Source organism: Cognatiyoonia sp. IB215182 (assembly GCF_033963905.1).
Taxonomy (GTDB): Bacteria; Pseudomonadota; Alphaproteobacteria; order Rhodobacterales; family Rhodobacteraceae; genus Yoonia.
The window spans coordinates 1-41,386 of sequence record NZ_JAXBMB010000024.1; the positions used below are offsets into that span (position 1 = coordinate 1).

Here is a 41,386-nt window from a genome sequence, read left to right on the forward strand (position 1 = left end):
ATCACATTCGAGGAGCGAGCTATGAAAGCTTAAGGTGCCGTCCACGAAACCGGCAGCAGGCCACGTTGGCTGAACCCCACATTCGCTCATCGCAATTTGTCGTGCTGAATCCGCGAGCTCTTATGGCGCAAGGTGCATGGAAACATGTTTCATAAAACGGGCAACTTGTTTCCATTCATCCAGGATCATCAGTTTCGCATCACGCTCTTCGCCGCAATTCGCATGGCTTGATGGGTTGGCAGCCTGATCCTTTGCGGTCATCTTCGAAATCATGGGATTTGGCGTTTTTATCCACCGAACTGACTCCATTTATGACGACGTGCCGTCGGAGCGATATCAGTTTCCAAAACAGTACCTGACCCGCGTTCAGCAATGTGAGGGTGACTGGATTGTATATCTCGAACCCAGCAAGGTCAGAAACACCAAGGGCTATTTCGCTGTCGCCAAAGTCCAGGAGATCATCCCTGATTCCAGGGAAGCAGACATGCACTTGGCGGTAATTGAACCGGGCACATATCTCGACTTTGGCGATCCAGTACCGTTTCGCCATGAGCACGAGGTTGTCGAGCAGGGTCTGCTCAATGATTTCGGTAAGATCTCCGGACGGGCTCAGGCTGCGGTTCGGCCACTGTCACCGACTGATTTCGCCCGGATCGTCCAGCTAGGTCTTGGGACAGATCATGACATCTTACCTCGGATCGGTCTGGCCAGTGAAACTGGCGGCTTCAAAGAAGACCAAACCCCTTTTCAGTTGCCAGCCGCCAGAGAACGGATCAATCAACTGACCAACAGAGCGGTGCGCGACCGCAACTTCCGCAAAACAGTTCTCCGCGCTTACGGCGAGCGCTGCGCGATCACGGGTTTGCGCCTTATCAACGGTGGTGGACGCGCAGAGGTGGAAGCTGCACATATCCGGCCGGTTGAACACGACGGTCCCGATATCATCAGCAATGGCATCGCATTGTCTGGTACGGCTCATTGGATGTTCGACAGGGGACTTGTTGGCTTGTCGGATGATTTGTCGGTTATGGTTTCGAGACAGACCAACGATCCGGATGCGGTGAAGTCGATGATCAATGCGTCAGGCAAGCTTTTGGTGCCGGAGAGGGCTGCCGAACGACCACGAGCAGAGTTCGTGTCGTGGCATCGTGAGAACTGTTTCAAGCAGTAGCGGTAAACCAAGCCAAATCTGAGCTTCGAACGGCCACCCTCGGATTTAGACCCGAACGAAGCTATTGAAATACGTTCGTTGCGCGGTTCGACCTGCATTCTGCAGCAATAACGTTCTAGTTGCACACATCCTAAGATTTGTATTCCATCTTGCTAAATGATTGACTCAGATACTTTATATTCAATGCCTGAGAAGCATCGCGCTTTTTTGAAGCGGTCTTTGTCGATTGATTTAGAAGTCAATCCAAAGACGGCTCGGATCTTCGCGTTCGCGGCGGCTCCATTCGACCAAAGCCCATCAATTGTCTCGAAAGAGGAACGGATTGAAGCAGGGTTTGATCGGTTGGAACAGGCACTTAATGGCATTGAACATCCGATTGGCCATAACTTCCTGCAACACGATATGGCGCATCTTTTGGCGCGACGACCACGCCTGGCCCGGATCATGCAGGCACCCATTGATACACTTTGGCTGAACCCGCTCGCCTTTCCGCGCAATCCCTATCATCACTTAGTCAAGCACTACCATGACGGGCGGTTGCAGGCAGGGCACCTGAATGATCCGGAGCTTGATGCAAAGTTGGTCTTTCAGGTTTTGGCGAACCAGTTGGAGGCCTTCGATCAGCTCAACCGAGACACGCCTGATGCAATGTTGGCTTATCACTGGCTCACAACGCGTGGGGATCTATCGCCCGGATTTGACGCCGTGTTCGGTCACGTAAGAGGAACGGAGAGGCCAACGCAGCCGGAGGCGCTTGCGGCTATAGGCCGTCTGGTCAGGAACAAGGTTTGCGAGAAACGCCTTGAACAGGTCTACAGTCGCCTGGATGACGCTAACATAGGTTGGCCGATGGCTTATGCGTTGTCTTGGATCTCCGTCGCAGGTGGCGATTCCGTTATGCCGCCGTGGGTTCGCGCCCAGTTCAAGGAAGCGTCTCTCATCGTACGGCATCTCCGCGATACCTCTTGCAAGAATCCGAGCTGCAAGTGGTGCGCCGAGCAAAGTGAACCAGTTGCAGCACTCCGGAGGTGGTTTGGGTTCGAAGCATTCAGACAAAAACCACAAGATGCTAGCGGGCAGTCTCTGCAGGAACGCATCGTTGATGAGGCCATGGGCGGGAGCAGCGTTTTGGGTATCCTGCCAACAGGCACCGGTAAATCCGTTTGCTATCAGATCCCGGCGCTAACTAAATTTGACAAGACAGGTGCCCTGTCCGTCGTGATATCACCACTTGTGGCGCTCATGTCTGACCAGGTGCAAGGCATGGAGCGCGCTGGCATCTCATCGTCGGTAACCGTCAATGGCATGATGTCCATGCCGGAACGTCAGGACGCGCTGGAGAAAGTCCGTATGGGCGATGCGTGCATCCTGATTATCTCCCCGGAGCAGCTTCGTAGTACCTCGATACGTACCACGTTAAAACAACGCGAAATCGGCCTATGGGTTCTTGATGAGGCCCACTGCATCTCAAAATGGGGACATGATTTTAGGCCCGACTAACGCTATGTCTCGCGTTTCATAAAAGAGTTCTCTGGCGATGCGCCTGCACCCATCCTTTGCTTGACCGCCACGGCGAAGCCTGAGGTCGTGCGCGATATTTCCGAGCATTTCAGAAGCCGTGTCGGCACTGACCTGATTTTGCTGGACGGTGGAGCAGCCCGCCACAACCTTGCATTTGATGTACAGCCAACGCGACGAGAAACAAAGCTGGGTGACGTTTATGATGTGATTTCAGAGATGCTGCCGCAAGACGGGAGATCAGGCGCTGTCGTTTATTGTTCCAGCCGGAAATCGACGGAACGTGTTGCTGGATTTCTAGCGCATCAGGGGATGGCAACGGCGCATTTCCATGCTGGGCTCAGCCCTGATGAAAAGAAAGATATCCAAGAGAAATTTCGTGTCGGCGAATTGCGCATTATTGCAGCCACAAATGCGTTTGGCATGGGGATCGATAAGCCGGACATTCGTCTTGTGGTCCATTGCGATATTCCGGGATCGCTCGAAAACTACCTGCAAGAGGCTGGGCGTGCCGGGCGTGACCGAGAGGATGCAAATTGCGTTCTTCTTTACGCGGTCGATGACGTGGAGCGGCAGTTTCAACTATCGGCCCGGTCGCGACTTGCGCGCCATGAGATTGGTGCAATCCTGAAGGCGATCCGGCGGATTGATGAACGCACGGGAAAGACCGGAAAAGTCGTGGCGACCTCCGGGGAAATCGTCTTGGAAGAAAAGGACCGGGATTTCCAGCGGGACAGCACAACCGACGACACACGGGTCAAAACGGCAGTGTCCTGGCTAGAAGAGGCAAAGCTGCTTTCACGGGAAGAAAATCGCGTTCAGGTTTATCCATCATCGTTGACAATCAGCACTGTCGTCGAGGCAGAGCGCAAATTGAATGCGGTGCAGATGACTCAGACCCGGCGCAAGGCTTTGTTGGCTATCGTGCAACATTTGATCGATGCACCCGCCGACGAAGGTATTTCCACTGATCGGCTTTGTGGGGTTAGCGGCCTGTTGCCGAAAGAGCTGAACAAGGCGATGGCGGACTTGGAGACCTTTGGGATCGCGCGCAACGACATGGCCGTCACGATATTTGTACATGTCGGCGTTGAGGGGCATTCCTCTGCGCGTTTTGCCGCCGCAGCTGAGCTCGAAAAGAGCTTGATCGGCGTCATGCGCGAAGCTGCGCCCGATACGGGGCAGTCCGAAGTTGTTTCACTGCACTTGTCTGAGATGTGCCAGCACCTCCGCGACAAAGATCACAAGGGCGCACGTCCGGATGTCGTAGAGCGTCTGCTGCGCGGCATTGCACGAGATGGCAGAGAGCAAGACGGCGGGCTCGGAAATCTGAGTATCAGAAAGGCGTCGCGCAATGCGCTATCGGTTACACTCAATCGGTCGTGGGGCATCATTGACCAAACGGCCGAAGTTCGCAGGAAAGCTGCTGTGAGCCTGCTTGAATTTTTGACAGGTCTGGTGCCCGGCGGCACACGCGGTAAGGACCTTCAGGTCGAAACAACAGTCGGTGATCTTCTTCAAGTGATCACCGAAGATATCGAACTCAAAACGATCGGCATCCGCGATATGACAAAGCTGCTTGAACGCGCTTTGTTGTGGTTGCATGAGCAAAGCATTGTCACGCTTGGCAAGGGGCTAACGGTTTTCCGGCCAGCGATGACCGTTTACCTCAACCGCGAGGCAGCCCGCTTCACGCAGGCGCACTTCGCGCCGCTCGAAGAGCATTATGCGGAACAGACCATGCAGACGTATGTCATGGCGGCTTACGCAGAACGTGGCTTGGTCGAAATAGACGAAGCGCAGAAATTGTCAGCGGATTATTTCACCAGTGACAATGATACGTTTCTAGACCGCTGGATGCCGGGCAAAACCCGCGAAATTAAGCGACAGACCACAAGTGCCTCTTGGGAGGCGATTGTTGATGTGCTGGGAAATCCAGCGCAGCAAAAGATTGTCACTGACGCACGTGAGCAAACAAGCGTTCTTGTCCTTGCCGGGCCAGGCTCTGGCAAGACGCGGGTGCTTGTCCACCGGATCGCATATCTGCTGCGCATAAAGCGTGAAGAAGCGCGGGGGATATTGGTCCTGACTTACAACCGTCATGCCGCAACGGAAGTGAAGGCGCGCTTGCGCAATCTGGTGGGTGATGACGCGAACGGGGTGACAATCTCGACCTGCCACGCCTTGGCCATGCGTTTGGTCGGGGCCAGCTTTGCGGGTGGGCGATCCGATGAGCATGATTTTGATGCCGTGATCTTGGAGGCGATCGACCAGTTAAAAGGCGAAGGCCTGAGTGCCAGCGATGCAGAGGCGCAGCGGGATGCGCTGATCCAGGGTTACCGCTGGATCCTTGTCGATGAATATCAGGACATCGGGCCACATGAGTACGAGTTGATTTCAGCCGTCGCTGGACGTTCGTTTGTCGATCCCGACCTCAAGCTAAGCCTGTTTGCCGTTGGCGATGACGATCAGAATATCTACGCCTTCAAAGGTGCGTCGATTAAATACATCCGCAAGTTCGATGAAGACTACAGCGCACGCCCAGCCTTCCTGATCGAAAACTATCGATCAACCCAGGCCATCATCACAGCGGCAAATGCGGTGATCCGGCCCGGCAAAGACCGCATGAAGGCAGAACATGACATCACCGTCAATCGTAGCAGGCAGTCAGCACCTGCTGGTGGTGCAATGGCCCAACATGACGCCGTGGCGCAGGGTCGGGTTCAGCTTTTGGACTGTGCCGCCGGGGAAATACCTCATGCCATTGCGGCGGTTGATGAACTTGTCCGCATATCAAAGCTGGATCGTGAATTTCGATGGGATCGGACCGCAATCATAGCGCGTGAATGGAAGCGGCTGGGTCCTGTGCGTTCCTACGCTGAAAAGCTGGACATACTGGTTGAGTTAGCAAACGAGGCCTTGCCCAGCATCTGGCGCCTGAGGGAGATGCAAACCCTCGTTGCGGATATGCGGCAGGATCCAGGCATGCTGCTGTCGATTGAAGCGATCATTGGGTTGTTGAACAAGCAGCCCAGAAACCGCTGGATCGATATCATCGCCGAAGGCATCGCAGCACTTGCGCGCGAGCTCGGCAAAGGCACGATGCCAGCCCTTGATGCCATCGAATGGTTGGCCGAGTGGTCACGGGATACGCGCGGCGACCAACGTGGTTTGCTTTTGCTCAGCGCCCATCGTGCGAAGGGACTGGAATTCGATCATGTCATCATTCTGGATGGTGGCTGGCAAGCGAAGTCAGACAATGAAGATGCGGATGCGCCGAGGCGTCTTTTCTATGTGGCCATGACCCGTGCGCAAAAGACCTTGGCACTGACGACCACCGGTCAACACCTATTCCTCAAACCGGAAGGGGATAGTGTCATCCGGCGGTCGATTGCGGCCGACATGCGCGCAGAATTACCGACCGCTAAGCATTACCAGTTGCCGGACACAGCGTCGGTCGATCTGTCCTTTGCAGGACGTTTGGGTCAACACCACCCTGCGCACCGTGCCATCGCCGCAGCGAAGGTGGGGGATGAAATCCGATTGATCCATCGTGATGGTCGATGGACTGTAAGCGGTGCGCCGGCCCCACACTTACGGCATAACGCCTGATCTGCGATTCAGAGACTTCTTTGATTTGTGGGGAGTTTCTCGATGGGAGCTACAAGCGAGTTTCTGGCAAGGGTACCTCGTCGTGCGGATGGCAAGCGGAATTGGCCGCCTGAGTTGAAGGCGCGGATCGTGGCAGAGACGTTGATTGAAGGCGAGACTGTCAACGCCGTTGCCAAACGGTATGAGTTGATCCCGAGCACGGTGTCTGATTGGCGTCGGATGGCACGACAGGGCAAGCTGGTTCTGCCAAGTTTGGACGGCATGAACTTTGTGCCAGTTGAGATCGAGGCTCCTGCGCCTTTGGCCGAACCTCTGCCTGCCGCGTCCTCCCGCACAATTGATGTGATCAGAGGCAACGTCATTGTTCGTCTTGATGGGGCAACGCCAGCCGCGCGGATCGCGGAGATCGCAGGAGCTTTGGGCAAGTGATCACACCGTCCCACAAGGTCCGTATTTATGTGGCCAGTGATCCGGTGGACTTCCGCAAGGGCCATGACGGGCTGGCTGCGCTGGTGCAGAATCAACTGCGCCAGAAGCCATTTGATGGGTCGGTTTATGTCTTCCGCGCCAAGCGGGCAGATCGGCTGAAGCTCATCTATTGGGACGGTAGCGGGCTGGTGATGGCGTACAAACGGCTGGAGGATAACAGCTTCACATGGCCCGCCATTAAGAACGGGGTGATGCGGTTGGAACCGGCCCAGTTTGAGGCGTTGTTTGCGGGTCTGGATTGGCGACGGGTGCGGCCGTTGGAGGTGGCAGCTCCGGCTGCGGCGGAGTGACTCACAGGGGCGTTTGCGCGGGTTATTCTGCCCTTGTTTTGTTATGGCCCCGGGCATGAGTGTGCCCGATGAATTGCCAAATGACATTGCCGAATTGAAGGCAATCATCCGCGCGCAACAGGATCAGAATGCGCGGCTTGAGGCGCTGGTCGCGTCCTTCAAGAAAGCCCTCTTCGGAAGCAAATCCGAGAAGATTGATCCCGCCCAGTATGAGCTGGAACTCGAAGACATCGAGACCGCCATCGCCCAGGTTGAAGCCGAGATTGACGCCGACGAACGCACCGCGCCGGTCCGCCCCCCGAAGCCGCGCAAGACAAATCGCGGATCATTGCCCAAGCATCTGGAACGGGTCGAGGAGCTCATCGAACCTGACCTCTCCTGCGCTTGCGGGGCGGAGCGTCATGTCATCGGCGAGGATGTCAGCGAACGGCTGGATATCATTCCCGCGCAGTTCCGGGTGATCGTCACCCGTCGCCCCAAATACGCGTGCCGGTCTTGCGAAGGCGGGATCACACAAGCTCCGGCGCCAGCCCACATCATCGCAGGCGGCATGCCGACTGAGGCAACGCTCGCCCATGTGCTCGTCTCAAAATATGCGGACCACTTGCCGCTCTATCGGCAGGCGCAAATCTACAGCCGCCAAGGGATCGAGCTGGATCGTTCGACCTTGGCCGCATGGGTGGGCAAGTCGGCCTTCGAATTGACCCCTGTCTATGATGCCCTGATGGCTGATCTGAAGCGCTCCACCAAGCTCTTCATGGACGAAACACCCGCACCGGTTCTGGCGCCGGGGCGCAAAAGCACCAAAACAGGATACTTCTGGGCGCTGGCCCGTGATGACAGGCCATGGGGTGGCGATGACCCACCTGGCGTGGCGTTCACCTACGCGCCAGGACGATCTGGTCAGCACGCAGACATCATTTTGAAGGGCTTCAGCGGCATCCTGCAGGTCGATGGCTATGCTGGCTATAACCGCTTGCTCAAACGACCGACGCAAGATGTGACACTGGCCTACTGCTGGGCGCATGCTCGTCGCAAACTGCATGAGGTCACCCAGTCCAGTACTGCCCCGATTGCGCAGGAAGGTCTGGCCCAAATCCAAGCACTCTATCGCATCGAAAAAGACCTGCGCGGCCTGCCTGCCGACCAACGCCACGCCGCACGGCAAGAGCGCTCAAAACCCATCATCGATACCTTCGAGCTCTGGCTCGCCCAAAACCGCGCACGCGTCTCAAGCAAATCTCCAACAGGGGAGGCCCTGAAGTACATCGCCAAATACTGGGACGGGCTGATCCTGTTCCTCGACGACGGTCGCATCGAACTCGACAATAATTCCGTTGAACGAACCATCCGCCCCATCGCTCTGAACCGCAAAAACGCGCTCTTTGCAGGTCACGATGCTGGGGCACAAAACTGGGCCATCATCGCGTCCCTGATCGAAACATGCAAACTCAACGGCATCGAACCGCATCGCTATTTGTCTGGTGTTCTGACTGCCATCGCAGGCGGGCACAAACAGACCAACATCGATCAGTTATTGCCTTGGAACTAAGCCAGACAGGTGTGAACGCCGCACCGCTTACGATGGACTTTGGAGAACCTGGAAGGTCGACCGCTGGGGCGCATGGCTAAGGCATGGCAACCCCCGGCAGGGCATGTCTTTGTGGCGGGACACGTCGGTGCGGTCATTCACTGGGGTAAGGCGGATAATGACACAGACTTTGTTCATTACCTAAATCGCGACAATTGGGAAACGGTATTGCCCGAAATGACCTTCGAATTGGAGAGATCGTCAAGCAGCACCTCGGCAGTGATTAACGTCAGCAATCCCGCCCAAGTCGCGCCCATAGATAGTGTTTCCGAACGCATTAGCGTTGAGATGGGCGCGGTCGAACCATCAAAACCGAACGATGCGGACGATATCCCCTTGGATACTTTGAGAGAAATCGTTGCAAGTGCCGTTGCCAACACGAAGACATGGGGTGAGCTTGCTGAGCGGTTAAGTGACAGCAACATCAAACTTGTACCAAAAGGTGGGGGCTTGGTGGTCAGTAATTCAGACACCGATGAAGAACTCTGCAAGCTATCAGCACTTAAGTTTAGCTATATTAATCTGATCCGTCACTACGGTGAGGGTTTTCCAAGGCACACTGCGACATGGCTCGTTGAGCGTGCTTTGAAAGATGAATACGTGCCAAACGGTCGCAAACGGCCGAAGAGGAAAAAAAACATTGGAAAGCAGTCGAGTGGGGACGATTTCGATCTGATTGAAGACTAGCCAAGGTCCGCTTCAATATGCGCAGTGAACCAATTGATTGCAGTGAAAACCACCCAATCCAGCCGCTCGGAAGATTGGAAGTTTTTTGCGACAGCAAGATTCTGAAGCTGTAACCTCGACAGGTCAGTGCCATGGACGGCCGCTAGGGTCGCCGCAGCAAATGTGAAGCGATAGTCGGTTCACCAAGAGAATAGTATTTATGACCAATTTCAATGATCCCGTTTTCTGAACAAGCGATAGGCTAGGCCCAAGTCCAGCATTTTTGCCAAGTCGCCAGACACGTCGTCAGGTTCCCTAGCTGGACGTGACAAATTCAGCTTTTCTGGTGGGATGAGGCTGGCAAGCCCACCTGCGATTGCTGCTGAAGCTGATGTTCCCGCGAACCGGCAAAACAGTGAGGCTATTTCGTAATGCTCTCCTTCTGGCGAGGGCACGTATTCGTAGGAGGCAGGATTATACCCGAACCGCCCTGGAAGATCGGTGGCGATGATGTCTCGAGGAGGATACAAACCCGTTGCCTTCGGGCTGCCAAGCTCTTTGTCGATAGCCTCCCAAGGATCTATCTTTTGTTCAGAAGTATCGAAGCGCGGCAATTCGGTACTTAGCGTTCGGATCATCCATTGGGACATATCCTGACCATCGGAGGTTTGTTTCAGACCAATAGCAGTCTCGAAATCAGGGGAATAGCTCAGGTCGTTAACAATGACCTCAGTGTCGGTGTAATACCTTTCGCATGCCCCCACTGCCCATGGACCCTGCGTTTTGGAACTTAATGATGCAGGGTATACCAATTTCTCCAAGTCTTCATTGCCGGCTGCGCAAAATACGAGACTTCCTTCGCAAAGACTAAGAAACGCCTGTTCAAGGTCTTCCCAGATCGTCCCACGCCAGTCTTGAGGCCTTTCCCACGAGTCGGCGATAACGACAACTGCAGGAGAGACGGCTCGCGCGTATTGAATCGCATTGATTAGCATCTCGGGTCGTGGTGACGCTGACACCGAGATAGGTACGATCTCACAGAAGGGATTCATTCCCGTGTAGGGCAACTCCACACATTGGCGGATCACCGACTTGTCGTAGAAACCATCCTCGCGACCATGAAAGAATGCGGGTTCGCGCAGATTGATCGTTGTCGGTCTTGCACCTATCAGGCCAGCCACGGCGGTGCCATGAGCTCCAAAAACTTGCAACTCGCTCATTTTTAGTAATTCATTGTTGTGCTTGTTGGCGTCGATCCACGTTCGCTCGCTGGCAATTGCGGCTGACAAGTCAGGATCTATTGCCTCAACAGCAAGTTCAATATTCTCTCTTTCAACGTCGTTGTGTGGCACAACTCTTGTATCGAGAACGGCGAACGCTCCCAAGTCGAACCTACTAAAGTCCCGCATTAGTGATTTATTGATAGTATCTTTGAGATTTGGGTGATTGTAATCGACCGGCGTGTCAATAATTACGACGCGCATGGGTGGGTGTTTGGCATCGTCTGTATAGGCTTTTGCTTCGTCCCAAGCTGCGCTGACATAGTTTTCAAGGTCGCCTACTACGCCCAACTCTTTTAAATGCCAAAGCGAATGGAATGCAGGGCGAAAGCCCGTGCCGGACGGGTGGCAGTAGTAGTCAGAGTGCTCGTCGACGTACTGCAGTTCATCGTCAGCGGAATATATAGGTTTCGGATGTCTTAGATCGCTGTTCATACGAAATAGCCCTCCCCCAACCATTCTGCGCGTACCGCACGGATCCGGTCTTCAAGTATGATTTCAAACATTGGGGCGCAAAGACGCGCAAGTAACTGACCTGCTTCTGTATCTGATGGAACGTGAAGTCCTGCGTACTCTCGGTTCGTCGCAACCTCTTTCGCTGCACTAAAAAGTGCCTCGCCACCTGGATGTTCTGGCACAGCGCGTGTGAATACTTCGGCAATCAAAAAAGACTGAAAAGCATGGTTGGATGGGTAAGAGGAAAACGCGGGAACCGGAATGAACGGCTCCAGCGAAGGATTAAGCACATGCGGTCGTGGAGCATTAAAGCGCTCCTTGTATAGCAGGCCGATTAAGCTTCCAAGCCAAAGAATGGTTTGGAACATTGCCGCTGTCTGGCCACCTGGTGTGGTCACATCCGCACCGAGTGGCAACATGAATGCTGTTAAGTCATTGCTGGCCTCGACGCGTATGCGCTCCCGTCGATACCCTTGATCCGGCTCGCGGAGTCTATTCTGTAACTCAATGAGTTTGACTGCTTCGTCGAGCCTTTGTTGAACCGCTGGAGGTGGGGGAAACACATCAGGTGGGAAACGGTCCCATTCGAAATCTCTCTGAAGTTCGTATAGGCGCGTGAGTTCTCGCCAAGGAACCTCGATCCCAGGCCAATTGAGACCATCAGAACTTGAGGCGTAAGAACTTGAGTCGTATGCAGATTTGTGAAGACTCTTGTGCAGGCTCTTATGGAGCGATTTGTGTAGGGACTTATGCAGCGCCTTGTGCAAAAGTCCTCCGCCAACACCTGTCGTGCTCTGCCTAGTTATCGGCGGCGGTTCTGATGGGTCGCCTAGGCGAGATCGCAGGTCTAGTCGGTCATTATCGACCAAAAGCCACCCATTCTTCAATATTTCCCAGACATCAGTCGTGCAATCGATTGGTTCGGGCGGTTCGCATTCGTCTGTCATGCTGTCTTCCTATTTATTCAAACAATTCCGCTTCGCTGAAAGCTTGCAACCAGTGCTGTGCTTAGATTGCGCGGAGTGCGGCGAGACATGCTCTCCGTCCAACCACCCATGTCATAATCGGGGCGCAGCGATCGAATGCGCGAGTGCATTCTCAGCGCATCCTTCTGGTTCTCTATCAATGCGAAACCGGCCATCGCATATCGCAGGGCACCGATAAATCTCGGCTTACGCATCAACGCACGGTTGGCGAACATGAGCGATGTGCGGTAGTCGCCACGTGCCATGGCTAGCATCGATCCTGTGACATCGTAGGTGTAGCGCCAAGGACTGCTAGCACCAACTTTTTGGCAGCGTTGAAAAGCCGCCTCTGCACCATTGAGGTCCCCTCGCATCATTCTTAATACTGCTAGGTGATCGAGGTTGAGCGCAAGGGTTGGTGCACGAGCATAGGAGCCTTCGAGAAACTGCTCCGCCAAATCGTTTTCGCCAAGCAACATATGAGCCGAGTATCCCGCGAGGCTCTGCCATAGAGGTAACATCGGATTAGCGTTTGGGACCTCGGATATCAGTTCGCAAAGAGTTTCTGGCGTGATGCATGGCGCCATTTCGACACCCTCGTTTTCCTTGAAAACCTGTGCGAATAATCTGAGGCATTCAAACACCTTCGGCGCTCCAGCCTCAATCATTCTTTCAATCTGCTCTTCGGTTCTACGAATGAGTTCGTCATTCAAAGAAAAAAGAGCGGTGATGGCAGTCCAAGGAAATAAGTCAGGCGCATCGGACGAAACTCTGCATGTTGCAAGATGTTCTAGCAGTGTCTCGGTTGCAACGGCCGCTTGGTCTTCCGAGGACGTGTGGAAGGCATCTACTGGCTCTGACACCCAGACAATTCGTTGTGAGCCAGCCTCTCGAAGTCGCAGTGACACTTGCAAACGACCGTCACGGTGCTCTGATAAGGGCTGAAGTAGGTGCGTTGGACCTGTTCCGGTCTCGATTGGCAAATGCACCGACTCTACATCAAAGCCCCGCATGTCATGTATGTCCAACTCTGTCGTTTGGGACACAGAGCGAGCAATTGAGTCGAGAACAGAATTTGTGCGAACCAATTCTGCACTGTTCAGACCAGCATGGATTGTCGGCAAAAAGCCTAAAGCCATTGGCCGCAATGAGGAGGATGACAGGTGAGCGGATGTGTAAATCTTCGATTGTGACTGCTCGTCGAGAAGTTCATTCTCGCTTCGCTTCTCACGAAGCCAATCTTCGAACCCCTCGCAATCAAGAAGTTGAAGGTCTAGACCTTCCAAGTATGTCGCACCCGAAGTTTTGCTTCGGTCCAAAGAAATGTGACTAGGTGACAATGACACAACATTGCGGTCGGCTTTAACAACATTACCTCCCAGTGCGGCGAGATCCTTCTTCAAGAGGTAAATGACTGTTCGCAAGTTGGCATTGGACTTTGATAGAGTCACAGAACCCCAGAACATATCTTGAAGGTTTCGCCGCGACTTAGTCTGACCCCGCGCTTCCAAGAGTACGGCAAGTATTGCTTGACGCAAAGGACTACTCGGAGTGATGTCCGCACCCGAGAGAAGATTCAAACGAAAGGGTCCGTAGACTTGCGCTATCGCCTTAATCGCGCCATCTCGTGTTCCAATCCTCAAGTTATCTAGGTCACCGTCCAATTTCAGCTCCCAGACAGTTCTTTGCTCTTGGCGGGCTTCGAGAGGCGAAGATAGAGGAAAAGCTTCGTATTTTCAGTGCGATGACGATCTGATGATGGACGCCAACTAAACCTCTCCGCACGCATCAAGTTAGCGTGAAACCAATGGAGAGAAAAATGACAAAAATTCACAAACACCAACATAAGTCCAAGGGCTCCTTGGCAACTAGCGTCAAAGCTATGGCATCAATGCTACTACTATCGGCGACTCCAATCAACGCAAACGCTCAACAGTATGGCTCATGCCAACCTGCGTACTCCATGGCCTGCCAAAATCTGCGAAGTACAGATACCGGCGACTATTACAATCGAATTCAGTCGCAAAACGCCGAGCGGCAATACCAAGAGTATCTTCGTCGCAATGACTATCAAAACGGCGTCGGGCAGGGCAACGGCCCAACGGGCAATATCACGGGCGGAATAACAGCCGACGGTGGCGGTGCATGGGTTGGCCACCAATGGCAATGGTCCACACAGTAGTCTCAAAAAGCATTTGAGGAGTATAGAAAATGAACAGCTATAGAATTTCGACAACTGTGTGTGCTTCCGCCTTAGCTATGTGTGTCCTGGTTCCGGCGCAAGTAGTCGCACAGAATGAAACGGTTCCGGCTCAGCTGGACGAGGTCGAACTAAGCACACAAGTTTACAATGTCGAGTCGCTCCGCTTGCCACCTACCGACGGAGTCATTCAAATATCTGGAGACCGGATATGGGACTCGTTCTTTCTTTCCGCTGAACGGATCGAATTCGATCCGGGGGCAACTCTCATCTTCTCTTCGGAAGCGATAGCGCAGCGGGGCAATCTCTACATCATGGCCAACGAAATCATCTCTGTCGACCAAAGTAACCCGGGCACTATAACCTGGGCCGCGAGCCCACTGGCAGTACCGCCTGATCGTGGGAGTGCCACAAGCGCCGGAGGATATCCCGGCGACGAGCGTACTGGAAAACCAGGTGCTCCAGGTGGCGCGGGAAATCAGGGATATTCTGGCACCGACGGTCCGTCGTTGACGATGGTGGTCGGCAATCCGACAAGCCCTATTATCGTCGAGCTTGCTGGTCAGCCAGGCGGCCAAGGCGGGCGCGGTGAAACTGGGGGACGCGGTGGTGTCGGAGGTAACGGGCGCAGTGCGTCACAATCGGCTTTCGATTGCAGGCGGGGTGCCGGTGACGGTGCACGCGGCGGTAATGGTGGAGATGGCGGCTCTGGAGGAACAGGGGGCACGGGAGGCGACGGCGGAACATTTGTTTTGGTGACCTCCGAGGATGAACTTGCACTTGCTACTACACTCTTGCGAGTTCGGTTAGGGCAAGGTGCAGGGGGTTCTGGTGGTGTCGCAGGAAATCCGGGGCCGGGTGGTGACGGCGGTCGTGGTGGAGCTCAGCAACTGCCGTACTGCCGTGGTAACGGCGCTAACGGACAACCTGGTCAGCCCGGTGGGGCGGGTAGTCAGGGCGCTACCGGAACGGCAGGTCAACCAGGCGACTTCATCATTGGTGGACTTTCAAATGATGATCTTGCGCAGATTCTTCAAGATGAATGAATAACTTGGAACCTGGCTATCACGTTACTTAAGAATGGATGGTAGCCAAATCGGCATCCGGCGTTATACGTTGGGTGCCTTTGCTTCCACCCCGCAAAAGAGCATTGATGAGTTGGCCTTTCCGGTCAGGGTTAGGTTTGCGGTGCCCGAGCGTAGGTTTGGCATGCGCCGGGACGCAATACATGCCTGGCTCGGCACGGAAGTTGGGATGGGTTTCTACGCCGTCTATTCATCAAGGGGTACAGCGACCGATGCATTGGGTATCTATCTGCGAGACATTGAAAGTGCACGGGCGCTCATCACGGCCTTTCCAGACCTGATACTTGCTGACGGAACCTAATGCCGCGCCTACTTCCCCTAGACATTAGTCTTTGTTGAACGAGCGCCCGCATTCTCAAACTGGCTTTTCGGCACTGCCAAGATCAAAGAAATTTCTTAGCGCTAGGATTGACTTCAACTATAGCCTTCTGCGTTCGCCTGTTTCCTCGGAAAGCGATTGGGCCCCATCGACGTTCAATTGCCTAGCTGCAGTGCTCAGCCAGGATATGCTGGCGCCACGTCGTCGCATCATTTTCATAGAACTCTTCGGAACGCTCGTTGCCCGCAAGCAGCGTCCATGTGCCTCGTGCCTTCTCATACCACCGCGGAGGTGCGCTGTTGATCAAGCGACCATAGTATTCGATACTAAACGTGAGGGAGCATTCTCGACCAGTTTCGTTGGTCATTGTTAGCACAGCGCTAGTTCCATTATCTTGAAAACTCACATCAGCAGTTTGTGCTGTTGCCGGTAATGCCAGCAGACATACTCCTAGAAGAGAGACGAAAAAGTTGTCTTTGATATTCAAGGTATTTTCCTTTATAGGTGGGTGGGCAAGGTCTGCGAAGGAATCTAAATCCTAAGACAATGCCGATTGAAGATGACCAAAGTTTGCCGTCTTCTACGAGAGATACAAACCACGTCCTTCGTGTTGACGCGCGGTTAGTCTACTTCGAGAATGCAAACGTCCGCCTGAACAGTTACTTCGATTGGCCGGCCCCAATTTCTGTATGAAACTACGACAGTCTGACCTGAGTCTGTGCTCGAAACGCTATTTATCACTGCCCATGGGCAACCAACACCTGCACAAGTCGCTTGTGGCTCACGGAAAAAGGCACCTGAGTCTGCCCATTTCTCAGGCATTGGCAACTGAACTCGAATGTTTGGCTGCCTTTCCGCCCATCCGCCGCAGTTGTCAGAGCAGTGACGGTCTTGCGAAGTGTGAATTACGGATTCTGAAAAGAGGCAAGATATGCCTGCTGCTGCTGGTTGCGCAAATAGGTTTGCCATTGCGAGACCAACGAAAGCGATATGTTTCATTTTTTAGTGTCCTTTCCTCTAGGTGTGCCGAAACTAGAAGAAAGACGTGAGGCTTTTCACCCCCCAATTGGGGGGCGAAGGCTCTCCTATATCAATGTGAAGGCCTCTTTTAGCCGTTTTCTTCAACTATATCCAAGACCTTTTCTAAGTTGTTAGCTCGCAAGATGTGGCCCGCATGGTCTATCTCTGTTAGCTCAGCATTAGGCATGGCTTTTGCAAGTCTACGGATTGATTGAATCTCATCCCAACTGTTAGCAGTTCCATGGCAAACGTGGACATGGCAGCTCAGGGTTAGAAATTCTGACTCGGTCACATAAAAACCCGCGTGTGCATCCATCTTTAGAAATGCAGGCGAATTCTGGTAGTAATGCATATAGGCTTCCAGTGCGCGAGGTTGCTCAAATTCCACTTGCATCGCGCGACCATCAGCACTGTCCGGCGGAAAAATCCTGTCATTCATCCGGCGAAACCGAATTGGATCTTGATGCAGGCGCAGCATCTGATCCACATAAATGCTTACAACTGCAGGGTTTTTGAGCACCATCTGTGAAAAACTACTCAAGAAGCGAGCAAGTAGAGTGCTGTTCCGAGGAGGTTGAAAAGTCATGGAGGCGAGGATTAGCTTCTGCACCAAATCTGGATGTCTGTTGGCAAAGCGAATGGCATTATTTCCGCCAGAGCTTAACCCAAGAACAGGTGCATCTTTTCCAGCAAGCATGGCCTTGGTCAGGGCTAGACCCGCAATGGCGTGCTCGTGAAATGCATCAGGCGTTAGCGTCCGAGCATGGGGATCAAGCACTCCGTGCCGCAGGGGAATAAGCAGCCGAAGCCGTCTTTTTGAGATGGCGCTGACAATATGTTCTCCCCAATAGGGAGGAATCGAAGAGACAGCGACCACCACAGGCCTTGCGCTGAGCGCTCCAATATCAAGAACGCGATGTGTGCGCCCCTGTTCGTCCAACATCTGCAGTACGCGAGAGTCTTCAGGCAGGTATCTACCTTGATAAATCTTGAGCGCTGTCGAACTTGGAGCAGGATCTGACGCAATGATGGAAGAGTTGATGGCAATGAGGAGGCGTCCAAGGACCGCGCTGACTAGTTCGGTTTGTCCAGCAAGGTTCAGTTTTTGGCAGACCGCCTTAATATAACCGCGTTTCGTCTCGTACCCTATACCGTCGGACATGGCCGCTCCGCGCGGGCTTTGACCGACAATGAGCTGTTGCAAGACCCTCATTTCGGAAGCCGCTAACTGTATCTCAGGCCATTCATCCGTTACAAAGTCAGTAAATGCTCGTTTTGAGATCACAAGAAGGCGGCCGCTCCAATTTGCGAGTCCAAAGCAAACAATGAGATGAGCACTGGTCAAGCTACCGCGACCAGCAAGATCTCCTGCCTCTGATATAGCCGCCTCGATCTCAACTGGCGCAGGCAACTCCAACAACAAGCTTCCGCCATCCTTTAGCGTAAATGCGCTTACAAATACAGAATGCCCCAGAGAAATTTGAGACTTGCCGACTTTACCAACACGAACGCCTTGTAAAAGAGCATGAAGAGACGCCTGTTCGGAACCACCCAGAACATCCAGCATTGCATTGGGTGGACTTACGACCGCCTCCGGTTTTTCTTGATGCCATGGTAGATTCAGCGTGATATTCCATTTGCGTATTTGGCTGCGCGCGGATGAGCGAGCTCAACTTCAGATTAGCGGCAAGGGGCGGCTATGACAATTGTGGGCATAGGACGTAGCCGACTAATCATGATCTTGTTTTTTGGGGTTGCTTTGCTTGCAGCTTGGGAACTTACCACCATCCGACCAAAGGGCAAAAGGGTTGAAATTGACTGCCAGCAATGTGGCCCAGAACGATTTTTTTTGCTTTACGCCGGTAGTGGCAATCACGATGCGAAAAATCTACGAGATCTCATCATTGTAGTGCATGGCTTTGGAAGTACCGCAGAACGTACTATCGCGACTACACGTGGGCGATATGAGGAGCTCGCATTGTCTGGAAATGCTGTTGTCGTCCATGCGCAGAGTGAGAAAACGAGCGCAAACTGGTTTATTGGAGACCTAGGATCAATTCCGAATTACGATGGAACACCCCCACCTCCAAAAATTGACGATTTTGCTTATTTCGATGCGCTTTGGGCAGAAGCCCTCTTGCTTTACCCGTTTCTGGAAAGGGTCCACCTCATAGGCATGTCTCGTGGGGCAATGGCCAGCTACGCCCTAACCTGTGCGCAACGTCTTCCAGTCGCCAGCTTGACAGCATTTACAATGCCAATGCCTGAAATGGCCGTCGCCGATTGCGCGGGTGTGTCAGGTGTGGATTTTACACTCGTGAATGGCACACGCGATCAATTGGTGCCCTTTTATGGCGGAGCAATTCAAGTGCCTTGGCTTGCCTTCGCAGGCGAAAGACAGTTTGGGCAAGTAACCGAAACTGACGATACGCTCCTGCGATGGACGGCCTTCAACGGCTGCAATCGCTATGATGTTCAACGTCACGAGCAAAATGAAGTGCGAGACGGTACAATCGTTGTAACAAGGCTTTGGTTAAACTGCGCCGCTGGGACTGTTGCTCACATAAGAATAGTCGGCGGCGGTCATCGCTGGGACAATGAAAGATGGAATCCTTTGGCATGGGCCATTTTGGGTAGGACGTCCCGTGAAGCCATTGACGCAGGTCCCTTCGCGGTTGAACTGACTGACTATTAGTACCGCCGTGTTTCGAAGTCGTGGACACGCGGCCCATACCGGTCGCACGATGCGACATTGGATTTCTGCGGGTGCAGCCTGCTAAGGAGCCATTCGTTCTGATAATGAGTGCTCTGGCACTTTCTGCGTGAACCAGTTGGTTTGGCCAGCGTTGGCTTCTTTAATTCGTCGAAAACTGCATCGCTCGCTCATATTCACGAAGGGCCATATCGAACCGTTCATTAAAGCCTTCTGGTAAGTCGAATGGGAATGTCCAATGGACTATCAACGGCTCTTCCAGCGTTCCCCCGTGATCTGTGTCAATCATCTCGACCATTTCATCTAGCTTTTCTGGAATTTCGGCTAACCGAGCGGCGTTAGGGCCTACAGCATTCTTCAGCACTTGCCGAATTGACTCACCTTCTTCGGGCAGCTGCGCAAAGTATAAAGACTCCTCGAAATCGACTATTGCGGCTAGTGCATCACGGATCAGGATACAGACGTCATGCATCTCCTCTAAATCGGCCGGTTCGCCCGGCTCTCCCCAACTGGCCGTCAGCCGGTCCATGAGCCCCGTGAGGGGGCCGACAAGGTTTGACATTATATGAGTACGTTCGACCATCCAGCCGATAAATTGATCCTCTTCCACACGTGGTTGCGGATTGAAGTAATGGCCTGCCTGAAGGTTTTTGAGACGCTTGAACTGCGGTTTATTGAGGTGTCGCATGAGCTCCGCAACAAATCGCCATTCCCAACCATCCGGCTTATCAATAACGATACGTTGAACGATTGCGGGGTAGCCTGCGAGGAAATCTAGCTGTGCCATCTCGGTCTCAAAGCGGATACGATCTCCGCGAGTACCTAGTTCTCGTGCTGCTCGTTCCTCCAAGCAAAAAGCAGCTCAACTGTGTAACTGAGTTCATCGCGATCTATCAGCCCGTGGCAGTTTCGGCATAGCCAGATTCCGTTCGTGATGGCAGCACGCGCAACGTCAGACATTGAAGCAACGTAGCGCGCGGAGCCTGGCTTCGCGCCTGCAATATGTGCCGCCTCGCCAATGAGCGTTGCTTTCTCCGGATCGCTATTTGGGCCAACTGTCTGTGCTCCGCAATCGGGGTTTGAACACTGAAAGCGTGCCCGTCGAGCGAGTGTATCGACTGTCGTCTTAGAAAAATCAGGCGCCGGCATGTTATTTGCCCTTTAAATCGCTAACGAAAATCGCAAGCGGTGAGTGAAAATTCTTGGCATAGCTTTTGCGTAATTTGAAGGCGAACCACTGAGCGCGCCGATATGAGATTAGAGTTTAGCGCGCACATATCACGTCGAAGCGCCTTAGTCGGCCAGCCTGAAATATACGTTCACGACGAGCGATCAATATCTCACAGATTTTCACCACTCTTTTTCAGGAAGAGCGCCATTGGAACGCTATGCATATGATGCTCTGAGCTGGACATCAAGAGGAGCCGATTGATCGTGCTATCATAGATACCGCCTTCGGGAAACGCACACTCAACCAGAAAATTCTGACGATGGTAGCCCGTTTTCTCCATGGCTTGCATGTAGACATCATGTCCCTTCACGCAACTTGCCAAAAGATGTTTCTCGAAGTTGGGTTTTTGACCTCTATGCTCCACTTTCGACAGATAAGAAAACATCTTTCGGAGCAGCGTGACATGAGGCTGGGGCATCCCATTTTGCCACCATTCAACTACCTCGATGGGGTTCTGAAGCAACGGTAGTGGCGAAGCTTCAAGCACGCCTGCCACATCATTGAGATGATGCCCCTCCTGTTTTCCACGTGCTAAGATTGCAAGCTTGAGTTCGTTCCATCGCATTACATTGTCGGTCACGATGGTTGCGCCTGTTGCCTGTGCCACGTACATCGACATCTCGAAGTTGGGCGCAAGTTTGAACATTTGAAGCTGCCCGTCTTCCTCACCCGGCAACGTAGCTTCCGTTTGCAAAACCGCATAGGGATCTCGCTCCTTCATCGCTTTCAACGAACTGAGAACTGCCTCCACTTCTTCGTCTGACGATTCCGGCGAGAGCCGTCTGATCTGCGCTCGCTGTCCTTCGTCAGAAATCTGAAAAAGACTGCGCTTCATTTCCTCTTCTTGGAAAACACGCATCTCTTCGTCGACCTCCAAAATTGGCCGGAGCAACTGCCCACGTTCTTCGGCCAAACGCATAGTTTGGTCGCGAAGATTGTAGTCGAAGTCCCAAGGGTCCGGAAAAAGGTTCACCAAGCCCACATCGATTAGCGGCATAAGTTGAAACATCATAAGTATGCATTTGAGGACTTCCTGGCGATAAGCTTGAGGGTGTTTGACCGGGCTAAATTTCTCATTCATCGCGCGTGCGTTCACGAAAGGATGCTGAACAAGAATTTCATCAAACAATAACGAGCTGCCGAGTGCTGCCTCTGCGATCTTACTTGGGTGCAGCATTCCTGTGTAGACGGCACGTGAGGTCCCGTCGGGCTTTGGTAGCAGCGTCAGAAGGTCCGTTTCCAACGGCCACAACGCTTCGTACACCGAATAAATTTTGCTGATTTTCTCGTCGGTGATGGTGCGACGAACATTCGTCCAGTCTGCATCCGGTCGAAGCTCCAAAATGTTCTCGATGCCCCGGAACAGTGCTTGGTTTCTCTCACGTATGCTCATCTGATCCCAGGCTGGACGCAAGTGGTCTGGCTTCGTTTTACAGCAGTCACCAAAGGTTTTGCCTGAACCGCAACCACACCGGCTACCTGACCGGAGCTTCCCCTTGGGAGGTTCAACCTTCAAAAACTCTCGCTCTTTTTCTCCGCGTCCAAACTCGTCCTGGTAGACAACCTCGCCGCTTTCGAACTTCACAAAGGTTTCACCACCAAAGTGGAACAGTTCATCAGATGGAGGCAATAACACCTGCCGAGCCGCCTTCCACTGCTTACTTCCTGTGACTGGTTCGGGCAGCCATTCCTTTTTACCAGCAGCGACATATCGAAGGGCTCGTGAACGTATGATCTGGTTTACGGCCTCTACTTCGGCCGAGGTCAACGCGCGGCTTCTTATGAAAGCGTCTGTTCGCACCATCGTATTGCGAAACCGCCCAGCAAAAGTCCGTTTCTGCATCGGATCGCAATCAGGATCTTGTGCGTACTCAAGGTTTGTCAGGATCAAGCAGTGATCCCGATCAAGCGGGAATAGAGTTTGCGTGCCTTTCAGTTCGATGCCTGGGTCGATAATCTCTGAGCAAAGTTTTGATCCGGGATGAGCGGCCTGGTTAAAAACAGTGACCGGATGGTCGGAAAAAATGAACTTTGTTTCCGACTCGCTCGCGGACACGATTTCGCGAACGCCTTCCGTCCAAATGGTGCAATGCATCATTCGCAGCGCTTGCATTTCCATCATTAGCTCGTTCTGGGAAAGGAATGGATACTGAGATTGGAGCCAAGCCAAGCCTTTAGGGGTCCGCAGTTTCTGGGTGTCAATGTACTCGAAAAAAGCCATGAAGTTCTCATGGCACTCGGTCGGGTTGCCCTTGGCGAAGGCTCTGACTGCCGGCGCCCCACGCGTATCGACATCTCCAAAGAGCTTTCTCTCGATTTCGTCGTTCACTGTCGTTCCGAAGAAGGTTGAATACAGGTCTCTCTTCACGAACGCTCGCGACGGAGGCGCCTCGTGCAGGCTGTTCTTAAAGCCTTTGGAACCATCTGATCTGATGAACTGCTCGGGTGCTAAATCTAGATAGGCCAGCGTGGTTTTGCCTGCCTCCCAAAAGTCTTTCTGATACCACTCAGGTACATAGTGATTGTTTCGTGTCTTTGACATAACACCAACTGTGGTGCCGTTGAGTGTTGCTGGCAATGGCTGGGTCTATCTGGACCACCAACGTCTTCCTGCAGAGAATGATTCACTGGGTCGAGTGACCGCTTTGCGACCTCGCTTCACATTTCTTCGCACCTGCGGCCAATGACGGCTTCCCGCCCCGGGTGCCGAATCCACGACCGGCTGGCCGCACCTATCGGGGCAGTTTTTCGAAACGAACAAAAAGGCCAGTTCTATAAAACAGAAGGCCCCAAAACTCGCCAAAATGGTGGAGGTTGCGCTATTACCCGACAAAGGTTGCAAGTCTCGCCGGACAAGTTGCGACTCATGCCGGACGGCACAACTGTGGCGTCCGGCTTAAATCGGAGTCTGGCGAATTTCTAACCTGCTGATAACGAATGAATATTTTTGAAACAACCATTTAGAGTTGAAGTTTTGTCCGGGCAAAACGTGACTCCGGCCTGTGAGCAGACAAAGAAAAAGCCGCTCAAGGCGGCGCGATTGTCGGCAAGTTTTGGGGAGAAATGTCAGTCCAGCAAATCGGAACGATGGAAGATGGGAACACCGCCACTTTCGGGAACGGGCTCGATTTTCTTCGATATGATCATCTCGCAAACTTCTTTCTCATGTATGTCAAGATGCCGTGCCGCCGTTCTTACCGTCTGGCACTCATTCAAAAAGCGATCGAGCACAATCCGGCTGATGTACTTCAGTGAACGGCGCGGATGGCCTGGCGGAGAGGGAAAGCTTGGCAACAGATGCGATTCTCGCAACGATTTCAATTCGCCGAACGACAGGCCGAGCAGATTGTACAACTCTCTCGGACCCACGTGGTCGTCCGTGAAAATTCTCATGGCGTCACGCAGTTCATCACGATTGATCCGGATTGCGGCAAAGCCAGTGGACCCTTGAACACGAACCGAATTTGGCAACTGGCCACCAATGAGCAACCTGGTGATTTGTGCCGTTGTAGGCCCCAATTGGAAGCAGGCCTCAGGAAGCGAAAAATATCCGTCTGGTTCGGCCTCGGCGAGTCGGCTAGCGTTTCTATCTATCAGCACTAGAAGTCGGTCCAGATCGGATGGCAGGAATCGGCGCTTTTTGTGACTGCGGCTCCGCATTCTGGAGATCACGCCATCATCGACCAAGGACTCGAACCCCTTGATGCCGATATTCAGCTTTGTCGCGCTCTTCGTTGAGTCGAGGCTGTCGACGACAGCATTGATGTATCGGCGGCAACGTCCCATATGAGCCCGCAGATCTCGGGTTTGTGGTAAGCCGGACGGAGGGAGCAGGCGTTCCCTTTGCAGTGCCTTGCGGACCCAAACCACAGGTCTTTTGTTCTGCTGTGCAAGTGTCGCAATTTGGGCGTTCACATAATGCTGTTCTGCCGATGCAGACGCCACGCTTGCCAGATGATACCGCCCCTGATGAGAACAAATCTTTTGCATAAGATGTCGAAAGATCGTCCGTTCTGGCGGTTTTGCTGATTGCGCAGCCCACTTCTGAACCCAAACAGCGCTCAGTCTCACACGGTGACGGATCAAGGCAGCATCAATCTCTGCTTCCAGTTTTTCGAACCCGACTAGCGTCGCTTTAAGGCCAATGTCGATGAGGCCGCGGCGCGATGATATGTCTGTGTTTTCGGGTCGCAGTGCGCCACTCTCAAGAAACAGCCCAATCCCGAAACACCATGCTTCCAAAACATCCATCTGAGTTTGCCCGAGCCAGGGGCAGATGGGTATCCCTGTGGCAAGCAGTTCAAGTGCTGCGCTTTCAAAGTCGGATGGTGTTTGCTGGATTTGCTGGTCAGGGAGTTGATGCAGGAATTTCAGGTCGAGGTCCGCGCGAAGCAGATGGTCGTAGCAACTGGTATAGTCTTCATAAGGCAAAGTGATTAGTGCGAGGTCATGCTTGACACATGTTGATATCGTCTTCGGCAACCATGTGTCGCGGATATGAAGCTGATGCCTTGCAACAGATAAATCCTGTTCCCAGCATGCGGGGCAAACTGAAAGATCTGCCTTTCGGATCGACCGGCTCAATAATCGCTGTCCATTCAAATGGGCAAACTTCCGTCTCTCGTGGCAAGGCGAATGCGTCAGCAAAGTCTCGGCCGGAGATTTTATGAGCTTGGCGAGCTTCGTCAGTTCGGATGTGTCTCCGGCGCAAATGGCCGCTTTGGACAGTCCAACGGCGCTGCAAAACTCAGCTGTCGTATCCGACGCATTACTATGTGTGTTTCTGGCAAGGATTGAGAATCCTGGTTCGCCGGCCAGGGCCGGTCTTGCGACTGGTAGCGTTGTGATCATTGTTCTGCTCGTTTTTTGTTGTCTGATTTAGTCGGTCAGTTGGTCTTCTTTGATGCTGTGAAAGTTGACAGCGATGAATGGATTGAGGGCCGGCACGCAGTCTTCGCGGGCGACATAGGCGTCTTGGAAGTGCTGGATCTGGAGTTCGTTGGAGCCTGAGGAAATCGCTCTGAAGAGTCCCCTTCGGCACCATAATGAGACAATCCCAAACGAATACATGCCTGCATGCATGAGGCGGCTGGCAAACTCTTCGGTCATAACACTGTCATGCATAGTGACATCGACGGTATGGCAATAGGTCTCGAGGATCTGCATTCCCACGGCCAAATCAACGGAAGGGTCGAGGCTGCGCATTTTGATTTTGATGTAGCGCCGGTCCAACTGCGTATCTGAATTCAGGACCTCTTCGAACTCCGGCATGCCGACGAGTATCGGCATGAAACGATGACCACCGGGCTGTACGATGGATTTCAGATATGCCTGAAGATCTTTGCGGTCTTGAGGGCCCGCTGCGCGGACATGCTGGATTTCGTCAAGGATCAGAACACGCGTTTCTAGTTCCGCCATATAATCGCACGCCTTCGACCATAGTGTCTTGGCAGAGCCAGTTGAGCCGGTCCAGCCGTATGCCTGCAAGACTGCTTGAGCGAGATCACGCAGCGAGGCTTTGCCGCTGAGCGCACATTCCAGAAAGGGTCGATGTGGATCGCCTGTTACCGTTTCGAAGAGACCAAGACCAATCAGTGCGCGGATCACGCTTGCCGTCTTCCCACTTCCGGATTTACCGAGGATCGCGAGTGCGGGGGCATCAAAACGAGATCCGGATTTCAGTGAATATTCAAACTCGGCGTATGCATCAACGATCGCAGATTTGATGCGCGCTGAGTCTCGTCGATCAAACCAAATCTCCTCAAGCCTTTGGTTCTGCGCCAATGCGTGTTGTCGAAGCGCGATATTAGTCATCGGTGCGTCCATCGTGCCACCAGCGTTTGATGGGCTTGCTGTGCGGCGGTTTGTCTTCGTGCGCCGATAGGTCGTCCTGCCTGGTCTCGCTCTCGGGTGGAGCCGCGGTGGTTTGAGGAGTCATGGGGGGCACGTCGCGCTCGTTAGGCGATGCGACATCGTTCTGATTGGCTTCGTCGTGGCACTTCCGTGAAGCACGAGGGTTGCGTTTTGGACCGCCGATGACGTAGCCGATGCCTGTTTCTGCCAAAGGAAGATCGGCCAGCTTCGATGGCCTGTCGTCGACAACGGACAAGCCCCAGTACAGCTCACGATCGAAGCGTTCGAGATCCTCGGACGTATACATCTGGGGCAAAACGCCCATTATTTCCTGGATCTCGTTTGAGCGTCTGCGCATGTCAGACAACGCGGTGAATATGGCGGACATCTTGATCTCAGCTTGCGAGGAGTAGCGCTTGCGCAGGATTTTTCCGACCTCAATCCAGTCCACGAGTTTGATTTTGTGAAAGTTCTCGATGCTGCAGTTCACATCAAGCCAGTGATCATTGTTCCAGACGCTGATCGTCCCTAGATCTTCAGGGTCGACGTAAAATGCGCGCTTGTTTGTCCCGGCTTCTTTTCTGATTTTCTGAAGTTCTTCGCAGTTTCCGCCGTAGTGAATACCGAGGAAACAAATGCCGCGTGCTGTTATTTTGCGTTCTTGTCGGATACCGAAAGCGCGGCGACGCGTGGGTGGTGGGAGCTTGGGGGGCAAGCCGGTTGTTCCACCGATCCTTTCCAGCGCATCTGCCGGTGACTCGCCAAATAATCCGCTGTGCTTGGTTTGGTTATAGACATCGACGATAAATCTAATGAAGAGCAGAGCAAGATGGTCGTCCGTTAGAACGGCGCGCCCTTCCGTGTCGTAGTCTCCGCGTACTTGCGGATTTCGAAATGTCTGGCCGGGGAAGTAGGGCATGGCACGATCAGTGAACGTTCCGAAGACTCGTTCCATCACGTGGCGCAACTGCGGCTGACCAACTTGAGGGTAGCCATATGTCGCGCCGGCAGTTTCCACAGCACGCTGAGTTAGTTCAGCCCGAAATGCCGGGCCAGTATCTGTTTCTAACGACTCGAACGAAAACCCGCGCCATTCAAAGTGACAACCGGCCGCTCGTGCGATGTCGCTCTTGTTTTCGGTTGCCATCCGCAACGCACGAACGGCGGCTTCGGGGTTCTGTGTCGCTGATAAAACAAACCCGACGATGTATCTGGTTGCTACATCAATGACGACGTATAGCCATCGGCGTCCTTTTTCCATTGCTTTGATGGCGTCGACTGTTTCCTGGTCGAGGCCGGGGCGAATGGCGCCAGTCAGCAGGATGTTGCGGACATCGTCTTCCCACTCATCCACCATGAACGTTTGCCCCGCGCGGGTTGCACGTTCAGTCTTGCCGACACCGGCATATTTGCGGATCGCGAATTTCTTGCCCTTACGTCCAAGATCGATTGCGTAGCCGCCAAAGTTGTCGACCCATTCATGAAGAGCGGTCCGACGTCTAGTTTGGAGAAGGTGTTCGCCAGATTCTCGGCGCCTCTTGTTCTCCAGCTTGAGGGCGATAATCGTCTTCTCCACAACTTCGTTTTTGCTGTGACGATCTTGCGTGAGGTATTCGCGTAGCCTTTCGATTATGAAGACATAACTTTCTTGATCGATGTTCAGCCCTGTGGCGCGGCCGCGTTTGTCGACCAGGACATCGATACGACCATCGGCGTCATTGACCGTTCGACGCCACTTCAAAATTGCCGATGCGGACGGTGTTGCACCGAGACTGGCGTCCTGTGAGCAGTAGTATTGCTTTCCAAATTCGCCGCAGAATGCGCGCCATTCCTTGGTCGCCTCAAGATGAATTCGGTAGTAGTTGCTGATGACGTTGACTGGCGTCAGCTTGACCAAACCTTGCGCATACAACCTGTTCAGCGCACAAACGAAGAACCAACGGTACAGCAGTAATTTGCGTTGTTTCGCAGTGAGCTCCCAGACGAAAACGAGAGGATCTGGCGCCCTTTGGGGGTCGGATGTTTTTCTGGGTCGCCGTTTGCAGTCCCAACGATCGCCGCCGACGATTTCGTCCAGTTCCTCCCAACCAAACCACTCAAGTGCGCCAGATCCGTCTTCCCGGCGAAAGCAAGCTTGGCGATCATCGCTGATCTCAAAATGATAGGGAACACGATCAATATAGTACAAGTCAGCGGGGCTGAAGTTGATCTTGGGTATCATTGGAGCCGCCGCACCCTGGTAAACAGATCGATGCGCCCTGGGCTCAGTTTTTCAAGGCGGCCCTCGAACATGCCTTGAACTATCACACGAAATGCGCGCCCCCCGGCGCGGCAGCGTTCTGCTAATGCACAGATCGTCGTCTCGCCTGAAGTAGAGGCAAGGACTTCCGACAAACGTTCTTCAACGGCTTCGTCACGACAAATTGCAAACCGATGATACATCACGGCGTTGAATGCATCAGCCCGGGAAAAGCAAACTTCGGTAACCAACCGAACTTCATCGGCGATATCTGACGACATCGTCTTTTGAATAGATTCGAGCTCCCGGATGAATCTGCCTGACTTCAGCCGCTCCGTTGGCTTTACGGCTATGCCAACGCGATGGCCATCCGCTTTGGTGACGAGGAGATCGAAGTAGTGCTTCCCAGGGTGACCGTCTGGCTGAACGAAAGAAACTGGCCCAAACTGCTCATGCACTTGCACGGTGTCAGGCGCCAATAGTGTCAGCGCAAGATTGTGGTATTCAACCTGACTGTCAGCGCCATACTTGCGCGGGCGGCCTGTTTCTGGGTCTAGCCAGACCGGAAATATCCTTGATGATCCCCGCGAACGCGGGTTGATCTTCCGGTGACCGCGATAGGGTAGCGGCACAAATTCAGGCATTTCAAGGTCGCCAAAATCATTCTCGAATGGTTCGGTTGGCCCGAATGCCCGTTGGAACGCCTCCGGCATTCCACAAAGGTCAACGGAGGCAGTTTGGACCCCTTCCGGCGTGAGGTGGTCATCTGTCATGTTCATAGCAATGCATCCCTGTTTCCGAACGCAACCGCGTCGGATTTTGCGCACAAGCGACCAGTCGCTTGTGCGAGTCTGTTGACTTTCAAATTGTGAGGTGGGATGAATAAGGCGTCTTACGGCAGGGGCCTGTTCGCGATTGCGGCGGGCCTTTGCTTATTCAAGGATACCTCAGAGACAACTAGTTCATGCGGCGTCCTCCTTTGATGACAGTTTTTGTCGCACAACATCATCGGATTTAGACGACGTCGGTGAATCCAGTATTTCGAAGATAGCGTTCATGATTGGAGCGCTCTTTCTGCGCCCATTAATGACCATGCTGATCGTTGACGGATGGCAGTCCAGTCTCTCGGCTAGAAGCTTCAACGTGAGGTCTGCTTCAGAGCGAAGCCTATACTTGATCAGCGCCGCATCAGGTTTTTGATCCATTCAATCCTCCTGATCCACAAAAGTGGATTGGGTGGCAGTTTGATTCGGAAGGGTTTGTGGGTCAAGCTCTCAATGAGCTTGACGAACGCCTCTTTGTATGCATAATTACTGTTCTAAATCAATATGTTAGAGTTAATTATCAATTCAATATTTGACTTTGTGGCACATGGCAATCTGGTACACAGCTGATCCGCACTTCATGCATGAGAACGTGATCTCATTCTGCGATCGTCCGTTCAGATCGGTCCATGAAATGGATGCCGTCCTGCTGGAAAACATGCACGCTGTTGTCAAACCGGAAGATGAGCTTTGGGTTGTCGGCGACTTTGCATTCGGGCCCAAAGCCAAAGATGAAGCAAAGCTCGCTAAGATCTTCGAGCAATTGCCTGGAGCGAAAAAACACCTGGTCGTCGGCAACCATGACCTTGCGCCCACATTGGCGCTGCCGTGGGACAGCGTTCATCACTTGGCGGAAGTCAGAGACGGCCCGCACCGACAAGCACATACCCTGTGCCACTATCCGATGATCACCTGGAACCACGCCCGGCGGCAGGCGCTGCATATGTTTGGCCATGTCCATAACAACTGGTTGGGCTCCCGCAATGCCATCAATGTCGGCGTCGATGTCTGGGATTTCATGCCGGTTTCGTTTGAGCAGGTCGCGGAGCGCGCCGCCGAACTGCCGCCAAACAAACACCTTGTCGATGTCGAACCGGGGGGTGCGGAGAGATGACAAAAGAAAAGATGTATCCGCTCTCAGACTATCCCGTCCTGAAGAGGATGTCGGAGCGCACATCGCGCGACACTGAGCTCGATATCGAGGACGTCAAGTTTTTCTACGAGATGGTTGCAACCGATGATGACCGGGCCGACATGGACGAACATGAACGAGGCTTCTCAGAGGCCGTGTTGGCCAGCCGCCACCGACAGAGTCCGCCACCAACTGTTCCTTTCAAAGCGATATGTCCCCATTGCTCGGATGTGATCATAAGCTGGCACGCATCATGCATTGACGTGCCGAGAGGCGAAACGCGTGGCATTGCTTACTGCGGATGTGGACGAACCGCCGCCGATAGCTCCGACATGGACGGAATGGGCCGCATGATCGAAGTGCGCCAGAAAGATTGACGGCGTGATGAACAGGCCGTTCTAAAGCCGTGGCTGATGAGCGGATTGAAGACGCCTGAAAATGAGTAGCTTCGACAACCCGTCCGGCTCCCATCGACCGTTTTTTGTGCGTCTTGATCTGCTACTGGATCCTAGAAATCCAACAGATACAGTTGGTGAGAGCCGGACAGGTCTTTTTAGTTACCAATAGTGCTCATGGGGTTTGCGGTTCAAAGGCCACGCCATATTATCTGGATCGCTGCCTTTCAGCACTTCTCGCGTTAGCTTGTTTTCTTCACGTCGGCGAGGGCGCGTGTGGTATAATTTGTCGTGCCAACGCGGCCAGTTTCCAAGCCAAAGCACCTCATCAGAGGTAAGCTTGAGGCGGCGCTCAAGCCCCTTGCTCGAATAGCCTGCCTTGCGCCCAGCTAGACGAGATCGTTTTCGTTTGTAATGGGCCATAACGTGGCCTTTCATGCAGTTTCGTCACTACATGGCGTTCTCCAATTCTGTGGTTCAGGTTTTCACCGCTGGCCGTCTAGCGAGCAGCCGCTCTAGATATGACTTCGTACAACGTCGCGCAAGAGAAATTCTCACGCTGACTGAACCCCTCATTCGCTTAGCGCACTTTGTCTCGGCTAAGTCGCGAACTTTCATAGCGTATGAGACATGGAAACATGTTGCATAAAACGGGCAACTTGTTTCCACTCATCCAGGATCATCAGTTTCGCATCACGCTCTTCGCTGCAATTCGCATGGCTTGATGGGTTGGCTCCCTGGTCCTTTGCCGTCATCTTCGAAATCATGGGATTTGGCGTTTTCATCCACCGAACTGACTCCATTTACGACGACGTGCCGTCGGAGCGATATCAGTTTCCAAAACAGTACCTGACCCGCGTTGCCGATATTCTAGATCGGCGGTTGAATGTCAGCTCTCGGTTCGCGACCCCAGCGGCAACGGCTTCAGTGGCTGCCGAGGCTCTTTGCCAAGTCGGGTTTGACCGTTAAGCAAGAGATACCCGGCGAACACAATCAAAGCGGCGCCGACGATTGTGAGGCCGTGTGGTACTTCATTGAACGCAAAATAGCCGATAACAGCTGCTCCAATGAGTTCCAGGTAAACCAGTGGCGACAAGGATGACACATCGGCATATCGAAAGGCGGCAATCGCCAGGGCGTGACTGACCGCAGAAAGTGCACCCAGACCAAGAAAAAACCTCAGATCTTCCCATGTCGGTGTGGACCAGGACAGGAGGGCTTGGGGTGTCAGAAACATCGTCCCTACGACACATTGAAACGCCAGCGTTTCGATCGGATCGCTGGCTGTTGACGCATGCCGTGTGGCAACGAGATAGAGCGCAAAGAACAGACCGGCGCCGAGTGCCAGGAGGATGCCCGGCTCGATCACCGTTCCGGGCCGCAGGATGATGATCGCGCCGGCGAAGCCGAGGACAAGGCTAGCAAATCTCCGGCGCGTTAAGCGTTCCTTCAAAAGGATAACGGAAAGGGCGACCGCAATGATGGGTCCAACAAAGTAGGCACTGACCGCCGTCGCCAGCGGAATGCGCGCGATCGCAAGAAAGTAGAGCGTCATCGCCGCAACAAGACAGACCGTTCGCGCCACATGCGACATTTGGCGTTCCCTCGGGAAGAACTGCCGACCTCGCAAGATCGCGGCCGCCGGAAGAACGATAGTGCTGGCAACTATGTAGCGTGCCCAAGACAGGAAGAGCGGCGAGTAATCGGCACTGAGATGTTTGGCGATCCCGTCCACGACTGGAATCAAGAGCATCGCAAGCGCCATGAGCACGACGCCCTTTACCGGCTGACCGGAAACTGCCGACCCGACGGGTGCCACCCTTGCCGCTCCTACCGATACCCGGTCGTGTCGGCAGGTTTGCCTGCATCCTGCACTTCCGGGACGTATCGCCAGGCATCCGGCTGACTGCCATCTATGTCGGTGAAGCCGTAGACCTGCGCCAGACCGCCGCTCGAAAGCGACTGGCCGTTCCACCGCGCACGCTCGGGGTCGGCTGCCAAGGCAGCAACGGCCCGACCGACATATGCCGGGCTTTCGGAAATCGCAAAATGCGGTGACTTGGCAGTTGCATCCCGCCAGGTCGCCTCTGTCACATCGTAGGCATCCAGCATGGCCTCGGACCGTAGCCAGCCCGGCGTCAATGCCACCGCCGTTCCACCATGGGATTCCAGTTCGTGGGCCAGAGAAAATGCCATGCGGTTCACGGCTGCTTTGGCAAGATCGAAGAAGAACGACACGCGATAGTTGGCTGCGTTGTATTCGTCGGTGCCGTCGGTCACTTCGACAACCAGACCACCCGGCCGCTCGATCAGCAAGGGCAACGCAAAATGCCCGGTAATAGCGTGGGTATCGACGGCCAGCCGCAGAGTTCGCAAACCGTAGTCTAGATCACTCTCCCAAAGCGTTTTGTTCCATTCCATCCGGGTCGCCCCCCAGATATCGTTGACCAGAATGTCCAGTTGACCCTGTTCTGACCGGATCCTGTCAACCAGTGCCCTTACCTCAGAGGGGATGAGATGATCGACCCTGACGGCAATGCCGACGCCACCGGCTTGATCGACAAGTGCTGCGGTTTCCTCGATGGTTTCGGGCCGGTCCATCTCGGATCGGCTTTCAGTTGTCGAACGTCCCGTAACATAGACCGTGGCCCCGGCACGCCCCAACTCTGTCGCGATCCCTCTGCCTGCGCCGCGTGTTCCGCCGGCCACCAAGGCAACTTTGTTTCTCAGGGGCTTTTCCATGTCTTGCTCTCCTCCACGGTCGGTTCTAGCATGTTGCGTTGTGGGGTGGTTACTATCATTAAGCATTTTGATAGACACAGGGTATATATCCACGAGTTACTGGTCAAATGAAATTAGACAGTTACATAGATGCAGGCACTCTCGCGTCCGTTGAATTCGCAAACAAGCTGACGCCCGGCTATGCCAACGGAAAGCCCGTCGCCGAGATCGATGTGCTGCAAGCCGTCCGGGAGGTCGTTGCGATAGATCCTCCTTCTGTCGCGGCCGTGTCCGAGAATGACGCAGACGGTTTTGTGGCGTTGGCAGAACGACTGCGCGCGATATTCGTCGATATTGACCGAGGCGACATTGATGACGCAGCAGAATTGCTGAACAATATCCTGTTGGAGCACCCAGCGACCCCCTATCTGGCAAAGGAAGAGGGGGTCTGGCACCTTCACCACCATCCGGCGAATGCTGCCGTTCTGCCAATGTGGACCGCAATTTGTGCTGAGGGACTTGCCCGGATGATCGGAACGCAGAATGCGCATCGTCTTGGCATCTGTATGGCGGATAACTGCGACCGGGTTTTTGCAGACACATCAAAAAACGCCACCCGACGGTTTTGCTCGTCAGCCTGTCAGAACCGTACCAAGACGGCTGCGTTCCGCGCCAGAAAACGCGACGCGGAGGCAAACGAAAGCAAAAGCTGATATGCGGCTGCATTCGACCGCGAACCTGCCACCCAGTCATTGAGGGCAAGATGCGGCAACTCGCTCGACTTGCCAAAGGCTATGCTTAGCGGCTGAAATAGCCGACACATTCGCAGATCGAACGACCGCTTTACTCACTCTATCGGAGTGCCGTCCTTGCGGACAAATCGACCATTGGAGTTTGCACTCATCATGTCGATATCCGAACAGGTCGTCAGGTCTTCCGGCTGTCGTGAGCCGATTTCAAGATAAGTCGCGACCTGATCCGACCGGTTGATCAAGTGATGGCCGTTCCCGGTCGCTTTTGGAAACGCCGCGCAGTCACCGGCACGAAGCATCGTCTCGCCCTCGTCCTTTGCAGCAGTTGGTTTGGTGAAAGTGAACGTCGGCTTCCCATCCTGCAAACGCATAGATGCACAACGCGCAACCCAGAGGTTGCGTAAAGAAGTGAAGCGTGGCAATGTGCAACCAAGGAGTTGCGCATGGAAGATGAAATCGTAAGAACCATTGATCTCAATGCGCCCGTTCAGAGGGTATGGAAGGCCTTGACCGACCATGAGGAATTTGGTGCGTGGTTCCGTCTCTCGCTTCACGGGCCTTTCAAGCTTGGGGAATTGACCTCCGGTGAAACCAGATATCCCGGGCATGAAGGTCTGCCGTTCTGGGCGAAGGTCGTCGCTATTGACGAGCCTCGGCTCTTCAGTTTTGTCTGGCCAATGGACGAGAGCATCCAACCGGATGATCCCGATCTCGAGCAGAAGACGACATTGGTCGAATTCAATCTTGAGCCGACCGCGATAGGTTCAAAACTCACCGTACGCGAAAGTGGCTTTAATACCCTACCTGAAAACCGGCGGCTCCAAGCATTCCGCGACAATCAGGGCGGTTGGGATCAGCAGACTTCAAATATCAAAAGGTTCGTGGAATGACGTCCGAGCGTAATCCTGTGCAGCCTGATCTGGCGACAACCTTTGCCGCCCTTGGTGATCCTCGCCGTTTGGCGATTGTTACCCGACTACAGCAACAGGACGCGCTTTCGATCTCGGCGCTTTGTGAGGGAACAGACGTTTCCCGTCAGGCGATCAGTAAACACCTTAAGACACTGGCGGAAGCACAACTCGTGTCGTCAGAAAGAACCGGGCGAGAGACACGATTTAGTCTGGAACCGGCGCGCCTCCGCGCAGCGACCGCTTTCCTCAATCAAGTGGCATTGAAGTGGGACGATGCGCTGAATCGGCTGAAATCACATTTGGAATGAGACGTGCTGTGGGGCATGACGCAAGTCGATCAGTTTCGAGCGCATCCCCTTATCCACTCGCACAAAAGTAAACGGAGAGGAGTGTAGACATGGCCGTAAAGTTCTCTGGCGGAAAAAACATCGCGATGAAAGTGCCGCCCAATCAATACGATCAGACTGTCGGGTTCTACAGAGACACCTTGGGACTGGAGGAGATCGGAGGCCCATCAGGGGAGGCAGTTGGGTTCAAGTTTGGAGCGAACAACCTGTGGATCGACAAGGTCACTGCGATGAGTCAGGCCGAGATATGGCTTGAGATCGTAACCGACGATACGGATAAAGCAGCTAAAGCCTTGGATGTGGCTGGTGTAGCGCGGCGCGATGAAATCGAAGACCTTGGTGAGAGCTTCGACGGATTTTGGATTTCAAGCCCGGCTTCGATCATCCATCTTGTCGACGCGAAGGCGGGGTCATGGGAATAGTCGGCTCAGTTGCAGTAAAGCCGTCGTTCACGGCGTGGCGACAGCTCAGAAGTAAAGGGCTCTTCTGACACATTTGCAGTCGTCAAGCGAAACTGGAGCCTACGATACAGTCGCGTCCCTTTCCAAAGCGGAACCTACCGACTTAGACTCAGCCTTTCGATCGCTTATCCGAGGTTGCGAGCTTAGTCGGCTACAAATCTGAAAGCGCGTTTAGCGCAGCATTCAAGAGGCTGATGCGTTGTCCACTAAACCAATACGCGGCAACTTCTCGGAGCACCAACTGACCACAATTGTCTTACTTGGCGGCGAGCATGGTCTGCAGCGTGTCCGCAAACTCAAGCACACGCGGTCTGTCCTCGTCGTTGGCAGTAACAACCCAGTGCCTTCGCAAATTGGGTATCGGTGCTGAGTCTACGACGACAAATGGCTTTGGGACGTCGTTCCCTCGGAGGCGTAGCAGTAGAGCCCCCAATCCACGCTCTGCCGCTGCAAGCGCAACATCGTAATCTTCAAATCGCAGATCACTGGGCTTCAGTTGGTAGGAAAGACCGTGCTTCTTGAACCACCTTCGCCAATCGGCTGCATCGCTATCGTGAATGAGTGGCATCCTGGCGACGTCTCCTGGCTCGAGCGGCCGGCCATCATGGAAATCGGCGTGTGCCACAGCGACAAGGTCCTCTTTTCCCAGAGGACGGGCTGTCACGCCGTCCCAACGTCCACCGCCGTACCGAACTGCAACGTCATATTCGCCGTTACCAAGCGAGACGGGCCTATGAGACGTTGAAATCTCGACCCGCCAACGGGGTTTTCCTGATGTGGATTCCAGCAACTCTGCGAGCACTGGTATCAGGTGTAGGCGGGCAAAGGATGGAAGTACGCTGAGGGCAATCCGTATCGGAGCGTGGTTGGGCCGCCAACGATCCGCTGCGCCTTCTAATGCTGCGAACACGTCATCCGTCACCTTTGAAAAGCGTTGTCCAGCTGGCGTCATTTGAACACCTCGACTTGTACGCTCAAACACCTTGCTGCCAAGCCATGCTTCCAATGTCGCGACGCGGCGCAGAATAGTCGCGTGATTAGCGCCTTCCGCGCGGGCCGCTGCCGCAAAGGAACCAAGATCACGAGTGCGACGAAACGCTATCAGCGCTTCACTCGGGGGCAATGAGGGACGGTCATACCTGTGCGTCATATGCACATCTGAATACTTATCTGCATTCGATGCAAGGCGCTTCAAACGCGTTATAAGGCAGGCATGACAACGCGGTATGCATTTCCCACATCGAACAATCGGACGCAATTCACTCAATCATCGCCAACCGCATTGCTGTGCGCGGCCGCGACGATCCTGTTTTGGGCCGGTTCTTTTCCGGCCATAACCGTTGCCTTGCTAAGCTTCTCCCCACTACCACTTGCTGCGTTGCGATTTGGGTTGGCGAGCGTCACGTTGGGCGCTGTCATTGGCGTGGTTGTCATTCGCGCGCAAGAACGAAACGTCTGGCTTCGCCCAACGTTTCGCGACCTCGTCTGGTTGGCCTTATGCGGTCTCCTTGGGATTGCGATCTACAACTGGCTCCTGAACACAGGTCAGCAGACCGTCAGCCCCGCCGCCGCAAGCTTGTTGATTGCGTGCCAGCCAGTCTTTGCGGCGCTTGTCGGAACCCAGGTTTTTGGCGAAACCTTCAGCCGTCAGGCATGGATTGGAACCGGCGTTTGCCTTGCCGGGGCCCTTGTTCTGTCGTTGGGACAACCAGGCGGTATGACCTTCGGCGGAGGATCGCTGCTCGTGCTGCTGGCCGCCATTTGTTCAGGTTCGTTTTTTGCCCTTCAGCGCCCATTGGCAGCGCGATACGGGGCACTCTCAAGCGCATTTGCTGTGCTTCTACTCGGAGCAGTTTGGCTGTCCCCGTGGATAGGATCCGGCCTCCAGGAACTCGCAGACGCGTCGGCGGGTTCAATTGTTGCCTTGGTCTTTCTCGGAACGCTCCCAGGCGCACTGGCTTACGTGACTTGGATGGTGGCTATTCGGGATCTTGGCGCGGCGAGAGCATCAAACCTGCTTTTCTTTATGGCGCCAACGGCCGCGCTTTTGGCCATACCCGTAACAGGCGCGTGGCCCAATGCTGCGACTTGGATTGGCGGCGCTATTGCTATGTTCGGCGTTCTCGTCGTTCACAGAACCAAACCAACGTAGCGTCTAGGGGTGCCAGTTTCCGCCCAGTTGCGGCTTCTGTCGACAAACTTCGATGACGCTCAGCATCTATGAGTATACCGTAGAACAAATAAAGAACAAATTGAAAAGGAGAATCCAAATGGCAAGCATCATACTCTATCATTCGGTTTTGGGCTTGCGCCCGGTTGAGAAGGCGCTCGCTGCTGAATGGCGCAATGCCGGTCATGCAGTGGCTACACCGGACCTTTTTGATGGCCGTACCGCGGAGACCTATGACGGCGGTTTCGCAATTCTCAATGACATCGGTCTAAAGACTGTCACAGAACGCGCTTTGGCTGCGGCCGATGAACAACCTGACAATCTAGTTCTCGCGGGGGTTTCGATGGGTGCTGGAATGGCGTCCCGCGCCTGGTCCGCAAAGCCTGGTGCCAGCGGTGTCCTCTTTATTGCCGGACCGGCTCCCTGGCCAGAAATGGTCTCTGGCACACCCGTGCAGATGCACGCAGCGCGCCCTGAGCCCTTTGACGGAGAAGAGGTGTTTGACGAATGGCGCTCCGAAAACCCTGGAGCGCGACTGGAAGAGTTTCGCTATGACGACGTCGGGCACTACTTCTTGGATGCGAGCCTTCCGGATTACTCAGAGGCCGCGAGCAAGGCGTGCCGACAACGGTGCCTGGAGTTTCTCGCAACCCTCCAAACATAGGACTCAAGATTTTTTGCTTTTGAGACCAACAGCTGTAAGCAACCGTCTCGTCCAACTAAGAACCGAGCAAGGGAGCGTGTGCAATACTGCGTTGGCAGCACAGCGATCTCTCATTCAGCCCGCGGCGAAGCATTATGCAACGGACTATAGTCACGCTTGTTGAACTGATACTAAGCGTCGAGACTGCTCTTGATGTTGCCTGACAATAGATAGGGATGTGACCTGCCATGACGGCAAAACCATCAACCCGACTACTCGATTTTGTCGGCGCATTGCCGCTGCTGCCCGGAATGCGGGTTTTGGAAATTGGTTGCGGACCAGGTGTTGCGGCACGTGAGGTGACACGTAAGGTCGCGGATGGGTTTGTTCTTGCTATCGACCGGTCAGCGAAGGCCATTGCGCTGGCTCAAAGGGGCAGTCAGGCGGAGATTGACGCTGGAGTACTAGAGTTCCGGATCATGTCGGCCGAGAACTTGGAGCTCCGCGCTGGAGAGGAAAAGTTTGATCTGGCGTTTGCGATGCGGGTTGGTGCATTCGATGGGCGACATCCCGACAAGGGCGAGGCAGCTCTTGAAAGACTCCGGCATGTGATGAAACCGAGTGGACGGTTTTACATCGACACAGGTGATCCGCTTCATGAGGTCTCGCTCTAGGCGCATGTTCTGATCATGGGTGAGTGCGAATGGCGGAAAGAAACCATGATTGACGGTGCAATCTCTCGCTACACGCGTCCTTAGCGGAAAAAATGCAGACGGCGCTATCAATGATCATACGTCAACCGATGACCGCTTTTTTGGGGCCACCCTTACGTCTTTCCCTGGTCAAATTCGGCGATCGCTCGCTTTGTGGCGGAGCTGCGCCACCTCCTTTCTAGAATAGTCTGAACCTCCGGTGGGGAGATACTCTCAAGGCGAGCTAACACGATATCGTAACTCTTGTAGTGGTCTTCGACAAAGAAAGTTCGCGGTGACGCCTCAATCAGCATTTCTCGTTCTTCCGGCGGAACATCCAGAAAGACGATGCTATCGTCTTGTAGTCTGTTCCGTGTCAGGAGGCGCTTACGAACCTTCAGAGACGGCTCACCATATGATATACCCTCGGCAACTTCTGGCCATTTGAGCGCAATCTCGACGACATCCTGCCACCGCATGGATCACTCCTGATAGCTTTCCTGGGTTGAAATCCACCAAACACCGCCATTGCCGTCGGCTACGCCACCACGGTAGTCGCCATCGCCCGACCGCGTCATTTCCTGCACAATGCGGCCACCGGCCTGGATCGCCCGTTCAAACACCGCATCTGCGTCTGCGACGTAGACATGAACATTTGCCTCTCCCGCCTCCGGCATCTCGCCCATCATTATGACAGTGTCATCAATTCGCGCTTCCGCATGTGCAATGCCAGAGCCTTCTTCTCTCGCATGTACACGCAGTCTAGCTGCTCCAAACACAGCCTCGAGGAACTGCAAAGTCGCTTCAGCGTCCTTGACAATCAAGTAAGGGCTAACCGTCGAATAGTTTTTAGGTTTCCAATGCATAGGCTAATTTATCACCTTTTGGAGCGTTTGAAAGATCTCGGAGCCTCTTGCGGTCCGCTAACAACCGTCCGCGCGAGGAAAGCGACATCACCCATGGTCTTGAGATGCAAGAAGCGTTCATGGGCGCACTGCGGTAAGGACGCTTAGGGCAACCATACCTACGTGAAAGTGCTAGGCCGTCCATTCGCATAGAGCAGCGTATCCAAGCGCGCGATCATATCGATTGTTCATTGATCAAGATCGCTTGACCACTCCGGGATGAGTGGTTCACGGCCCGGACCATTGATGTAGCCATCAACACTTTGAATCATCGGCAATACCAGTTTACGCATTTTGCCCATACCCTTTGTCTGTTTGATCAGCTTGAATTCGGCTTCGCTGTGCGAGTCGGGCCCATGCATACGTAAAGCGGGCAAAGACCTATCCATACGTTGGTTCTTGCGGCCAACCTTCCGGTGAATCCTCGAAATCCTGTTGCCTACCCCAGACGGTCATGTCGAGCATGTAGTGGGCGCCACCGAATTGCTCGCATCCCCGCGCATAGGTTGAATAGGTGTGGAAGACCTCGTCACGGCGCCGCAGGAATGTCGAAAATCCAGGCAGTTCGACGCTTTCTCCCTCTTTTGGTGCCCAACCTGCGCCCGCCATTTCTTTCTCATTTTTGTAGTTGTAGCCTATTGGTGCCCTGTTTCGGTCCAGCGTGACGCCGAGATCATAGTTGAAGTCGCTGCCAAAGGACGACACCCAGGGGAATGTCCAGCCACGCTTGGCCTT

At 53.9% G+C, this 41,386-nt stretch carries 39 protein-coding genes and 1 pseudogene; 20 read left to right on the forward strand and 20 right to left on the reverse strand.

The genetic code is table 11. The features are described 5' to 3' along the window. Nucleotides 1-271 precede the first annotated feature (271 nt). The 6 genes and pseudogenes from SLH47_RS24590 to SLH47_RS24615 all read left to right on the forward strand — a co-directional run bounded on the left by SLH47_RS24590 (nucleotide 272) and on the right by SLH47_RS24615 (nucleotide 9,358). Nucleotides 272-1,171, forward strand: coding sequence for an HNH endonuclease (locus SLH47_RS24590; RefSeq protein ID WP_320243574.1), 900 nt, complete (start codon nucleotides 272-274; stop codon nucleotides 1,169-1,171). Nucleotides 1,172-1,354: 183 nt separating this feature from the next. Continuing rightward, nucleotides 1,355-6,262 (forward strand): annotated as a pseudogene (locus SLH47_RS24595) (RecQ family ATP-dependent DNA helicase); the annotation flags it as partial. Nucleotides 6,263-6,343: 81 nt separating this feature from the next. Further along, a complete protein-coding gene (locus SLH47_RS24600; protein WP_320243576.1) occupies nucleotides 6,344-6,730 on the forward strand; it encodes a transposase in 387 nt (128 codons plus the stop codon). After that, nucleotides 6,727-7,080, forward strand: coding sequence for an IS66 family insertion sequence element accessory protein TnpB (gene tnpB, locus SLH47_RS24605; RefSeq protein WP_320243578.1), 354 nt, complete (start codon nucleotides 6,727-6,729; stop codon nucleotides 7,078-7,080). The genes SLH47_RS24600 and tnpB overlap by 4 nt, the downstream gene beginning before the upstream one ends. Before the next feature lie 55 nt (nucleotides 7,081-7,135). Then, nucleotides 7,136-8,632 (forward strand): IS66 family transposase, encoded by a 1,497-nt coding sequence (tnpC, locus tag SLH47_RS24610; protein ID WP_320243580.1) that lies wholly within the window; start codon nucleotides 7,136-7,138, stop codon nucleotides 8,630-8,632. A 72-nt stretch (nucleotides 8,633-8,704) separates the two neighbouring features. After that, nucleotides 8,705-9,358, forward strand: coding sequence for a hypothetical protein (locus SLH47_RS24615; protein ID WP_320243582.1), 654 nt, complete (start codon nucleotides 8,705-8,707; stop codon nucleotides 9,356-9,358). 209 nt (nucleotides 9,359-9,567) lie between these two features. Here SLH47_RS24615 and SLH47_RS24620 read toward each other — a convergent pair whose 3' ends face one another. The 3 genes from SLH47_RS24620 to SLH47_RS24630 are packed head-to-tail and all read right to left on the reverse strand — an operon-like array spanning nucleotide 9,568 to nucleotide 13,441. After that, nucleotides 9,568-11,052, reverse strand: a complete 1,485-nt coding sequence (locus tag SLH47_RS24620; protein WP_320243584.1) for a S8 family serine peptidase — start codon at nucleotides 11,050-11,052, stop codon at nucleotides 9,568-9,570. Further along, nucleotides 11,049-12,020 carry a phosphatase PAP2 family protein gene (locus tag SLH47_RS24625; RefSeq protein WP_320243586.1) on the reverse strand — a complete coding sequence of 324 codons (972 nt, stop codon included), beginning with the start codon at nucleotides 12,018-12,020 and terminating at the stop codon, nucleotides 11,049-11,051. Before SLH47_RS24625 ends, SLH47_RS24620 begins: the two co-directional genes overlap by 4 nt. A 17-nt stretch (nucleotides 12,021-12,037) precedes the next feature. Beyond that, on the reverse strand, nucleotides 12,038-13,441 hold the full coding sequence (locus SLH47_RS24630; protein ID WP_320243588.1) for a hypothetical protein: 1,404 nt from the start codon (nucleotides 13,439-13,441) through the stop codon (nucleotides 12,038-12,040). A gap of 416 nt (nucleotides 13,442-13,857) precedes the next feature. Here SLH47_RS24630 and SLH47_RS24635 point away from each other — a divergent pair, with 416 nt between their 5' ends. From SLH47_RS24635 to SLH47_RS24650, 4 genes are all read left to right on the forward strand, one after another. Continuing rightward, entirely contained in the window at nucleotides 13,858-14,220 is a 363-nt protein-coding gene (locus tag SLH47_RS24635; RefSeq protein WP_320243591.1) for a hypothetical protein, read from the forward strand. Between the two features lie 606 nt (nucleotides 14,221-14,826). Further along, on the forward strand, nucleotides 14,827-14,997 hold the full coding sequence (locus SLH47_RS24640) for a hypothetical protein (protein ID WP_320243593.1): 171 nt from the start codon (nucleotides 14,827-14,829) through the stop codon (nucleotides 14,995-14,997). 57 nt (nucleotides 14,998-15,054) lie between these two features. Beyond that, complete coding sequence (locus SLH47_RS24645) at nucleotides 15,055-15,288, forward strand: hypothetical protein (RefSeq protein ID WP_320243594.1); 234 nt, start codon at nucleotides 15,055-15,057, stop codon at nucleotides 15,286-15,288. Nucleotides 15,289-15,318: 30 nt separating this feature from the next. Further along, the gene (locus SLH47_RS24650) at nucleotides 15,319-15,624 is read left to right on the forward strand and encodes a hypothetical protein (RefSeq protein ID WP_320243596.1); all 306 of its coding nucleotides are present in this window, start codon (nucleotides 15,319-15,321) and stop codon (nucleotides 15,622-15,624) included. Between the two features lie 181 nt (nucleotides 15,625-15,805). Here SLH47_RS24650 and SLH47_RS24655 read toward each other — a convergent pair whose 3' ends face one another. Together SLH47_RS24655 and SLH47_RS24660 are read right to left on the reverse strand one after the other, a co-directional pair. Next, nucleotides 15,806-16,129, reverse strand: coding sequence for a hypothetical protein (locus SLH47_RS24655; protein ID WP_320243598.1), 324 nt, complete (start codon nucleotides 16,127-16,129; stop codon nucleotides 15,806-15,808). A 621-nt stretch (nucleotides 16,130-16,750) separates the two neighbouring features. Next, nucleotides 16,751-18,229, reverse strand: a complete 1,479-nt coding sequence (locus tag SLH47_RS24660) for an alpha/beta hydrolase (RefSeq protein ID WP_320243600.1) — start codon at nucleotides 18,227-18,229, stop codon at nucleotides 16,751-16,753. A gap of 168 nt (nucleotides 18,230-18,397) precedes the next feature. Here SLH47_RS24660 and SLH47_RS24665 point away from each other — a divergent pair, with 168 nt between their 5' ends. Next, entirely contained in the window at nucleotides 18,398-19,357 is a 960-nt protein-coding gene (locus SLH47_RS24665; RefSeq protein ID WP_320243602.1) for a hypothetical protein, read from the forward strand. A gap of 160 nt (nucleotides 19,358-19,517) precedes the next feature. Here the strand turns inward: SLH47_RS24665 and SLH47_RS24670 are convergent, their stop codons facing one another. The 7 genes from SLH47_RS24670 to SLH47_RS24700 form a co-directional block, all read right to left on the reverse strand. After that, nucleotides 19,518-20,162 carry a hypothetical protein gene (locus tag SLH47_RS24670; protein ID WP_320243604.1) on the reverse strand — a complete coding sequence of 215 codons (645 nt, stop codon included), beginning with the start codon at nucleotides 20,160-20,162 and terminating at the stop codon, nucleotides 19,518-19,520. Between the two features lie 553 nt (nucleotides 20,163-20,715). Continuing rightward, a complete protein-coding gene (locus SLH47_RS24675; RefSeq protein WP_320243605.1) occupies nucleotides 20,716-23,148 on the reverse strand; it encodes a DUF4238 domain-containing protein in 2,433 nt (810 codons plus the stop codon). A gap of 524 nt (nucleotides 23,149-23,672) precedes the next feature. Then, the gene (locus tag SLH47_RS24680) at nucleotides 23,673-25,457 is read right to left on the reverse strand and encodes a TniQ family protein (RefSeq protein ID WP_320243608.1); all 1,785 of its coding nucleotides are present in this window, start codon (nucleotides 25,455-25,457) and stop codon (nucleotides 23,673-23,675) included. A gap of 27 nt (nucleotides 25,458-25,484) precedes the next feature. Then, complete coding sequence (locus SLH47_RS24685; RefSeq protein WP_320243610.1) at nucleotides 25,485-26,432, reverse strand: ATP-binding protein; 948 nt, start codon at nucleotides 26,430-26,432, stop codon at nucleotides 25,485-25,487. Continuing rightward, the gene (locus SLH47_RS24690) at nucleotides 26,413-28,680 is read right to left on the reverse strand and encodes a hypothetical protein (protein WP_320243612.1); all 2,268 of its coding nucleotides are present in this window, start codon (nucleotides 28,678-28,680) and stop codon (nucleotides 26,413-26,415) included. The genes SLH47_RS24685 and SLH47_RS24690 overlap by 20 nt, the downstream gene beginning before the upstream one ends. Further along, nucleotides 28,677-29,411, reverse strand: a complete 735-nt coding sequence (locus SLH47_RS24695; RefSeq protein ID WP_320243613.1) for a hypothetical protein — start codon at nucleotides 29,409-29,411, stop codon at nucleotides 28,677-28,679. Before SLH47_RS24695 ends, SLH47_RS24690 begins: the two co-directional genes overlap by 4 nt. Before the next feature lie 249 nt (nucleotides 29,412-29,660). Next, nucleotides 29,661-29,903: a helix-turn-helix transcriptional regulator gene (locus tag SLH47_RS24700; protein WP_320243615.1), complete on the reverse strand. Its 243-nt coding sequence runs from the start codon at nucleotides 29,901-29,903 to the stop codon at nucleotides 29,661-29,663. 166 nt (nucleotides 29,904-30,069) lie between these two features. On the opposite strand from SLH47_RS24700, the gene SLH47_RS24705 reads away from it, so the two are divergent. Both SLH47_RS24705 and SLH47_RS24710 read left to right on the forward strand, forming a co-directional pair. After that, on the forward strand, nucleotides 30,070-30,636 hold the full coding sequence (locus SLH47_RS24705; RefSeq protein ID WP_320243616.1) for a metallophosphoesterase: 567 nt from the start codon (nucleotides 30,070-30,072) through the stop codon (nucleotides 30,634-30,636). Then, nucleotides 30,633-31,031, forward strand: a complete 399-nt coding sequence (locus tag SLH47_RS24710; RefSeq protein ID WP_320243617.1) for a hypothetical protein — start codon at nucleotides 30,633-30,635, stop codon at nucleotides 31,029-31,031. Before SLH47_RS24705 ends, SLH47_RS24710 begins: the two co-directional genes overlap by 4 nt. 907 nt (nucleotides 31,032-31,938) lie before the next feature. Here SLH47_RS24710 and SLH47_RS24715 read toward each other — a convergent pair. Then, the gene (locus SLH47_RS24715) at nucleotides 31,939-32,868 is read right to left on the reverse strand and encodes a DMT family transporter (RefSeq protein WP_320243618.1); all 930 of its coding nucleotides are present in this window, start codon (nucleotides 32,866-32,868) and stop codon (nucleotides 31,939-31,941) included. A gap of 11 nt (nucleotides 32,869-32,879) precedes the next feature. Then, entirely contained in the window at nucleotides 32,880-33,791 is a 912-nt protein-coding gene (locus tag SLH47_RS24720) for an SDR family oxidoreductase (RefSeq protein ID WP_320243619.1), read from the reverse strand. 107 nt (nucleotides 33,792-33,898) lie between these two features. Between SLH47_RS24720 and SLH47_RS24725 the strand changes: the two genes are divergently transcribed. Then, complete coding sequence (locus tag SLH47_RS24725) at nucleotides 33,899-34,483, forward strand: CGNR zinc finger domain-containing protein (RefSeq protein ID WP_320243620.1); 585 nt, start codon at nucleotides 33,899-33,901, stop codon at nucleotides 34,481-34,483. Nucleotides 34,484-34,617: 134 nt separating this feature from the next. On the opposite strand, the gene SLH47_RS24730 is transcribed toward SLH47_RS24725, so the two are convergent. Beyond that, nucleotides 34,618-34,893: a hypothetical protein gene (locus tag SLH47_RS24730; RefSeq protein WP_320243621.1), complete on the reverse strand. Its 276-nt coding sequence runs from the start codon at nucleotides 34,891-34,893 to the stop codon at nucleotides 34,618-34,620. Nucleotides 34,894-34,965: 72 nt separating this feature from the next. Between SLH47_RS24730 and SLH47_RS24735 the strand changes: the two genes are divergently transcribed. From SLH47_RS24735 to SLH47_RS24745, 3 genes are all read left to right on the forward strand, one after another. Continuing rightward, complete coding sequence (locus SLH47_RS24735; protein WP_320243623.1) at nucleotides 34,966-35,412, forward strand: SRPBCC family protein; 447 nt, start codon at nucleotides 34,966-34,968, stop codon at nucleotides 35,410-35,412. Next, nucleotides 35,409-35,741: a metalloregulator ArsR/SmtB family transcription factor gene (locus tag SLH47_RS24740; RefSeq protein ID WP_320243625.1), complete on the forward strand. Its 333-nt coding sequence runs from the start codon at nucleotides 35,409-35,411 to the stop codon at nucleotides 35,739-35,741. Before SLH47_RS24735 ends, SLH47_RS24740 begins: the two co-directional genes overlap by 4 nt. Nucleotides 35,742-35,830: 89 nt before the next feature. Continuing rightward, entirely contained in the window at nucleotides 35,831-36,202 is a 372-nt protein-coding gene (locus tag SLH47_RS24745) for a hypothetical protein (RefSeq protein ID WP_320243627.1), read from the forward strand. A gap of 295 nt (nucleotides 36,203-36,497) precedes the next feature. Here the strand turns inward: SLH47_RS24745 and SLH47_RS24750 are convergent, their stop codons facing one another. After that, complete coding sequence (locus tag SLH47_RS24750) at nucleotides 36,498-37,436, reverse strand: LysR substrate-binding domain-containing protein (RefSeq protein WP_320243629.1); 939 nt, start codon at nucleotides 37,434-37,436, stop codon at nucleotides 36,498-36,500. Nucleotides 37,437-37,454: 18 nt separating this feature from the next. Between SLH47_RS24750 and SLH47_RS24755 the strand changes: the two genes are divergently transcribed. From SLH47_RS24755 to SLH47_RS24765, 3 genes are all read left to right on the forward strand, one after another. Continuing rightward, on the forward strand, nucleotides 37,455-38,393 hold the full coding sequence (locus SLH47_RS24755) for a DMT family transporter (RefSeq protein WP_320243631.1): 939 nt from the start codon (nucleotides 37,455-37,457) through the stop codon (nucleotides 38,391-38,393). Between the two features lie 118 nt (nucleotides 38,394-38,511). Beyond that, a complete protein-coding gene (locus SLH47_RS24760; RefSeq protein ID WP_320243632.1) occupies nucleotides 38,512-39,075 on the forward strand; it encodes a dienelactone hydrolase family protein in 564 nt (187 codons plus the stop codon). Between the two features lie 227 nt (nucleotides 39,076-39,302). Further along, a complete protein-coding gene (locus tag SLH47_RS24765) occupies nucleotides 39,303-39,728 on the forward strand; it encodes a class I SAM-dependent methyltransferase (RefSeq protein WP_320243633.1) in 426 nt (141 codons plus the stop codon). Nucleotides 39,729-39,880: 152 nt separating this feature from the next. On the opposite strand, the gene SLH47_RS24770 is transcribed toward SLH47_RS24765, so the two are convergent. The 4 genes from SLH47_RS24770 to SLH47_RS24785 form a co-directional block, all read right to left on the reverse strand. Further along, nucleotides 39,881-40,225, reverse strand: coding sequence for a hypothetical protein (locus tag SLH47_RS24770; RefSeq protein ID WP_320243634.1), 345 nt, complete (start codon nucleotides 40,223-40,225; stop codon nucleotides 39,881-39,883). A 3-nt stretch (nucleotides 40,226-40,228) separates the two neighbouring features. Then, nucleotides 40,229-40,570 (reverse strand): VOC family protein, encoded by a 342-nt coding sequence (locus tag SLH47_RS24775; RefSeq protein ID WP_320243636.1) that lies wholly within the window; start codon nucleotides 40,568-40,570, stop codon nucleotides 40,229-40,231. A 269-nt stretch (nucleotides 40,571-40,839) separates the two neighbouring features. Beyond that, nucleotides 40,840-41,040, reverse strand: coding sequence for a hypothetical protein (locus SLH47_RS24780; protein WP_320243637.1), 201 nt, complete (start codon nucleotides 41,038-41,040; stop codon nucleotides 40,840-40,842). Further along, a partial coding sequence (locus SLH47_RS24785; RefSeq protein ID WP_320243639.1) for a DUF899 family protein occupies nucleotides 41,033-41,386 on the reverse strand: 354 nt, incomplete at its 5' end. The genes SLH47_RS24780 and SLH47_RS24785, both read right to left, overlap by 8 nt.

Excerpts from the sequence above, each read along its gene's own strand:
- SLH47_RS24590 (WP_320243574.1), top strand. The coding sequence starts at position 272 with ATGGGATTTGGCGTTTTTATCCACCGAACTGACTCCATTTATGACGAC.
- SLH47_RS24600 (WP_320243576.1), top strand. The coding sequence starts at position 6,344 with ATGGGAGCTACAAGCGAGTTTCTGGCAAGGGTACCTCGTCGTGCGGAT.
- tnpC (WP_320243580.1), top strand. The coding sequence starts at position 7,136 with ATGAGTGTGCCCGATGAATTGCCAAATGACATTGCCGAATTGAAGGCA.
- SLH47_RS24615 (WP_320243582.1), top strand. The coding sequence starts at position 8,705 with ATGGCTAAGGCATGGCAACCCCCGGCAGGGCATGTCTTTGTGGCGGGA.
- SLH47_RS24620 (WP_320243584.1), bottom strand. The coding sequence starts at position 11,052 with ATGAACAGCGATCTAAGACATCCGAAACCTATATATTCCGCTGACGAT.
- SLH47_RS24625 (WP_320243586.1), bottom strand. The coding sequence starts at position 12,020 with ATGACAGACGAATGCGAACCGCCCGAACCAATCGATTGCACGACTGAT.
- SLH47_RS24635 (WP_320243591.1), top strand. The coding sequence starts at position 13,858 with ATGACAAAAATTCACAAACACCAACATAAGTCCAAGGGCTCCTTGGCA.
- SLH47_RS24650 (WP_320243596.1), top strand. The coding sequence starts at position 15,319 with ATGGATGGTAGCCAAATCGGCATCCGGCGTTATACGTTGGGTGCCTTT.
- SLH47_RS24660 (WP_320243600.1), bottom strand. The coding sequence starts at position 18,229 with ATGCTGGATGTTCTGGGTGGTTCCGAACAGGCGTCTCTTCATGCTCTT.
- SLH47_RS24665 (WP_320243602.1), top strand. The coding sequence starts at position 18,398 with ATGATCTTGTTTTTTGGGGTTGCTTTGCTTGCAGCTTGGGAACTTACC.
- SLH47_RS24670 (WP_320243604.1), bottom strand. The coding sequence starts at position 20,162 with ATGGCACAGCTAGATTTCCTCGCAGGCTACCCCGCAATCGTTCAACGT.
- SLH47_RS24675 (WP_320243605.1), bottom strand. The coding sequence starts at position 23,148 with ATGTCAAAGACACGAAACAATCACTATGTACCTGAGTGGTATCAGAAA.
- SLH47_RS24680 (WP_320243608.1), bottom strand. The coding sequence starts at position 25,457 with ATGATCACAACGCTACCAGTCGCAAGACCGGCCCTGGCCGGCGAACCA.
- SLH47_RS24685 (WP_320243610.1), bottom strand. The coding sequence starts at position 26,432 with ATGGACGCACCGATGACTAATATCGCGCTTCGACAACACGCATTGGCG.
- SLH47_RS24690 (WP_320243612.1), bottom strand. The coding sequence starts at position 28,680 with ATGATACCCAAGATCAACTTCAGCCCCGCTGACTTGTACTATATTGAT.
- SLH47_RS24695 (WP_320243613.1), bottom strand. The coding sequence starts at position 29,411 with ATGCCGGAGGCGTTCCAACGGGCATTCGGGCCAACCGAACCATTCGAG.
- SLH47_RS24700 (WP_320243615.1), bottom strand. The coding sequence starts at position 29,903 with ATGGATCAAAAACCTGATGCGGCGCTGATCAAGTATAGGCTTCGCTCT.
- SLH47_RS24705 (WP_320243616.1), top strand. The coding sequence starts at position 30,070 with ATGGCAATCTGGTACACAGCTGATCCGCACTTCATGCATGAGAACGTG.
- SLH47_RS24710 (WP_320243617.1), top strand. The coding sequence starts at position 30,633 with ATGACAAAAGAAAAGATGTATCCGCTCTCAGACTATCCCGTCCTGAAG.
- SLH47_RS24720 (WP_320243619.1), bottom strand. The coding sequence starts at position 33,791 with ATGGAAAAGCCCCTGAGAAACAAAGTTGCCTTGGTGGCCGGCGGAACA.
- SLH47_RS24725 (WP_320243620.1), top strand. The coding sequence starts at position 33,899 with ATGAAATTAGACAGTTACATAGATGCAGGCACTCTCGCGTCCGTTGAA.
- SLH47_RS24730 (WP_320243621.1), bottom strand. The coding sequence starts at position 34,893 with ATGCGTTTGCAGGATGGGAAGCCGACGTTCACTTTCACCAAACCAACT.
- SLH47_RS24735 (WP_320243623.1), top strand. The coding sequence starts at position 34,966 with ATGGAAGATGAAATCGTAAGAACCATTGATCTCAATGCGCCCGTTCAG.
- SLH47_RS24740 (WP_320243625.1), top strand. The coding sequence starts at position 35,409 with ATGACGTCCGAGCGTAATCCTGTGCAGCCTGATCTGGCGACAACCTTT.
- SLH47_RS24745 (WP_320243627.1), top strand. The coding sequence starts at position 35,831 with ATGGCCGTAAAGTTCTCTGGCGGAAAAAACATCGCGATGAAAGTGCCG.
- SLH47_RS24755 (WP_320243631.1), top strand. The coding sequence starts at position 37,455 with ATGACAACGCGGTATGCATTTCCCACATCGAACAATCGGACGCAATTC.
- SLH47_RS24760 (WP_320243632.1), top strand. The coding sequence starts at position 38,512 with ATGGCAAGCATCATACTCTATCATTCGGTTTTGGGCTTGCGCCCGGTT.
- SLH47_RS24765 (WP_320243633.1), top strand. The coding sequence starts at position 39,303 with ATGACGGCAAAACCATCAACCCGACTACTCGATTTTGTCGGCGCATTG.
- SLH47_RS24770 (WP_320243634.1), bottom strand. The coding sequence starts at position 40,225 with ATGCGGTGGCAGGATGTCGTCGAGATTGCGCTCAAATGGCCAGAAGTT.
- SLH47_RS24780 (WP_320243637.1), bottom strand. The coding sequence starts at position 41,040 with ATGGATAGGTCTTTGCCCGCTTTACGTATGCATGGGCCCGACTCGCAC.